This is a genomic window from Bacillus sp. 3103sda1 (assembly GCF_024159135.1).
Classification (GTDB): domain Bacteria; phylum Bacillota; class Bacilli; order Bacillales; family Bacillaceae_G; genus Bacillus_A; species Bacillus_A rhizoplanae.
The window spans coordinates 1,204,044-1,261,714 of sequence record NZ_JAMYWS010000001.1 but is presented as its reverse complement, the minus strand read 5'-3'; the positions used below and the strand labels follow the sequence as shown (position 1 = coordinate 1,261,714).

The following is a 57,671-nucleotide window of genomic DNA, read 5'->3' as shown; positions in this document are numbered from 1 at the left end:
ATATTTTTACAAAACTTAAAATTACGACCAAGTTTTACATTTTTCGACAGAGTTATAATTTTTAAGATTTTAATAGTGTTAATTACAATTTTTATATCCATATCTTCATATAAAGATTAACCATTAAGGGGAGATCATGCTTGCAAACAAATAAAAAGGAAATACTAGATCAAGAGTGGATCGATTTACTGCTGGAAGCTTTAGATATGAATATTAACACTCAAGAAATTAAAAATTTTTTAAAACTGGCGAATCAAGAATCACATAACTAATCATCATTGTTCTTTTTAAAGAAAAATGTGTTATAATAAATTACATCTTATGTCGACTACATACAGTAAGAAAGGTGCGCTAACATGATTGGAGAACGTATAAAACGACTGCGTCTACAAAGAGGTATTTCCTTAACAGAACTTGCTGAAAAAGCAGGCGTTGCAAAATCATACATTAGCTCTATCGAACGAAACTTACAAAAAAATCCTTCAATTCAATTTCTCGAAAAAATTTCCAACGTTCTGCATGTTTCTGTTGATGTTCTTCTTCATGACGAGCCTACAGAAGAACACGCAATGGACTCAGAATGGATGAATCTTGTTAAAGAAGCCATGCATTCTGGTGTTTCCAAAGAACAATTCCGCGAATTTTTAGAGTTTAATAAGTGGAAACAGAAACAAAAATAATATATTGTGAAAAGGGTGTTCTCTATGGAGACACTCTTTTTTATTTACACAACAAAAGCGGGGAAAATCCCCGCTTTTTATTATATCGCTTACTTCTCTTCGCCTTCAGTTTGTGAAGCGTTAAATGTCCAGTTTAATTTTAATTTGTCGCCTTGGAATTTATTTTGATCTTGACCATTATCAACAAATTCAAATTCTACCCATAAGTAATCTTCAGATTTTGGAGCAAGTCCGCCTTCCTCAGCCCACTCTGGTGCGAATACGTCTTTACCTACTGCATCGGGGTTTTCTTTCTGTAATTCCGCTAATGTTTTAGAATAGATTGGCTCACTTTGTTTATCCCAGTTCCAGAAGAAGTTTACACGAATATGTTCACCAAGGTCTTCCCCATTGTTATCACCTTTCGCATCTAAAACTTCATATTTAGTTGCTAATTGCACATCCTTAATCGTTAAGGAGCCTTTATTTTTCAATACAAATTCTCGCTTCATTGTATCGCCTGGTTTTAAATCCTTTACATCAACCAATACTTTTGGATTAACATTAAGATCTAATGTACCATTCGCAAATGTATTGTTTGTTTCTGCTTTATCACTAAAGAATGCAAACGTTCCTCCACCAATTAAAGATAACCCTAATGCTGCAGATGCTACTCCCATGCCCAACTTTTTCTTAATACCCATTCTAAATTCCCCCAATTTTCTTTTTATTGTTAGCTCTTATGAAGGTAAGAGATATAACTGGTTGTATAATTGCTTCGTTTCGACATAACTTTTGTAAATATACTTCCTCTTTCTCTCTATGTATGTTCTTTAACAAGCCTCTCTGATTCATTATAAAGAACGATAAGTACAGAAATAAAATCGCAAAAACTTCCAAATTTTCTGTCTTTTTTCGGTTTATTCCTATTTTTCTTTCCTTTTCGCCTTCTTTCTTACAAATTCTCTTTTTTTCATGCATATATGATATTTCCTACAAGAAAGGGTAAGGCACCTCTTATTTAATGTAGCAAATAAGAGGCGCCTTACCCTTTCTCTTTATGATCGTTTCTCTCGCTTTTGATATACAAATAATCCAATAAGCATCATTCCGATCCCGATTAAAATTGTATTCATAATATATATTCCAAATTCCTCTTGCAATATATTTTATATATTAGTCTCTATTTATGTAGAAGGCATAACCGAAATATGCATTACTGCTTTGTTTCCACAGCAGTTGATGCTTCTTGCTTTACTTCTTCTTTACTTTTCTCAGATTGTGTAGGTGCTAAATCGTCTTCTTGAACTTGTTTTTGTTGTTCTACATTCGCATTATTTCCCTGTTTTTTCTCTTCTTGTTTTGAAGATTTTTGTTCTTGCTGAGAAGACGTTTTAGGTTGTTCAGACGTTTGTTTCTTTGCTTCGTTTGTTTGCTTCATTTTTTCTTCATTGATTTGTTTTTCTAATGCTTGAATATGTTCATCGACTTTTTGTAAAATCTCTTGCTTGTCCATATCATTACGAATACTTTGAATTTGTGTAAAACCAGCTTGTACATATTTTAATATTTCTTGTGCTGATTCCCTGTTATTTACCTTTATATCTTCTACTACTTCGTTATAATATGATTCAATCTCAGTATAAATGCTTTGCACTGCTGTTATTTCTACCTTGATTACTTCACGGTGTTGCTTCCATACAGCAAGCTTATCTTCTAATTCTGCAACAGTTTCATTTGAGTTTACTGCACTATTTATCACATTGTAATGAGTGAAAATAGCGTCCTTATGCTTCTTTGCTTCCTCTGTTAATTTTTCAATTGTTTTCGGAAAAACAATTGCGGCTGAGAGGTCCGATTGTACTGTTTGTTGATTTGAAAAAGATGCTTCTGTATATGTTACTACTTGAGATCCCATATAAAAGGCCATAGAGCATATACACGGTAATATGAGCATATTTCTTACTTTCTTTGAAAATTTTTTCATAACCACATCTCCCATTGTGCACATTTAATTTCTTTATAAAAAATTTATCATTATAATGAAAAGCTCGAAAAAGTAAACCTAAGTAAAAACGAAAGTGCTATGCATTCATGAAGAAATGCCTAGTATATTTTATATCGAATCCTACAATTCTTTATAAAGAATAAGACTATCTCATAAAGATAGCCTCCTCGTTAATTTCTTACTTATCTATTCCGTCAGTATGCTGTGCTGCAAATGTATTGTTCATTACTTCTTTCATTCCAATTGTCACTAAGTTCTACATATATTTATTAATTCTCAGTAATTGGGATGATAACCGTTTTATCCCCATTAACAGGTAGTAAACCCGATTGGTTCAACTAACCATCAGTGGAGGATACCCCCACTGATGAAAGTTTCACTTTATACAGATTGTCCTGCATCAGAAGACTTGCTTTTCTTCTCAGAGTCTATGCTACGTATTGCTCCAAAAATAGAAACCGCGGAGTACCCTAGTAATAAGACACCGGGAATTATTAATAATAATGCTGCTCCTGCTTTAGAGTTTGCATAGCTTAGTAGATAACCAACATATGGAACAGTAATATCTGCATATTTTCCAACTACGTTTTCAGCAGGAACTGGCTGTAAATCTGGACCATTGTTGTTATCCCCTTTTGTTTCATAGAACACTTTTCCATCTATATTTTGCACATCAATAATGCGGTGAGTAATCATCTTGTTATCTTCTTTAAATGTGATGACATCACCTTTTTTATATTTTGAACCGTCTTTTGTTGGTTCAATTGCAATAATAGATCCGGTTAAAAATGTAGGTTCCATCGATCCTGATAATACTGTCTTAAATTGATATCCCATCACTGTTGGAGCGCCGCCACTTGCCTTCGATGAAATCGCTACAAACGCTAAGCAAACCATAATAGTAAACAAAACAAACGAAATGATATTACTAAAAATTTTCCAAACTAATTTCATGTGTCTCGCTCCCTTCCTTAGTCTCTATGCGAACGGAAGTAAAAATATTCAAATTTATCATTCTTTTCGAAGAACTCATAATTATATTATAACGAACATTAAAGAACCGCAATAAAAAAAATAGGCAAAATTTGTTTGCCTATTTTTACTGAGACACTGTCCGCTGTTTTTTACGCTTCCAAAGAAATATTCCAATACTAATAACAGTAAGAATCCCTACACCAATTCCAACCGCTAGTACATATGAAGGAATTGAATTTGTTATTTTACTTTTTGACGGCTCCTCAAATGCAATATCTTCTTTCGAAAGAACCTTTACACTTTCTAACGTTTCATTATTTTTTTTAATATCTACCGTCCCAACAACATCGCCGCGGTGAAGACCCGTTTTATATAATTGTGCTTCATCAATAGGATTTTCCTTAAAAACAGCTTGTACATTTTTGGCTTCACCTTGCTTTAATACAAGTTCAACACTTCGTTCTAATTCACCATGTACCGCTTTATTCAAGTAAGGCATTTCCTTTGTCCAATTGTTTTTATCAAGCACTTGTTGTTTTGCAAATTGGGGAAAAGCATAATCAGCAATTTGCTTCATATCTTCATAAATTTCTGGCTTTTGTGAAGCCATTACGACATTAATAATACGATTTCCATCTTTTTCATTTATTTCTACAAGCGTATTACGAGCTTCATTTGTAAAACCTGTTTTCCCGCCAATACAATTTGGATTTTCAAAATATCTTCCTTTATTAAAAATAGAAGCTGTTTGCCTTGACGTTGTAACAGTTGTTTGCTTCGTATTCATTGCCGTCATAATTTCTGGATACTTCATCACACCTCTTGTAATCATTGCCATATCATAAGGTGTTGTATAATGATTTGGATCATGCAGACCGTTTGGTGTGACAAAATGACTGTCCTTTGCACCTAATTGCAGCGCCTTCTCGTTCATCATCTTCGCAAAATTTTCCGGACTTCCTGCAATATGCTCAGCAATCGCATACGCCATATCATTTGCACTCAACACCATTAAAATCATAAGTGCAGTATCTCGATCTACTGTCTCTCCTGCTTGAAATTCAATTTGATAATTACTTTTTTCTTGTTCAAGAGCTTTGGGAGAAAACGCAATTCTCTCTCCTGGCTGCACATGCTCCATCAATAAAATACTTGTTAATACTTTCGTCATACTAGCTGGATAAGCATGCTGATACGCGTTTTTATCATACAAAACATCACCTGTCTTCGCATCAATAGAAACCGCATACTGTCCAAACACATTTGGCGCTGGTGGAGTTTCTGCATAAAATTTAGCGGGGGCAATAAAAAATAAACTGCTTGCAATAATTAAAGCCAAAATTTTCTTTAAATTACCCATACAACTCTCCTTTTTTTCTCTCTTTATATCTATATATTAAAATCATAATAAATTAATATATATTTTTCACTCACTATCCTTCACTATATCATAACTTTATAAAAAAACACAGAACAGCATAAAAAGAAGGAGGAACTACTCCTCCTCATCTTCAAATAAATCCATAAGAATTTTTTTAGCCTCCTCTTCTGTTATCTCTTCTGTTAACCCTAAAAATGCCCAGCCCTTTGATTCTACCCATTCTATCAACTCATCTACAAACTCATCATGAGATATATCTACATCAAGAACTGCTCCATTAATAGAAATCGTTCTATATCTTGGTACAAACATCTTAAAATTTTTTCTTACCATATATACCCCTTCATTTAATATATTTTTATACGAAATGTTATTTGTTCCTTTGTATAATATATTAATAGAATAGTAGAAAGTTAACCCTCATTACGCCTTTAAATATCTGAAAATTTAAAATAATTACATATATTACTTGATTTTACTATAAGACTATCATACAATTAATTGCATACTAGTTTATTACATATAAATCCCCTGATCCCGTAGCTCAGCAGGGAGAGCGCCACCTTGACAGGGTGGAGGTCGCTGGTTCGAACCCAGTCGGGATCATAAAACTCAATAGTATCAAGGCTTGAGAGGACATTCTCAAAACCTAAAACTGTGGAGGTCTCCATCAGACACCACAAGTTAAAAGAGGACTACTTCTAGTCAGCTAATCAGCTGTCTCAGAGGTAGTCCTCTTTTTTGTTTCCATAAAACTGAGAAAGGACTGATAAGAAAATGCTACTTAAGTTTGCTATGAAGGACTTTAAGGAGGAAAAAGAGTTTTGCAATCTCTCTTCTCGCACTATTCAAGCTTACATGGCTACCCTGCATGAATTCCAAGCATTCTGCTCTGAGCGTGAACTTATTGATACAAAAGACATCAGAGAAGCAACTGTTAAAAGCTATCTCGTGTATTGCCAACGAACGAGAAGTAACAACGTAGTAACTAGAAACACCAAGCTCCATCACCTAAAGATTTTCTTTAACTATTTACAACATGAAGACATTATCACCGAGAAAGGAAACCCTATTCGTAAAATGAAGCTGGCTAAAGAGGATATAAAAATTGAGGTCTTTCAAGATTACCATATTAAGCAAATGCTTAGTTACTATAGGAGACTTAAAACACGTGATAAGAGTCTATATGCCTACAGAGACCACACCATTATTGTTTTCCTTTTGGGAACTGGCTCAAGGCTTGGTGAGCTTATTAACATTCGCTGGAGTGAGTTGGACTTAATAAATCAAACAGTAACCCTATTCGGTAAAGCTCGAAAACAACAAACAGTCCCTCTCACAGACAAGCTTGTAAAAGAACTGTGTGAGTACAAAATATTCATTGAGCGTAAGCTAGGCAAACTCCCAGAGTACGTTTTTACTACACGAGAAGGGAAACAGATGAGTCCTAACTCAATTAAACTCATGTTTAAGCGACTCAAACAAGTAATGAACTTTAATGACGTTCGCTTATCAGCTCATACTTTTCGTCACACATTTGCTCATCGTTGCTTAATGGCTGGTATGGACGTTTTCACTCTCCAAAGAATGCTGAGACATAGCAATTTGAGAATGACCGAGAGGTATCTTGCTCTTTGGGGAACAGCCCTAAGAGAGCAAAACGAGAAGTTTAATCCACTTAATTCACTTGAGATTTAAAACAAATAAAAAGAGAACCCTGCTCTAGTTTGGCGACCGGACAGGGCTCTCTCTTGGAGGAAAACTCTGAAGGAGCTTCCTTGTTTGCTATTGTATCATGCTCATTAGTACTAGCTCAAGGATTGTTCCTTCTATAAAGATGGAGGACTATATAATGAAGGAACTCAGAAAATACGAGAGCTTTCAGTCTGTCTCTGAGATGGACAAAGCTATTGATATAGCTCTCAAGAATTTTTCTTTAAAGGACAGCGAAAGAGCTGTTCTTATTAAGCTTACTCAGTACAGCTGTAAGTTTATTGGGGTCAGCTATTTAAAAAATGATACACTAGCTCAAGCTGTCGGATTCTCTAAACGTACTGTTCAGCGTGCATTAAAGCGTTTGAATGAACTAGGAGTTATCACTCGAATAGAACAAAAGAGACCTAAAACTGGAGGCTATGGGGCTTTTATATCAGTCATTAACCCTACTAAGTGTCACCTCGTATTGTCACCTTGCCAAGAAGATGAAACCCCTTGTGAGGACAGTACCGAGAAGCAATCTGAGGAGAACGAAACAATTATTCCTAAAGCTCATCTTCAAGAATTAAATAAACGTAACGAGCTCGATGTATCTTATTTGGACAACTCACATATTCCAACTGAATTTATCAATGCAGTTAAACCTTTCATTTGCTCAGCTAAGGAGGTTTATTCACTGTGGGGAAAAGTCCTACTTGCTTCTCATAAGTATGCTCCATGCTTAACAGATTACACTGAGATAGCCATACAAGCATTTAAACAATCTGTGTTTGCTAAGAAGGTGAAACGTATCAGAAAAGACTTTAAAGGTTACTTCTGGGGAACACTCAGCAATATGCTTTCAGTTGAGCAGAGAAGATATAACAAAGCGACTTTGTGGAATTGGCTAGAAGTTTAACTGCGTTACACCACACCATTAGTTATTACTGTAAGTAATAGTTAGCTCAATCTAGCATTAACAAAAGAGTAGTTGAATCCATGAGATAGCACAATCTGGCATATGCTCGATTGTGCGCTAGGGTAGCATTAATGCTGGTATAGCTATCTGGTACGTTGTTTTCCTATAGTGGCAAGCTCTCATATAGCAAACTATGAGGTAGACCTTATTAATTGCTCGATTGAGTACCACCTCATAAAAAAGAAGCACAAGAGAGGAATACTCATGCTTCTGTTAGTTGTTCTTTTGGCTTTTCAATTAAGAAGTACACAACAGTAAGAGAATAAATAGCGTTAAATAACCTTAAAGCATCAACCTTTTTCCAATTACTCGGAGCATCTTTACCATGAAGTACCCAGTCTCTATTTATGATTGGAAAGCGAGTAGGATTTCTGTCAAAATTCCCCTGTTGAAATACTTGATTTAAAAAACCTACGACAGACACATACGCAACTACATACATTCTATCTGTAGGTACATCTTCTCTTACTTTTTTATATTGCTCTCTTAAGCTTGTTCTTTGTTTTGTTTTGTATTTCTCAAACTTTTCGGATATAAGCATACGTGCTATACCTTCAACAATAATGAGTAAGTTTGGAATGGCTACTAAATAGTTTCCGTTCTCGTAGCTATTAAAGCATTGTTCTAATAAACTCTTCCAACTTTCAACAAGTTTATGATCAAGCACATCTCTTTTCATTCTCGTATACGCATATCCATTATTATGACTAAAGTATTCTTCTATCTCTGCATCTATATCCTCAGCATCAGAAATCTCAACAACTTCACCGGGAGTCATACTTAGCGGAAATGTCCATCCTCTTTCTCCAAGCTTCTCAGCAGACTCCACCCAAGTTCTCATAACTGCGTCCCAATCAATATTCTTTAACGGTGAGGAAATTTCCGTTATAGCTTCATTTATTGCATTATATAATCGTTTATTTGATTCATCAAACTCACTAATGATTCTCTCAGGCGTAGTAATTTTTTCTAAAAATTCATCCATAAAATCGTTTGGATTATATTTATCATGTTTCTCCATAGCTTTCCTCCTTAGATATTCTGCTTCAATGATACCCTATGATTAGTAATTTTGCACAAAAAAAAGAGCCACAACTAGTAAGCTGTGTACTCTCTTAATTCAATCTAATAAGTACATAATCAGTTATATCCTTAGCGTTCAACAGAATGACTTTCTCTCTGCGCCATAGCTCCTTAGGATTGGAACTGCTGAGTTGTTCAAGAATAATACTAGCTCGTTCTTTCACTATTGGTTGCCCCTCAGTTGTAGACAAACAGATAATCGTATTTGCTCCAACATCGAAGATATTGAAACTTTCTATACCTAATTCTTTAAGACTCATGCAGTTCTCCCTCCTCAGATTAATTGCGAGCTCGTTAAACCTCTTAGTTTCTGTCTCCCATGTCAAAAAGAGTATTAAGGTTAATATCACTAGGGTTACTTTTGTTCTCCTTGCTCTGTTTAAACTTGTTGTTTAGCCCCAGAGATTCAACAAAGCGAATCATTTTAACCTCAAAGTCATTGTACTGTTGGCTATCTCGTAGGAAGTCTTGTGAATCCAAACGAGCTGTCTTAATCATGTTCATTGCGTATCTATCCACTAGAGCCAAGTTAAAAGGATCTACCTCATAGTTATCTGTGTAGTACTCCATCAAGCTATTGTACAGCTCTACTTCCTCTTGAGTGAGATTCTCCTTGAAATCCTTTGAGTATACTCCGTGAATTAGATTTGCTTTTGGGTTTAAATTAGCCAAACTTTTTCGCCTCCCTTCCTCAGTTCTTTGACCTATAGACTTTCCTCCATGAATATGGCAACGCCCTAGAGTAGTTCCATCTTCTTTCTCGTAAGGCTTCCTCATACATATCTTTCCGTTACCCTGTACAGACCCACAGATAGAAGGCTCTTTTCCGAGTTCCTTCTTTAGTTCCTTGAGTGCGTCCTCATCGTTGTTTGCTTTGGCTTTGGCTTTTGCTACCTCATCAGCAATCCGTTTTATATTGTCGTCTACTTTGTATGGTCTAGCCATTTAGTACCGCCTCCTTAGTTTTAATCAGTGAACAAATACTCCTTGAGCTTCCATCTCATTCATTAACTCCATGAGTTCACCAAACGAGTAGCAACTCACGAATGTTGTCTCAAAAGTGTGTAGTTTATCGAGCATGTAGTGAAGCAACTCAGTGTCGTTAGTCTTTTGGTAATGCTCGCTGGCAATGTGGTAAGCCACCAGCAATCTCTTGTAGTTATCCTTTATGGTTTGCTCAATTCCTTCCATATGAGAACGCCTCCTCAATGTTTTATTCTCTTGCTGCTGTACTCTATCGTTCTATCTAACTTGTTTATCTTTTCGATTAGCTTCTCGTACTTCATTTGGAATTTAACTTCTCGTATTTCCTCTCTTAGTTTTAAAACCTCCAATCTTGTGTTCTTCTCCATTAGTCATGCACCTCGTTTTATTTAGTTTTAATTAAAGCTCAAAAACATAAGCTGAGGGGGGAGGAAAAACCCCCTCGTTATTGCTTATCAGAAATTAATCCCAAAGTATTTGTTAACCGCTTGTAGTAACTCTTGGTAATCCTTATCAATTTGTTCATCAGCCTCTTTAGTCCCTTTCTCCCAAGCGTCAATATGAGACTGGTAAACTCCTTGGTGGTGTGGCTGGAAGTTACTATAAGGAACTAAATCTTCTGGACTCTTAATGTCCCTTAATAGATTATCGGGTGTACCAGCTCCGAGGTAGCCAGTGCGTTTGTCAATCTCCATTTCTACAATACGTAAAACCTCACGAGCTTTGTAACCTCTGTGTGAAGACTCATAACCCTTAATATCCAACTCAGCTAAACTCTCAATACGAGACTGCTCCTCATTAGCCTGAATCTGTGCGATTTTCTCAGCGATGGTATTTAGTTGCTCTTGAGTTTTAGCTGTCTCATTATTGAAACTCTCAAGTGCCTTCTTGTATTTCTCAACATGTTTCTTGTTAGTTGCTGACTCGTCTAGCATTAAATCTGTTTCAGCAAGTTCTAAAGAGCGTTCAACACGGTTAATCTTTGCGCTTAATTCAGTAATTGTTGCTTGAAGTTCGCTTGCTTGACCCTGTAATTTTTCCATCTCAGTTTCATTTTTACGGTTAAACCATTTCATAATAAAATCACTCTCCGTAGTTTTATAGTTTTATTTAAACAACCATTGAGTTAACATCTGAGTCAGTCCTCTCAGTTTGCCTCCTAGCTCCACCCTAGAGGGTTTCTGCACTAGTCGTTATCCTTATAACAAAGCTCTCTAAGTAAGCCTGTGAAATGGCTCAATATTAGTTGTCGATTTCTTAGTAAATCTGCGGTAAACTTAAAATGGATTAATATGACGTTTATTCCTTAAAGTTAGCTTTTGAAAAAGAGCAACCATCAATTGCTCCCTGTATTTCCTCAAGAGTTGGCTTCAATCCTTGTTTACAAGCTAGAGGAGGACTAAGAACAATACCTGTTTTAACTGACTTAATTTCCATAATAGCTTTAACCTTTCTCAGTTTTGGAATAGCACGTTTAACAAAATCTATTGAGACTCCCAGTTCTTCTGCAATGTGCTTTCTTTGCCAGATTACCAACTTGCTTAGGTCTTTCTCATTAGGGTTGTCAACCAACAGATGTGTCTTATAGTGAATATGAGTAAGCAACAACATTAACAATCCCAGTTCACTAAGCGTTACTTGTTTAGCAATCTCTTTTAGGTGAGCCTTATACACTTTTACGAACCGCTCATTCCCCTCATAAATGCCACAATTAAAGAAATTCTCTCCAAGACTTACATAAACGTCTCTTCCTTCTTTGTTACGCTCGATTAAACTTAACTTTTCTAACTCAGCGAGAACCTTTCTAGTTTGTCTCTCACTCTTACCGATTAAACTCTCTACATCTGAGACAGTCATTCTTTCAAGCTTTCTATCCTTCTCAATGTAAAGCTGACCGTCGCTGTTTAGTTTCACAAAACTCATTAACAACATTAGTACGCCACTTTGTTCTAAACTCAAGTGTTTTTTCACCTCAGAGAAGCCCTCCTTAACCATTACAAATTGTTCATTACTAAGTTTTCTCTCAACAAACTTCCTACGTAATTCTTTCTCTTTTGGCGAAACTAGTGTGTACCCATCTTGTAAATACTCCTTTACTGTTTTGTTTAAATCCATTTTCTTCTCTCCTGCTGACTCACAGCTTGTTATTTTAGTTGTTAAAGAAGTCACTTGTTTTTCTTGAAATTTCCTCTGAGTCGTAAACCAACTGTATATAATCCTCAAGGCTAAGACCTGCAAGCTCAGCTAAGAAGCTCATACTCTCTCGTAACCTCTTGCGATCTACTATTTGCTTTCCTTCCTCAGTGTCTAAATATTCGAAGATTGAGTGAATCCATTTCTTTTCATTAACTCGTTTGTGCAACAACCACAAGTTACTCGCTGTTGAACCGACCATTAGTGAGTTAAGCGGTACAAGGTGGTCAATTTGTGCGTCACCCTCAAGAGGTAAGTCGCTTAGCATACATCTTCCATCAGCCCACCTGACTAGTCGTTTGTAATTCTCAATTGTAAAGTCACCTTCGAGCCCCACTCTCAATGCCCTGTCGTTCAAATTCTTAATGTTTCTGTTGAGTTGGCTTTTGCGGTTGTACTCACGAGTTGTCTTTTTGAAGCATTCTCTACATTGTGATCTTAAACATCCTTCTGTATAGCGCTGAAAATCACTAGCAAGCTTCAACTCTCTACAACTTGAACACTCACGTTGTACCTCAGCGTCAGTTAACTTATCAACCAAACTCAAAGTACCTACCCTGTTCTCTTTCACTGTAAACATTTTTATCATCTCCTTAGTTTTTTATCTCTATTTCTTAACTTCCAACTCTTTAACTTCTACTGAAAGTAGTTTGCTTGGGTCTTTCTCACCAATACCAGAGGCAATCCTATTGAGTGTTTTTAGTGTCGCTCGCTGTCCTCTTTTAATTTGCGACAAGTGAGTTTTATCTACTCCAGTGATTCTGGATAGTTCCGTTATCGAGATTCTTCTATCATCTATAATCTTTTGAATATCAATCTTAAAAGTAATCACATCATGTTCCTCCTTTGCTTATTGTTGGTGATTTAACCTCCACTTCTCCAAAAGAAAAAGCCCTTTGAAAAAGAGCCAACTAAGGAGAAATCAAATTGTTTAACGATTAGGATTGAGCTTTACGGAGGTTCAATAAATAGTTATTAACGAGGTGCTATCCTCCAAGGTGGGCAACCTCAGAGGATAACTAATGAACCTTCTGCCAGAAAGGTTGGAGTTTGAGAAAGCTCCATGAGTTTCACTCCGTAAAGTGCAACCTAGTAACCTTCTAAAAACCCCTTCACCTTTATATAACCGATTCGTGTTTATTACTTACTAAAAGTAAAAACTGATTAAATCAACGTTTGCAGCACTTTTGGTAATAACTAGGAGAAAAATAATTTTAAGTTTTTTTATCTCTCTACTATATTTAACAGGTTAGTGTGACATTTCCATTCAGTACGCTTCCTCATATAGCTGAACCAAAAGCGGTGTATGAGATAACCGGTATTGCCCCTTTTTGGTGTATGAGATAACCGGTATTAAAACGAACCAATCCCTTGGGGCTCTAAGGATCAATCCTATTTTAGTATGCAACTTTCTCTTATTCTTAGGGTAATAGCTTTCTCAAATTACCCTTTTGGCTAACGCAAAATAGCTGACTCCGAGACAATCCCCAAAAGTCAGCTTGCAGTTTAGGTATGTAGTTACAATCCAAGAGAACAACTAAGTTGTCTTTCCCTTCTCAAACAAAAATAAATAAAACAACTGAGATGAATAACCAATATAGTTAATACTATTAGTCTAATTAGTTACCTTCTCATAAGTTATTTGTTTTTTATTTCTTTTTATGAGACGGATACTTATTGTTTTAACTATTAGTTGTACTAATTAGTTTAACTATCTACTATAGCGTTGAGATAAACTGAGGAGGCAGAACTTTTAGTCAAACTTTTTAGTTAAAAAATTTTTTCATTCTCATAGTAACGCTGTATGGCACACATCGTCTCTGACAGTACCCTCCCCTTTCGTAATTTTTCAGCTCTAAAAATTCTGAGGCAGACTAACAGCTCACTCTAAAGTGTCTCATTTGACTAAAGTCTATTGACACAAAATTAAGTTGTTGATACCATTGGGTTAATAACGTCTCATATAAGTGTCTCACAAATAACAAGGAGGAAACACTATGATATATGGTTATGCGAGGGTATCAACTCAAGGGCAGAACTTGGAGAGCCAGCTGACAGAACTCAAGAAGGCAGGAGCTGAGGAGATATACAAAGATAAGGCTAGTGGTAAGAGTCTAGATAGAGATGACTTAAACGACCTACTGAGCCAGATAACTAAGGGAGATACACTCATTGTTACTAAGATGGATAGAATAGCTAGGAATGTACGAGAAGGCATAGACCTTATTAGCCAACTCAATGAGAAAGGAATCAAACTACACGTTCTCAATATGGGGGTATTTGATGGCTCACCTACAAGTAAGCTGATCACAAACATCCTACTGAGTGTAGCTGACTGGGAAAGAGAAATGCTACTAGAAAGACAGCGAGCAGGAATTGAGGAAGCTAAGAAACGTGGAGCTTATAAAGGCAGAGCTAAGAAGTATACCTCAAAGAACGGTAGCTTGGTACACGCTCTTGAGCTGTATGATAATAGAGATACTAATAAGATGACTATGAATAAGATTGCTGAGGTTACACAAATAAGCAGAGCCACATTATACAGAGCAATTAAGGAACGTGAGGAGCAAGCTAAATAATAAGCTACTCCTCTTTTTTGTTTACTGAGGAAGGAGACTAGATAGGTATAGTTCTGTTTGTACTTTACTCAAAAATGAGTCTATCGAGGGGAGCGTTTACCTTCCTTGTAATTATACAAATTATTTCGACTCACTCTTAAAGTTTTCATCTACATATTCTTTTACACTTGTAATCTCATCATCTACCAGCTTTTTTACATACTCCAATGTTACTATATAGTTACCATCGAACGTTTCCCAAAAGTTTTGTTTTTCTGCAATTGTCATATCAACTTGAAGGTTTTCTACACTGATATCAATAAGGAGTACTTTTAAAAAATCTTGATATTGAATCACCTTAGAATATAGAGTAGCCTGTAAATCAATATCATCAATTAAGTGCAAAGAAGAAATTAAATTATCATTTATAGGTCTTAACTTGTATACTTTGCTTTCAACTTCCTTTTTAGTTTTAACTAACTCATCATATGTAAGTTCTACTCCCCCTTTTTGCTGAAGCAGTTCACCTCTCACACTTTTCAAGTCTTTCATTCTTATAATATCTATTTTTTTAAGCGACCAAATTATCTCATCTAGTTCTCTTGTGGCTATTATAAGAGGCTGTAATTGAGCTACTTTTCCTTGTCTTTGTTCTTTTTCAAGTTCAAGGTCTCTACTATCATTAACTTGTCTATTAGCTATCCATAAAGCAACTAGAGCCCCCACAAAAGCCCCAGAGTAGTTCCCCCAAAAACCAAGCCAAGTGTCTCCATTTCCATAAGCCCGAGAGGATCTCCAAGTAAATAACACACGGTTAAGAATTACAGGAGTAAGAACAAAACAAATAATAACTATAAAAAATTCCTTCCATGTTAAAAACCATTTACGTTTCTTCATACGTTCACCTCATTTAAATATCTCAATAACCAGCTTAAACTAGCTCATTTACAATATCAAACAATATTTCCCTTGAATTGTTATTCTTTAGAGCTAGCTTGAGAGTACCTACTCAAAAGTATTTCTGTGGAGGTTGTTGCAAAAAGTACTTGACCAATGAATGTAACTCCTTTAGTATTTTCCGTAAGAAACTCTAACTGAAGTAGTTCTCAATGAGAATAATAACTTGAGAGCCTTGATACATATAAGTTTTACTGATTCCAAACCTCTACAGTTAACTGAAAAGTTCCCTTGACAGGGTGGAGGTCGCTGGTTCGAATCCAGTCGGGATCATACTAAGGTCGAAAGCCGCGTCAGATTAACGTTTGATGCGGTTTTTTATTTTACGTTGACTTGACGTACAGTGGCGGTTGCCGTCTAAACACGATGGCGGTCAGCTAAGGCAGGTAGCTATACGTCTCTCATCTCGTTTTTAATAACGAAATAGGAGGCGTTTTTCTATGACACCTAATAATGAAGAAACAGTTTCAAAACGTAAAGGGAAACGTGTGAAGAAAGAATTACGGACAGTTACGACACAAACACTTGGCGACTTATTTGAGAAGTTCTACCACGCTAAGGTTGCTGAAGGACGAGCTGCACGTACTTTACATCAATATGTCGACAAAACATAGATATGATTCATTACAAACGAAAAAGGCAGCTCATTTAAGACTGCCCGTTAGCATAATCAATATTATTGGAAGTCAATGTATTTACTCCATGAAAAAACTCATCAGAATTTGTTCTGACGAGCTGTTTTATTCACACAATTTATCAATAATTATTTTTTTCTCTCCGGTTGATAGGAAAGAATAACGACCCCTGAACTGGTCGTCCTTGTTTCTATAAGTTTGAAAGCCTTTGTATCGTTCCCGTTTTTAAAGAGATGCTTTCCGCTCCCCACGATAACAGGATTGACCATAAGGTGATATTCATCAATGAGGTCATATTGCATCAACGCTTGTATAAGATCACTGCTGCCATAGATTAAAAGATTCTGACCGGGCTGTTCCTTTAGTTTCAATATTTCTTCTGCAATATTACCCTTAATAAGATTTGCATTCCATTCGGTTTCTTCCAAAGTCGTTGAAGCAACAAATTTAGGCATGCTGTTCATCTTATCAGCAAAACCCTCTTCATCAGTCATAGAAGGCCAGGCGGCTGCAAAACCTTCATATGTCACTCGTCCAAGTAGAAGAGCATCGCTTGCAAATAGTAGATCAGATTGAAATTTAGCCACTTCTTCATTGAAGTATGGCGCAGTCCAAGCCGGATCTTCCATGACACCATCTAACGATAGGTACATTGCTACAATTACTTTTCTCATTTTTTCTCTCCTTTAATTTTAATTGGATTTTTTACGTGTTATTGGACATAAGTAAAGTCCAAACAAATAATATTTCTTCAAACATAAAGGTGTACCTTCCTCATCTTTTCGACAAAGGTGAAAAACTTATATATATTGTCAATTTTATTCTATAAGATGCTCTAACTAAACTGTGTATTCGTTAGATAACATTGTATATCATATTCATGTTAGGTTAACGTAACGTATCATTATCGGCAATGATATACCCAATTCTAGTCTTATAGTCTGCAAGCTCATCCCGTCTTGTTTTTTTGCCGTATGCAGGCTTCTATATATCGTTGCCATAATCGTCTTTATAAGATTGATAGACGATTTGGTTTGTATAAAATCTTGCATACGCTCCTGCTAGTGAATTCCCTTATTTACCGTACGGTGTTGAAGCGAATAACCCACGTAAAGTGTCGTCTGGTTGACCTGATTTTCTAAAGAACACATATGGATTCAGCGTATAGATTCTGTCTCGCTTGTCATTTTGGCGTATCGTTTCAGCGACAACTCCCACTTTACGTAGCTTATCCAACGTCTTAGACGTCTTCTTTTCTTCCATCTCGACCAGCAATGCAATCTGCCTTTTGTTCAAAAATTGGATTTCCTCGGGCTTTGAGAACGGATCAGCACAAATCATATTAGTGTCGTAATGTACATAAGGTAACAATTTGTACAAAAATCCTAATTCCGCTGGCTTCAGCTTCAGTTCATCTTTTAGTCGCTTCACTGTAGTCGTGAACAACTTAATAACACGTCCATTCTCAGCTTTTCGTCTGAAATGAAAACGAGAGTTGACGTAGTATTCGCCACTATTAGCAATAACAATGTCGTATTTCCTCATTTCACCCCAAAAGCCTCTGTTTTAAATTCGTATTTTGTAACAGAATCCCATAAAATATTACGCAAAGCATTAACACCTGTTGTCTTTTGAATATAGGCTACCTCAGTAGCTCTCAACAAAAGCATTTCCTTTGTAAAAAGAAAATTACTATTAATAGATTTTTATAGTCTTTCCCCATTTGTTGCAATTACATTTTTATACCAGAAAAAGGACTTCTTCTTTTTCCGTTCTAATGTTCCACTGCCATCGTCATGTTTATCAACATATTAGTTGTAATGCCTACACATTGAACATTACTAATCCATAGCTGAACAAGTTATTGATGTTCTATGCTTCTAAAAAATCATGTTTGCACTAGAACTAGATTTCTTCTTTATGATGCTTTGCGGATATTTATTTTTCCCCCTCTTTACGCCACTCTTTAAATTCAGCTGTTGCTAATACAAGCGTAAAATAAAGAAAGAGGTATTCACGACATATTTATCGGAATACCTTCTAAATTTACGAGGAGCGCATGCGCCAGTGAAGTAAAGTTTGTTGTCGAATCAGCAGTGCATCTGGTGACATATTGCTGAGTCGATACTATCAAACCATGCTGCTGGGAAGAAGAACACCTGGTTCCATAATGTCCATTGATTTCTTGACATTCCCGGTCCTATGAGCTTGCCGCTTCTCCAAAGTTCAACGCCGTGATTGTCGTGTATAGACATTCCACCGTAGAATACCCAGACATCACCTGAGTCACTTGACATTACATCCGCGTTAAACCTAGCTTTTCCGTCAGACCAGAAGGAACACCTCATGTTCTGGATCGTGCAGTCGCCAACGTGGTATACTTGTCCCGACCAAGACAGCACCTTTTCTCGTAATTCCATCACTTTAAGTGAATCGCCAAGTGAACTGCTTACAGCATTTACCGGTGGGACTTCCGAGCATTTTTTCGTTTGGTTTTTAGCTCTTTCCTTTTCATCAGTATTGATTTGCTCTTCAATGTTCAGTTCATTCATTGTCCTTACCTCCATTACTGAATCGAAACCAGTCCTACTTATTTTAGTCAAAATTCTTGCACCTTTTTTAAATTTGCAACAGTTGTTAGTTTCATTCATGTACTTTAAAAATATTCATTTTTCTTCTCAAGTAATCTGCTTAAGGATCAATAATAAATTTAATGATTTTTTTAATAGTGCCCTGAAAAAATTACGCCACCCGTTAAGGTGACGTAATGGTTATCGTTATTTGAATACGTAATTAAGTGGAGAATGTGTACTGTGCTGATTCTGAACTTCCAAGTTGGTTGCACATATCGTCGAACCATATTCATTCTTAGATTCGTTACAGACAAACCATGACCAGTGTTATCGTACACTTTTATCAGAATCTGGTATCGTTGGTGTTTATATTCCTTGTTTATAGTCCGTCGAAGCCCTTTTCTATAGCATCCTCTAAATCTTTCCCATAGATTTCTACATAACGTCTTAATACTTCCAATGACTGGTGACACGATAATCTTTGTAATACAAAAATATTTGTCCCAGCTTCCACCTTTAAGCGGCAAAACATCCGAATATATGCGACGTCGAACGATTTGACTTCATGTTCATACCCGTCAATTTGATGGATATGCACGTTAAACCCTTAACGCCTTACGTATTGGTTTTCGTGATTGCATTAACACTTCATATAATCCACCTTCTGTTAAGTGTTGCTTTGTAAAAAAGTTTAGTTAAAAATACAGTCCGTATTTAAATCAAATTTTTTTACAAATTATAAATCTTTTTTATAAACAATCAGGCTTTTATAATTTATCAAGACCTAAATTGTAAAAAATCATAAAATCACTTAATTCTTGTTGAACTAACGACCCCAGTTAGTTGAAGAAAGATTAGACCTACATCTTCTAAGCGCTTTGCCCAAATAATCTTGGTGTTGGTGAGTACCTGATGCCAAATGGCCGCCCTAATAACCTACTATTTTCAAGTACATTTTATAACAATCTCCATTTACACGGATATAAATCCATACTGATTTATTGGACAAGCATAAGATAAATAGAATCTTATTATAAAGGAGGAACAAATATGCACTTAAATGCCACGCTTATCTCATGGGTCCCAAGCACGGGCGCGCTGACTTACATCGTTAAAGGCGTCACGCAGACGTCGACCGTTGTATCTACGACGCACCCGCACCGCGCAGCGCTGAATCAGTATCCCACCGATCCAGTCCTTCCAATCGTCACGCACTGGAACGCACTGATTGAGGCGACCAAGGGCCACGTGACATTCGGTCCGACGAACCCGCCTGTCGACATCCCAAACACCTTCAGCGGGATTACGGGCGCGCTTGTAGTCGTCGGCGCAAACATGCAAATCCATCTTAAACCCCATAGCAATATCGTAGCCTCTCTCCGCCCCATTCCTTTTATTCCACCAAATCCAGTATAATCAATAAGCTGATTAGTCCCCTGTGAATAAAGGTTTCTTTAACTACGACTCAAATTTTCAACATAAAAAGACAGGAGCTTGTTGCTCACTGTCTTTTATGTTTGCACCAAAACTAGATTTCTTCTTTATGATGCTTTGCGAATATCGATTTTTTTCCCTTCTTTACGCCACTCTTTATATTCAGCTGTTGCTGTGAAAAGTACATCTGTGGATGAGTTAAGTGCCGTTTCACAAGAGTCTTGTAACACACCTATGATAAAGCCTACTCCAACTACCTGCATAGCAATCTCAGATGGGATTCCAAATAAACTACATGCTAGAGGAATCAGTAATAAAGATCCACCGGCAACCCCTGAAGCACCACAAGCGCATATAGCTGACAATACGCTGAGGATAATTGCTGTAGGGACATCCACTTGAATACCAAGTGTATGGACCGCTGCAAGTGTCAAAACAGAAATCGTAACAGCGGCACCACCCATATTGATGGTTGCACCTAATGGAATGGATACTGAATAACTATCCTTATTTAAACCTAGATTTTCACATAATTTCATATTTACAGGAATATTCGCAGCTGAGCTACGTGTAAAGAATGCTGTAATACCACTTTCCTTTAAGCACTTAAAAACAAGCGGGAAAGGATTTTGACGTATAAACACGAACACAATGATTGGATTGACAACCAGCGCTACAAAAACCATACAACCAAGCAAAACTGCAAGTAATTTTCCATAGCTTAGTAACGATTCGATTCCATTTGTAGTAATAGACTCAACTACTAGACCCATGATTCCTAATGGCGCAAACTTAATAACCCATGTAACTACTTTGGATACAACATTTGAAAAATCAGAAATCATTGTTTTTGTCGTATCAGACGCATTTCGTAAAGCCAAACCAAAGAATATCGCCCAAGCTAAAATACCGATATAGTTCGCATTATAAATTGCTTTAACTGGGTTATCAACAATGTTTAGCAGTAACGATTTGAGAACCTCTACAATACCGCCAGGAGCAGTCACACCTTCAGCGCCCTTTGCAAGTGTTAAGCCTACAGGAAAAATAAAACTTACAATAACGGCAGTTAATCCAGCTAAAAATGTTCCTAAAAGGTATAAGAAGATAATGGATTTCATATTTGTTCGTTGACCACTCTTGTGTTGAGCGATGGCCGACATAACCAAGAAAAGTACCAACACAGGCGCAATTGCTTTCAAAGCACCTACAAATAAAGTGCCTAAAATTACAACAGGTTTTGCTGCTTCTGGAATTGTCACAGACAAAATAATACCAATAATCAAACCAACAATGATTTGTTTTACCAGACTCACTTGGCTCCACTTTTTCAGTATACTGTTCATAAATATTCCCCCCATTAGTTTAAGATACAATTGCAACATTGCTAATATAGAGCTATTCATTTCTCACAACCCTACAATAAAATTAAATCGGTTGAATAATAGATGACTTTTATTAAATATGTACCAATCTCTATCCTAGAGTTGTGCTTTTGATTTTCTCCTCCCACACTATTTCAGAATATCTCTAAAGGTTTTTATAATACAAAAATTCAGATAATTATTTTGATGGATAGCCCTTTTTATCACATTCTACTCCATAAAAATTAACTATCTTATCAATAAGTAGTATTATAATGATTCTTTTCATATATAACAATATTATTTTCTTTATTTTCAAAAATATCTTAATTGCCAAATTTTAAATTCATGTATATCTCCATGAATCATGCTTTCATAACTAAAAAAAAGCAGTGCTTTAATTACGTAAAAGCACTGCCTACTTCCTTTTAGATTATTTTTATATCTCCCTAAAAATTATCACTGGTTCTAAAGATAAGACATAATTAAGCATTCAATGGCAATGATAAATTTATACAAAAGATTTATTTATATGCTTGTAAATTTTTCAAAATACAAAAATCAGCTGAACTCTTAAGAGTTTGGGGAATCTTACGGAGGATAGGTCTTTTTCTTTAACCACTAAAATTAAGCAATATTGTTTTCGTAAAGGAGAATCGGATATGTCAGAAACAATGGCTCAAACAAAGGCAGGAGAAGAGTTATCGAATTCATCTGCTAATCTGGAACAACTTGATGTACTGAATCAGCTATTAAAACCCGAGGTTCAGCAATCCCTAACTGCCTTAGTGGAGCAGTTGCCAAAATTGACTGAGCTTGTAAATATATTGACTAAGTCTTATGACTTTGTCCAAGCAGTCGCTACCGATGAGGTATTAAAGAGCGATACCGTTGGAGCGATTCAAGAAATTATGGACCCTGTAACAGACTGCGTGAGAAACATCGCAGCCACTGCTATAGAAGCGAAAGATCGTGCTGAGGAAAGCAATGAGGTAATCGGTCTTTTTACTCTTTTAAGGATGATGAAAGACCCGCAAGTGCAGAAGCTTTTCCGTTTTATAAATGCCTATCTCCAAATTAGCAGGGAACACAATAGACACGAATAAATCTTTTATATTCAAAATTAATAAGGATGGAGGATAAATGATGGTAAAACATATTGTCATCTTAGGCGCTGGTTATGGCGGACTTCTAGCGGCTTTAAACGTTCGCAAGTACTTAAGCAAGGATGATGCACAGGTTACTGTAGTAAACCAGTATCCAACACACCAAATCATCACGGAGCTGCACCGTCTTGCGGCAGGAAGCGTTGCTGAGCCAGCCGTATCTATACCACTGGAGAAGCTTTTCAAAGGAAAAGACATCAATCTTAAGATCGAAAAGGTTGATTCTTTTTCAGTAGACAAAAAAGAAGTAAAACTTTCAGATGGTTCCACTTTAACATATGATGCTCTCGTCGTCGGTTTAGGAAGTAAAACTGCTTATTTTGGTATTCCAGGACTTGAAGAGAATAGCTTGGTGTTAAAATCGGTAGAGGATGCTAACAACATCCATCAACATATCGAAAAGCGTATTCATGAATATGCAAAGACAAAAAATGAAGCTGATGCTACCATTTTAATCGGCGGCGGCGGATTAACCGGTGTTGAGCTGGTCGGTGAAATTGCTGATAAGCTTCCTAACCTTGCTAAAGGCTATGGAGTAAACCCTAAAGAAGTGAAGCTTTTGCTTGTCGAAGCGGGTCCAAAAATTCTTCCTGTTCTACCGGATTCGCTCATTGAACGTGCACAGACTAGCTTAGAGGCGCGCGGTGTTCAGTTCCTATTAGGTCTTCCCGTAACAAACGTTTCAGAAAATGCCATTGATTTAAAAGATGGTCAGAAGATTGTAGCGAATACTTTCGTTTGGACAGGCGGCGTGCAAGGCAACCCTCTAGTAGGTGAATGCGGCCTTGAAGTGAATCGCGGGCGTGCAACCGTTAATAATCACCTTCAATCTACGTCTCATCCAGATGTGTTTGTTGCTGGTGACTGTGCCGTTGTTTTTGGTCCAGATGATCGTCCATACCCGCCTACTGCGCAGATTGCTTGGCAAATGGGAGAACTAATCGGCTACAATTTATTTGCATACCTAGAAAACAAATCATTCGAAGAGTTTAACCCAATCAACTCAGGAACACTTGCAAGCCTGGGCCGTAAAGATGCTGTTGCCACAATTGGAGCAAGCTCCACTCAGCTTAAAGGAATGCCAGCATCCCTAATGAAGCATGCAAGCAACACTCGTTACTTATCACATATTCATGCGTTGTTTAGCTTGGCTCATTAAACCAAACGGGTATCAAAGTGTAAAACATCCTGTTTATTTAAATGAAAACAGATTTAGATGTAGAAGGAATTCTGTATAACTTACAATATTTTTAGGTATTCTAAGGATGTGAGATGTTATTATTTCACACACAACCCTAAACCAAAAGGCTTCCTCACCCGAAGCCTTTTGGGTATACTTAAAGTATTCATGCATCCATTAAGATTTTTCGCCCTATCCAGAAAAACAGTCAACGACGTTTTGAACCCCAGCCATTTTTTATAATCAGCTTGTTTTGTAAATCCAACGTAAATCATACATATACAAATTGAATATTTTAATACCATACCTCTCCTTTTCATTCGGATAACATATTAACCCATCAAAAAAGAAGCTAGTTGTTTCGGACCCAGTCGGGATTATACAAAATAAAAAGCCTCAATCCTTTTATTTTGAAGGGATTGGGGCTTTGTTCATTCTGGCTTCAATTTAAGCTTGATTCTCCTAATTCATATTAGACTTAGTCTACTTCACCTTAACTTTTCTTTCCAACTAAGTGTAGCCTATCCAGATATAATGTATTACATACTTGGGAAACCACCCATACCCATGCCTGGAGAACCACCCATACCCATGCCTGGGGAACCGCCCATACCCATACCTGGAGAACCGCCCATACCCATACCTGGAGAACCGCCCATACCCATACCTGGAGAACCACCCGTACTCATACCTGGAGAACCACCCGTACCCATACCTGGGAAACCACCCATGCCCATGCCTGGAGAACTGCCCATGCCCATGCCTGGAGAACCGCCCATACCCATACCTGGGAAACCACCCATGCCCATGCCTGGAGAACTGCCCATGCCCATGCCTGGACCGCCCATACCCATGTTTGGAAAACCGCCCATGCCCATGCCTGGAGAACCGCCCATACCCATGTTTGGAAAACCGCCCATGCCCATGCCTGGAGAACCGCCCATACCCATGTTTGGAAAACCACCCATACCCATGCCTGGAGAACCGCCCATACCCATGTTTGGAAAACCGCCCATGCCCATGCCTGGGAAACCACCCATGCCCATGCCGGGAGAACCGCCCATGCCCATGCCTGGGAAACCGCCCATACCCATGCCTGGAAAACCGCCCATGCCCATGCCTGGAAAACCGCCCTTCCCCATGCCTAGGAAACCGCCCTTCCCCATGCCTAGGAAGCTGCCTAGTAAGCCGCCTATGCCTGGGAAACCTATAATACGTTGAGAGCCTAATAGCATGTTTTCACCTACTTTTTATAAATATTTCATAGTCTTTTACATGCTATGCTTTTAAAAAATAAAGGAGCTTATTCCCCTTTAAAATTAGGCAGACTAACTACCGTTAAAGATAAGTTATGATGCTATATTATGTATCTTATGTGCTGTATTTTATGCAATTCTAAGTAACCTATATACAAATTTTCAGAATAACAATATCGGTATGTCAAAGATTTAGAGATTACTTGCAATCACTCTGAAGTTTTTGTACCAGAAAATATACTGTTCGTGTCACCCTTTCATGATGTCGTATTTCGTCCGGTTCCTTCACATTGTCGCTTCTTTAGCCCGCTATTCGCAAGCAATAAGAGCACGATTGGTTCAACTCCATACCCGCCTACTGTGCAGATGGCGCCGGCTTAGGCTAGTAGTTATACGTTTCTTGTCTTCTTTTCACTAACGAAATAGGAGGCGTATTGTTTTATCTTAGGATATACATAATTAATTTTTACTGGACAAGCATACACTCATTTTTAACTTGATCACATACAATGATAAAGTGAAACTTCCATCAGTGGGGGTCTTACTGCCCGTTAATGCGGGATAAAAATAGTAAATGAGAAGGTGCATAATAATGTCGAGGCCAGCCTATGGTTACGTTACACTTGTGGGCTCCAACCCTATAGGAGTCAAATCAGGTGCAAACATAAAATTTAATAGAAACGGTCCATTAAAACATATAGTGTTTACCCCACCTAGTGACACCCTAATAATTCCTGAATCAGGAGACTATAAAATCGAATTTATATTATTAATTGATGGTCCTGCTTCTAGTTCAGTATATGGTTTAATTTTAAATAATTCTTTAGTACCTGGGCAACTTACTAATTATGGTATACAAAGGCTAGTAGATGGAGCGAGTCTCATGCTCACTGGACAAGCTATTATCCATATCCCAAAACATTCAACACTACAACTTAGAAATATAGGATCAACTACAGATGTGTTACTCCCAATTCTAAACGGACACAAAGTTAATGCTGCATCATTAACTATTGAGAAGCTTAGCTAGTAAAATTTATTTGTGCAGCTGTCGGGATCATGGTTTACGCTAAAATAGCGGGATAAAGCAAAAAGAGCGTCCATTTGGGCGCTCCTTTTGTTTATGAATAGCTGAATAACCGTTACCACCACGGTTATTCAGCTACAGTCATCATCTTCTTTACTTTTTCTTCCGACGGAACAAATCGAGTGTTTTGTATCCTTGTGAAAGGATATCAACCATTTGTTGATGGCGCTTATCGCGTGTTTGTTGTTGCTTCGCCGAGAATATGTGACGCGCCCAGTCTTTTTGATATCCAGGTGTTAAGCTTTGGTAAAACTTAAGTTCATTGGGATAATCGGCTAATAATGCCTCGACATCCTTCACATTGTCCTCATAATCGGCAACGCACTGGCTGGCACTCGATGTTTTCTTTGCTTTCTTTTTTTCACGTTTTAAACCAACAACTGTGAAAACGTCATCCATGCTTACCATACGCGCGAACTTAATATCGCTATTCCCTACATATCCATCCTCTCCAACGTTCATTGCTGGAAACATTTCATCTCTATGAATAAAGGTTTTATAACGAGTATTCCCTTTTTTCGGATATGCAAAAAATACATAACCTTTCTCAAGTAAAAGCTGCTCATTATTAATGATAAATTGTGTATGCGTAACCATCTCATCAATTGTTTCTACAAAAATGAAAATAGCATCATGATCTTTCGAAAGGGTAGTCGTTTGTTCAGTAAAGACATCATAGTCGCTTGGTTGATTAATTACGGCCATATTTGTGAATTTATTTAGTTTTAATTTATCGATAATTGTCATAACAAGCTCCCTCGTTTTTATTTTATTACAATTTAAGTTTCATTTATTTTCTATTCAATCATTACACCTGGTCTTTCAGTAACTGATAGTTTAAGTCCAAATAAAGTGTACCTTATTCAAACAAAAATGTCTGTAAAGATGATTACTAATTTATAAACGCTCGTAAATACTTTTTTAAATAAAGGTTATGTAACAAATACTGTTGATATTTGAATGAACCAAATTGAAAACGATAATAATGAAACTTCCCTTAAAATGTATCAAATATAAAAAGAAAAAAATTACAATTCCAAAGGAAAAATCAACAATACTTAATGATGGTGTAAAATTTCGGATTATTTGCTAAAATTTATGAAAAGGAGGGACTTGTATTGAATAACAAAAAAACGGTTTTACTTTCTATAAATATTGGATCAATTTTCCTAATGCTATTGCTAATACCTACTGTACACTCACCTCTATTGAGTATATTACTTGGAATAAGCATATTATTAAGTACTATTTCAACTACACTTCTAATCATTTTTTATCGAAACGCCGCAAAGCGATAATAAAAAGGCAGACCATACAATTAATAGTCTGCCTTTTCGTTTATCTTAAAAATGTAGTATTAGTCTACTTTTTGCTTTTTGCCTGCAAAAACAGAACATAGAATTAAGATTATTAAAATGCCTAAACAAAGAAAAATACTTGCTCGGTTCTGATCGCTGAATGCAAATGCCACGCAGCTAATAGTTAACGCTATGGCAGTAAATGAGGTCACATATGGAAATCCCCATACTTTAAAATGCGGCAACTTTGTATATGTTTTGCGAAGCTTCAGTTGTGCTAAACATATGCTGATCCACACCACTGATACCGTAAATCCCGGAATCGCCATCAAATACCCAAAAACACGGTCAGGTGAAAAGTACGCAACAAATGTGCCGCCAATAAGAACAATAGAGCTTAAGATAACACTATATAATGGAACACCGTTCTTAGAAACATATGAAAATAGTTTCGGTGCTTCCCCTTCTGCCGCTAAGGAATGCAGCATACGTGTACAGCCATAAATACCAGAGTTTGCAGCGGATAAAACAGCTGTAATAAGGACGAAGTTCATAATATGAGCCGCTCCTTTAAATCCGACTGCAGATAACACTTGCACAAACGGGCTTGCTTGGTTGCCGATTTCATTCCATGGAATTAATCCGCAAATGACAAGGATTGGGAGTGTATAGAATAGTACGATTCTCCAAATTACTCCTTTAATCACTTTAGGCAATACCTTCTCTGCATCCTTTGTTTCTGTTAAAGTCAATCCGATAAGTTCGGAACCACCGTAAGAAAAAATTACGACTAACAATGCGGAAAATACTCCTGACCAGCCGTGTGGAAAGAATCCCTGGTGCTGTACATAGTTTTGCATATAGTCAGTTCCATCGCTCGGGATAATTCCGAATAAAATACCTGCACCTAAAACAAGAAATAGAACAATCATCGTAATTTTAATTCCAGCAAACCAAAATTCAAACTCTCCGTAATTCTTCACATTCATAAAATTAATAACGACAATGAAAATAGCGCTAATCAAGCTTAAAGACCATAAAGACATAGAAGGAAACCAATATTGCAGAAAGCTTCCCGCAGCTATTACTTCAATAACACATACAACTAACCACATGAAACAGTACAGCCATCCAATTACAAAAGACACGTTCGTTCCAAATGCTTTATGAATGAACCCTTTCATATTCACCCCAGGATAAGCGATGGCCATCTCCGCAATTGCACTCATTACAACAAGAAGCAATAATCCGGCAAACAGATAAGAAAAAATAACTGCCGGCCCCGCTATCGATACTGTTTCAGAAGTCCCTTTAAATATACCTGTGCCGATTGCTCCTCCGAGTGCCATCAAACGGATATGCCGCGGCAATAATCTTTTTTGTAATTCCATAAATTTCCCTCCTCATTTTAATATAAAGATTTATTTATCCAACAAAAGATTCTATAGAATCAAGTGTAGTTTTTCTTTCAATAAAAAAAATCGCCCCTGTCCTAAATGACAGGGACGATTTACACCGCGGTACCACCCTAATTGCAAACTTAAGTCTGCCTCTTGATTTTGTTAACGATCTTTTGACCGTCCTTCCCTCTATAAAGGTCGCCCCTTATTTCGAAAAAGATGCTCCGGGATTGAAATTCACGCTTATTTATGTACTGATTCGCACCTTCCATCAGCTCTCTGAAACAGGGAAATAAGCATTACTATATTCCTTTCATTGCATTTCCTATATTATGTTTTCCATATTAATAAAAAAGTCCCTACTGATTGTATCAGTAGGGACGAATATATCGCGGTACCACCCTAGTTGCAGACTTAGTCTGCCTCTCGACTTTGTTAACGATCATTTTTGACCGTTTTTCCCTTCATAAAGGTCACCCTTTACTTCGAAAAAAATGCTCCAGGATCGAAATTCATCCTTATCTTTGTACTGATTTTCACCTTCCATCAGCTCTCTAAAACAGTGAGATAAGCACTACTTATATTCCCTTCATTGCTCAATTATATTTCAATTTATATGACGTAGTTACGTTCTTTAGTAAGTATGTTTTGTATTATAGGGGTTGCATTAATATTCTGTCAATGATTTTAAGCAATATTTATTTAGTATGTTTTACTAAAGGAGGTCACGTATGTAACTCATCAACGAATCTGCGAAGTAACAACTCCTGATAATAATAGGTTATGTTAACTTTATATGGAAGATTTTTATTTTTTTATTTCAAATATTTAGAATTAACATTAAAATAAATAACAGGAGAGGGATTATGGAATTTACAAATTATAAATAACGAGGAGATAGAGATGAAAATACAATTAAAAGCCGATTTAATGCTACTAATGGTTACATTTTTTTGGGGTGCATCCATCTTACTTACAAAAGTTGGCCTCAATTACATAGAAGAATATAATTTAATCGCATTACGTTTTATTATTGCTTTTCTTTTGTCAGGTATAGTATTTTACAAGCATTTAATCAAAATTGATTTTAAAACTGTAAAATATGCGTTTATATTAGCTTCTATTTTGTTTGTAGTTTATGTTTTTGCGACTTTTGGCACAAAGTATACAACTGTTTCTAATGCCGGTTTCTTAATGAGTCTCACAGTCATCTTTATTCCAGTGCTATCATCTATATTTTTAAAGCAAAGACCTGAAAAAAAAGTTGTATTGGGAATTGTTTTAACCATAGTAGGAATAGGATTATTAACGTTAAATAGCGAATTTAAGATAGCTTCTGGTGATATATTATGTATCTTATGTGCTTTATTTTATGCAGTTCATGTCATCGTTACTGGAACAATGACTAAGCATGTTAATTCAATTGCCCTTGGGATATTACAACTAGGTTTTGTTGGTCTATTTAGTATCATTTTCTCAATGTTTATGGAAACCCCAAAACTTCCTGACACTGTTGAATCATGGTCTTCAATCTTAGCCTTAAGCATATTTTGTACAGCAATAGCTTTCATTGTTCAAGTTATTGCACAGCAATATACCAGCCCTACACATACAGGTCTTATTTTTTCATTAGAACCTGTTTTTTCTGCAGGTTTTGCTTTCTTTTTCACGGGTGAAACTCTCACATTTAAAGGTTACTTAGGTGCAACACTCATATTATTAAGTGTATTAATTGCTGAACTAGATTTTAAAGATTTATTAAAACTAAATTATAAGAAAAATATGGAATGAATACTCCCCCACTTAGCAGAGCTGGAAGTGGGGGTTTCTAACGTTTCGACCTAACGGACGATTAACGTTAGTGGAGTTAACACACTGGCGAGCTGTTTCACGCCTAACCCCTCTATCCCGTTTGTCCATGCATTCGGGAATGCTTTTCGTAAAATATTAGCCGCAGCGTTTACGTCTGCATTAATGAAGATTCCCTTCGCAGAACGATACATACCACGCTTGATTCGTTTTCCTGAAAAAATTGCATGCTTGTCATTTGTTCTATACGTTGGAATGAAGTCATAATCCAAAAAACTTGCTTTGGATGTATACGATTCTTCAATTACAATCACTTCGATACCTACTTTTTTTGCTTTATATGTAATCATTTGAATCAATACACTGTGTGGGATATGACAAAACGTTTGGTTCTGTTTCTTTCCCATATCCGTTTCCTGTTTCCAATTTTTGTTCTGACCAACCACGATTTTGCAAATTCTCTCTTCCTGCGCTCGTTTTACAATCTCATGACTTGCCTTATGAAAAAGATCTTTGATTTTCAGATAACGTTTTTGATGAAGTTTTTCTAATCTTTTCGAAGTATAAGGTCCTTCGTTTGTTTGTTTCCCTTGTCGAAGAACACTTGTAAAATCACTCTTTAATTTGTTGTAGAATTGATTGATGCTTTTGATCTGCTTGCCCTTCACAAGAACAGGTTTCATACCTGTGTTTGTGACAATAGTTGCAAGGTTATCAATGCCTAAATCAATTCCCATATAACGTCCATTCTCTTCAACGGATGGTATTTTGAAAGGAGCATCTACCACCAATTCCACTACATATGCATGATATTTAGGAATCACACGAACTTGTTTCAGTTTGCCTTTGGCGCAACCTAATTTTCCAATACTTAATTGGTATTTTGTCTTTGGAAATTTTAAAAAGGTATGATGTTTAATGACACAGTCTTGGTTTGTATACAGCACCTCCTTTTCCACAGAACGAATATATTTGGGAATTCTCGGTTTTCCTGTATATTTGTTTGGATTTTGTTGATAATCTCGTAAGCTTGAAAAAAAGGAATGCCAGTTTTGAAATACAGTTTTCATGATGGATTGACTGGATTGTGTAGATAAAGAACGATAATCTTTTTGAAGCGTAGCTTTAAACAAGGCATCTAGAAAATAATAATCTACATGAGGATTTTCTTTCGTAGGTTTGGAAAACAAATTGCATTTGATTTCTTTCGGTTTCTTCTTCTCTTTTGCTAATTTCTTTCGATAGGCAAGAAGCTGCGTATCATTCATCTTTTCGATATATTGATCTATAATATCTAACACTTCTTTTTGTAGGGGCTGTAACTCTTTTTCTTGTGTCAGTCCTGTATACACCTGACGTATATAAAAGTTGGTCGTATTGTACATATTCTTGGCATTCTGACAAGATTCTTGAAAGTAAGCATACATACGATGTCCTTTTTTAATCCAAATTTGAAATGTTTGATAGTTGGATTGTTGTTCCTGATTCTTTTTCATCTTTTCACCTCCTTCTTAAGAAGATTATACCAAGAAGGAACATATGTTTCTATTATTTTCTGAAAATAAGATACACTTTTTCAATTCACCTCGCCACCTTCACGTACGTTTAGAGGTGGGAGTCCTCTCGAAAGGTATGATAGATATTACGCCATAGTAGATAAAGTGAAACTTCCATCAGTGGGGGTCTTACTGCCCAAAAATAGCGGGATAAAATACAAGCCACGTTGAGAATATTCATTTATATCATTTTAATTCTCCTAATCTAGATTTACTTCGAGTAAGACTGACTATGTGAATGAAAAAGAGCGCCTCTCTTCGATTCGGGCGCTCTTTTCGTTATGAACGGCTAAATAATCGCTTCCACCATGATTTCTTTTCTTCAACTGCATAAGATGATTATCATGTTCGTAGAAAGTTACACCGTATCTATCATTCTATACTCTTTTGGTTGGATCTATTTTTTGACGTGATTTTCTGCGATACATAACGGTCCAAATGATTACAAGTCCAATGAATCCATACGTGACCAAACTAGAAATTGCTAAAAACGTAGAAACTGAAAGACTATAGACCAGCACCACTTTCAGCAATGCTTCCCCTAATAAAACAATCCCCCACCCTGCTGTCATGATTCGCAATACTTTACGAAAGTAAGCATTGTTCCACTTATCAGCAAAAGCCGCCTGTTCTTTTTGCGTTTTTCCGACAGTAAACCGTAAGGCGAAATAATAAATTAGCGGTCTTCGAGTGATAAGAGAGCCAAGAAAAATTAATCCCATAACTCCTGTGACAAAGGATTCTCGAACCAAAATAAGTTTTTCGTCTCCGCCAATGAGAGCAGCCAGAATTCCAAGAATAAATCCGACTAACATAAATACTGCAAATGCATCCCATTTTCTATACTTCAGAAAATAGATTATAGTTTCTACTAAAGGAATCATTGTGGCAATTATGAGCGCTGTGATGTTCGACACATGGCCTAATAACAGCTCGTAAACTAAAATGGGCAATGCCGCATTAATAAGTAAAGAAAGGATAATTCCACGTACAATTTGTTTTCGTTCCATGTTACATCCCCTCCTCTGTATAGACCCCATGAAATCCAAATGGAATATGATGAGGAACCTCTGCTCTTCCGATTTCATCCATGGTTTGAGCATCTAAAACCAATAAAAATGAACGTCCTTGAATTCCGCTAAGAACCACCGATAGTAAAATCCCCTCATCCTCTTTAGTACCGTTAGGTGTAGCCACAAATACTGGTTCACCAGGATAACAATCTTCTTGAGACCAAATCTTATTCTCCCCTGTATGGGTATCAATTTTAATCAACTGATTATCCATATTCTCTGCGTGAAGAAGACTTGTACTTACACCATAAGCGTATCGATAATTTTGTCCATTGTACCTTTGGTAGTGAATCGATGGCAGTTCAATACTTTCTGATGATAAAGTCTCTTCTACTGCAACAGAACGACCTTCCTCTAAAATATAACGCTTAAATTGGGGGTGGGATCCGATTTGAGAATCACCTGTAAGCTGATCAATGGAAAGATTCGTAACAGCTGAAGCCTCTTTTGAGATACACGCATCAATAATAACATCCTTACCTTGCTCAAACGCATTGATTACGTGAAAACCAAAACCCGCTTGACTTTCCACTATGCGATGCAACTTTCCGTCTGCTTTACTGACAACGAGAAAACGTAAACCCTGGTCTGGCTTCCAAGTTAAACTATCTGTGAAATTCTTACCCGTCATTAACAACATAGGCTGAATGATTAAAGGAAATTCTAACAAAATGATATAATGATTAGTAATCGCAAAACTGTGCATATAACCTGGTCGATTTGTTTCAATACTTCCAATTAATCGACGGCGCGCTGTTACAGGATCGATGGTGTAAATATGGTAGAAAGTTGTTTTTCCAAATTGAATGGTGAAATTGATGAGTTGACCACTATGAGGATCTAGATGGGGATGAGCTGTAGTCATATGAGCTGGAATATTATCTTGGAATTGATAAACACCTACAGTATTTAAAGTTAGCGGATCAAATTCGACCATCCCAGGCGATTCGGTTAAAGCCAGAAAATGATGGTCCATTCTCATAATATTAACGTTAGTGTTATTACCGCCTCTTGCGGTTCCAGCTGATCCAAAGCCAGCCACTTGTTCTCCCGCTTCCATTACATGATGATAGGCTTCGGTTCGTAGGAAGCGATTTGTATATGACACATTTCCATGAAGAAACGAAAACTTATGGATCATCGCTAATCCATCGAACCAGTGTCCACCTGTAAAATGGGCAGGACCATTTCGAAACAGACTACCAGACAGCCATATAGGAATCTGTCCTTGAATTGGTAAACTTCCAATTTCCACTTCTTTATTTAAACTACTTAACCCTTTTTGAAACGTATTCAATTCACATTCCTCCTTAAAATAACATACGTAGTATGCGAATAAAAAAGTCATGCAAGCTTTTTTTGTAAATCTTGATGAAGTATTTGCTGAACGCGTATTCCTTAAGAAAGAACCATAAAAGCCATAAAATCGATTATCGGTTTAGTTTTATTACACAAACCGCCGGTCGGTTGATCAATGAAAGTTTTTCATCAAATTTCTAACAAGTTAATACTACATTGAATGAAAACTCCCACCTCTCTTCCTCGTTTCTCTTTGAATCTTGAGGTGGGGATCTTACAGCCCCAAAATAGCGGGATAAAAATACAGTCACGTTAAAAATATTCATTTGTATCATTTTAATTCTCCTAATCTAGATCTATTCTGAATTAAAAAGAGCGCCCATCTTCGGCGCTCTTTTCGTTATGAACGGCTTTACACCAGCGTCAATGTACACGTAGACACTAAATACAGTCCTTTATTATACGTTACCGACTCACAAGAAAAGCGAGCATTTCTGCTCGCCTTTGTTAGTATTTTATTCCCATTTGTCCTTTAGAAGACGCTTTACCATAAATACCTTTGTTTCTACATCCAAAGAATTAACTACAGACCGGTTCTTTTTCGTTTAGACCAAGCGTCTGCGCTGTTGAAGTATGAATTTCTTGGAAAAGCTCTGGGTTTTCCACTAGTGACACGCCATAAGAAGGAATCATTTCTTTTATTTTCGATTCCCACTCTTTCATATATTGAGGGAAGCATTTTTCTAATACCTCAAGCATAACGTGAACAGCAGTAGAAGCACCCGGAGAAGCGCCGAGCAATGCAGCTATCGAGCCATCAGCGGCACTAACAACTTCCGTACCAAATTGAAGTGTTCCTTTACCGGCATTAGTATCTTTGATAACTTGCACACGTTGACCCGCTACCACTATATCCCAATCCTCGCTTTTGGCATTCGGAATAAACTCGCGTAATTCTTCCATGCGCTTTTCATTCGATAACATAACTTGCTGGATCAGGTATTTTGTCAATGACATCTCTTTTACGCCCGCCGCCAACATAGTGAAGACATTATTCGGTTTTACGGAACCTATCAAATCAAAATTTGAACCAGTTTTTAAGAACTTTGGTGAGAAGCCGGCGAACGGTCCAAACAGCAATGTTTTTTTGTTGTCGATATATCTTGTATCAAGATGTGGAACAGACATTGGAGGAGCACCAACCTTAGCTTTACCGTATACTTTTGCATGATGCTGCGCTGCAACTTCCGGATTGTTACATACCATAAATAGTCCGCTTACTGGGAACCCTCCAATATGTTTTGACTCAGGAATACCAGTTTTTTGTAGTAAAGGCAGACTTCCGCCCCCACCGCCGATAAAGACGAATTTTGCAGTATGGTATTCGATTTTACCGCTATCGATATCATGCACTTTCACTTCCCACGAGTCGTCGCTAGTACGTTTAATATCCTCAACACTATGCTTGTAGTTTATCTCGACGTTTTTACTCTGTAAGTAGTCAAACAACATGCGTGTTAAAGCACCAAAGTTGACATCCGTTCCAGAGTCGATGTTTGTTGCCGCTATCGGTTCATTCGATGTACGGCCTTCCATGATAAGCGGAATCCATTTCTTCAATTTTTCAGGGTCATCGGAAAATTCCATTCCTTGAAACAGAGGATTTTTTGAAAGCGCTTCAAAACGTTTTTTCAAAAACGTTACATTTTTTTCCCCTTGTACTAAACTCATATGAGGTATTGGCATAATAAAGTCCTGCGGATTACGAATCAGATTGCTGTTTACAAGATAAGACCAAAACTGTCTTGAAAGCTGAAACTGTTCATTAATTTTTATAGCTTTGCTAATATCTATAGATCCGTCAGATTTTTCGGATGTATAGTTAAGCTCGCACAGTGCAGCATGGCCCGTACCCGCATTATTCCATTCGTTAGAGCTTTCTTCTCCTGCGTTTGCGAGTTTCTCAAACACTTTGATTTCCCATTCAGGTGCTAACTCTTTCAGTAATGATCCCAAAGTCGCGCTCATGACTCCGGCACCAATTAAGATAACGTCTGTTTTCTTCTGTATTTTGCTCATTATAACCTTCCCCATCCCCTATATTTGCAAAAAAGAGTAGGCGTTCCTGCTTAGCTGTCACCAAAAGCAAGGCGACACCTAGACCCCAACTAGGAACACATCTTTTCTGTCTCAATTATAACCATATCATATCATATTCTATTATAATTATTTATGGGGTAAAATATCTACTATTATCTGATAATTATATACTATTTATAACTGATAAAAAAGTGAAAATTCCATTCACAAGGCCCTAGGAACACACAAAAGTCAAGGCCTTAACTCAGCTTCTGGTAAGGATTAAGACTTTTGTTTGCCGTTACCAGTGACCGACACCCTCTAATTTTCGCCGTTACTTGTGGTATAGTTCTCCGCACTTAATAGAGAGTAAAACGTTTAAAAAGGAAACTTTATTTAGTTTAATTGTATAATACTTCACATTCTCCTGAAAATACCCATATTATCTATAAGCTCGATCTTCCACAATCTAGCCCCTTAATGGAACAACATATTTGCTATTTTCAAACAACATTATTGTACAAACCAATATTTTGATTAATCTTTTTTGTAAACGGTCGAACTTTATTTCAAATCCACATTTCCTCTTGTATTATCTCTATTCATTTACACAACTATTTGTTCAAACTATCATAGAATATTACATCTAAAAAATATAATTTTTTCTACAGACAATTTAACATTTCTCTCCTTTTCATCTAGCACCTACACTCTCTTCTACTAATTTTCATCTCTCAATGAATAAAAAATTAACAATCAATTCTAAATTTTATCTTTTTTCCTATTATACTTTGTTATATTGTTGTATAATATTTTTGAAAGCGTTTATTATTTTAATATACATAATTTAAAACGTTTTTTATTTGAACATTCATACATTTCAGACTATTTATGGTTGGTAATTCAATTCCAATTTATCACAATGTATGTAACGATTTTATCGCACTGATTTACTTAATAATAGGAGTAATCCTCTGGGTGATAAGTAATTGTGAATGTTTTTTTACAAAACAGATAAGTAATAACGTTTTGTATTATGTAAATTATCGTAATAACATAAGAAATATAAAATGAATTGCACTCGTTACTATTTCATTCATATTGAAAGAAACAGCCTAACGAGTAGGAGGTTTTGTCAAATGACGACGAAGAATACAAATACAAACAACCCGTGGGCTAAGTTCCATGGTCCTAACCTTGGCTATGTCATTGAACAGTACGATCGTTATGTAGCTCAGGAAGGTTCTGTTGATCCGGAGTTAGAAGAGCTTTTTGCAAGATGGGGCGCTCCTCCTTTTCATGCAGATTTTACAAATGTAAACAGCAATGTCTCTAATTTTTCTTCTCAAAACAATACAGATATAGAAAAAGTTCTAAAAGCTGCAAAGGTTTTAGAAAATATTCGTTCATACGGTCACCTATCTGCACATATTAATCCACTGGAGGAAAAAGTGGATGGGCAGTTTTCTTTAGAGGGACTAGGCGAAAATGATTTGAAAGCGATTTCAGCGAAAATGGTTTGGGCAAACGCACCTGCAGATGTGCAAACAGCATTTGATGCGGTTAATAGATTAAAAGATGTTTATTCAAAATCTTTAGCTTATGAGTTCGCTCATGTGCACGATAGCGAAGAACGCGCATGGCTGCAAGAAATGGTGGAATCAACTTCTCTGTATCATCCATTATCAAACGAAAAACGAATTGCAGTCTTAAAACGTTTAACAGCAGTCGAAGGTTTCGAGCAATTTTTGCATAAAACATTTGTTGGTCAAAAACGCTTTTCTATAGAAGGCGTTGACATGCTTGTCCCTATGCTTGATGAAATTATTTCTGAAGGCGCTAAGGGCGGCGTGAAAGATATTATGATTGGTATGGCTCACCGCGGACGTCTAAGCGTACTCGCTCATACATTAGAAAAACCTTACAGTCACATGTTTACTGAATTTAAGCATTCAGCACCGATGCAAGACAAGGACAAAAACAATGTCGGCTGGACGGGAGATGTTAAGTATCATTTAGGTAAAGAGCAATTAATTGACTCTGATGGTTCTCTTACTCGAGTTACATTAGCTAATAACCCAAGTCACTTAGAATTTGTAGACCCAGTTATTGAAGGTTTTGCACGTGCTGCTCAAGAGAATCGACAACAAGCAGGTTATCCTGAACAAGATGTTTCTAAATCTTTTGCAATTTTAGTGCATGGTGATGCTGCTTTCCCTGGTCAAGGTATCGTACCTGAGACGCTGAACTTAAGCAGACTGAAAGGTTATCAAACAGGCGGCACAATTCATATTATCGCCAATAATGCAGTCGGATTCACAACTGATAGTTCTGATTCCCGTTCTACAAGATATTCTAGTGACCTTGCGAAAGGCTTTGATATTCCGATTGTGCACGTAAATGCTGATGACCCTGAAGCTTGTCTTATTGCAGCTACTCTTGCTTTCCAATACCGTACGCTGTTCAAAAAGGATTTCCTAATTGACTTAATCGGATATCGCCGCTTTGGTCATAACGAAATGGATGATCCAGCAGTTACACAACCGAAAGTATATAAAAAGGTTAGCAAGCATCCTACTGTAAGAGCTTTATACGCTGAGCAATTACAAACAAAAGGAATTCTACATGTAGAAGAAGTTGAAACAATTACGCAATTCGTGCAAGAGCATTTGAAAGCTGAATATGCTCAAGTTTCTTCAGATAAAAAAGAAGTAAGTGCTAATATTCCAGTTCCAGAAGTAGTTGCAAATGGAATTCCACAAATGATGACAGGTATTCCATTAGAAACACTTCAAGAATTAAACACGAGTCTTCTGCAATGGCCGGAAGGTTTTAACGTATATCCAAAGTTGAAAAAAATTCTTGAACGCCGTGAGAGTGCATTTAAAGATGGTGGTAAGCTAGAATGGGCAAATGCCGAGGCGTTAGCGTTTGCTTCGATTTTACAGGACGGTACGCCAATTCGTCTAACAGGACAGGATTCAGAGCGCGGTACATTCGCACAGCGTCACATTGTACTACATGATACAGAAACGAATGAAACATATTCACCAATGCACCGTCTACCACAAGCTCGCGCTTCCTTCGCGGTTCATAATAGTCCGCTTTCAGAAGCTGCTGTTGTAGGATTTGAATATGGCTATAACGTATTTTCTCCTGAAACACTTACAATGTGGGAAGCACAATACGGAGATTTCTCTAACACAGCACAAGCATTGTTCGACCAATTTGTTTCAGCAGGAAGAGCAAAATGGGGACAAAGATCTGGACTTGTACTACTCCTTCCTCACGGTTATGAGGGTCAAGGTCCTGAGCATTCCAGCGCTCGTCCAGAACGTTTCTTACAGCTTGCTGCAGAGAATAACTGGACAGTTGCAAACTTAACAAGTGCAGCGCAATATTTCCATATCCTGCGCCGCCAAGCAGCAAGTCTTGGAACAGACTTTGTAAGACCATTAGTAATTATGACGCCAAAGAGCTTGTTACGTCATCCACTTACATCTTCACCTGCTTCTGAGCTAAGTGAAGGCAGCTTCCAAACTGTTCTAGAGCAACCGAACCTTGGAACAGATGCAAGTAAAGTGAAACGTCTTGTATTAACTACAGGTAAGATGGCAATCGACTTAGCAGTAGATGTTGAATCTAACAAACAAGAGCATAATCTAGATGAAGTGCATATCGTTCGCGTTGAACAACTGTATCCATTCCCTAAAGAAAAAATCCAAGCAATCGCTCAGCGTTATGAAAACTTGGAAGAAATCGTATGGGTACAAGAAGAACCAAGAAATATGGGCGCTTGGCACTATATCGCACCAATTCTATTCGAACTTGCTTCTGGCAATATGAAAGTGAACTATATTGGACGTCCGGACCGTTCAAGTCCATCAGGCGGCGATCCACATGTTCATAGAAAAGAGCAAGAGTTAATTATTAATCAAACACTTAATATCAATTTCAAGTTACAAGAAGAACAAGACTTCGTTCACAATAAGTAATAAAGTATTCCCATGAATGGGGGGCGTTCCCCCATTCATGTTTAGAGAAGATTATCACAAAACATATCAAATCAATTGTTAGGCAAATAGGGGAGGACATTTAAAATGATTGAAATTAAAGTACCTGAGCTTGCAGAATCTATTACAGAAGGAACTATTTCTCAATGGCTTATCAACGTAGGTGAAAAAGTTGAAAAAGGCGCAAGCGTTGTTGAGCTTGAAACAGATAAAGTCAATGTAGAAATCATTGCAGAAGATTCAGGTATTGTATCACAACTACTAGGAGAACCTGGAGACACAGTTGAAATTGGTGATATTATCGCAATTTTAGATGCAAACGGAACTGCAGTAAGTACACCTGCTCCAGAGCAACCAAAACAAGAAGTTACTGAAGCGCCAAAAGCTGAGGCTCCAAGTGCAGCACCAAATAAAACACCTTTACAAGGCCTTCCAAATACGGATCGTCCTATCGCATCACCTGCTGCTAGAAAAATGGCACGTGAATTAGGAATCGACTTAAATGAAGTACGCAGCACTGATCCACTTGGCCGTGTAAGACCGCATGATGTACAAGCACATGCTACTGCGCCAAAAGAACAACCAAAACAAGAAAAACAAAGTCCAAAACCAGCTGCAACTACTGAGTTTGAAAAACCAGTTGAGCGCGTAAAAATGTCCCGCCGCCGTCAAACAATTGCAAATCGTCTTGTAGAAGTTCAACAAACGGCTGCAATGTTAACAACATTTAACGAAGTTGATATGACAGCTATCATGGAATTACGTAAAGAACGTAAAGATGCGTTTGAAAAGAAACATGATGTTCGTCTTGGCTTCATGTCATTCTTCACAAAAGCAGTTGTAGCAGCATTAAAACAATTCCCATTATTAAATGCTGAAATTCAAGGTGATGAGCTTATCATTAAGAAATTCTATGACATCGGAATCGCTGTAGCAGCTCCAGATGGATTAGTTGTTCCTGTTGTACGTGATGCAAACCAATTAAACTTCGCTGAAATTGAGAGCGAAATTAGCAACCTTGGTAAAAAAGCTCGTGATAACAAACTTACACTGAAAGAACTACAAGGTGGAACATTCACAATTACAAACGGAGGCGTGTTCGGTTCTCTTATGTCAACACCAATCCTAAACAGCCCACAAGTAGGTATTCTCGGTATGCATAAAATCCAAGTAAGACCAGTTGCGATTGATGCAGAACGCATGGAAAATCGTCCAATGATGTACCTTGCTCTATCTTATGACCACCGCATTGTAGATGGAAAAGAGGCTGTTAGCTTCCTTGTTGCGGTTAAAGAAATGCTTGAAGATCCAAAATCACTATTACTAGAAGGTTGATCATTTTATAGATTGTAGAACCCCCTTGCATTTGCAAGGGGGTTTTCTTAATTTCTACTTCCATAAGAAGGTGCCGTTAAAACAAACAAAACATTCACCATATCCTCAGTCTCATTTTTAAACTTGTGCTTCATAAAAGGCGGAATTCGAATGACATCTCCTTCTCGTAAAACATACTCTACTCCCTCAAGTACAACACAAGCTGTCCCTCTCATGATAATAGCAATTTCTTCTTTATTGTGCTTGTAGTGGCTTTCTGTCGTTTGTGAATTTGGATTTAAATCCATCATTAATATTTCTACATTTGCTTTCATAAAATCTGGAGTTAATATATCGTAGACAATATGTTCATTATTCGAACGATACACCTTTTTTCGTTCCTCTTTTCTGACAATCAATGATTCATGGTCAATATCATTTACAAATAATGTGAACAGCGGTACATTTAAAGCTTTTGCAATTATTTTTAATATATTTAATGAAGGATTTGCAAGTCCTCTTTCTAATTGACTAATTAAAGATGTACTTATACCCGTTATTTCCGAAAATTCTCGAATACTATATCCCTTACTTTTTCTATATTCTAAAATTGTATTCCCTAAACTATAGTTTGACATCATACAGCTCCTGATCGATTTTATTATTTTCATACAAATATACGATTACCGTTTAACATACTAAACATCGTCTTAATATATTGAACGCTACACTCTCTGTTATATATACTATGATTAGTTAATTATAATAAACATTGTACAAAATAATAAACACTACATTTCCAAACTTTGAATAAATAGGAGGACTTTACTTTGAATCAACCACGCGCTCTTTTACTTTATTTTTTATTATTTTTCGGAGTTTTTGCTCTTTCAACATCAGCTATATTTGTAAAACTTTCTAGCGCTCCTGCACCTGTTATAGCCTTTTATCGGATGCTGTTCTCTACTATCCTTATATTACCTATGTTCTATTTTAATAAAAATGCTATGCAGGAAATTAGACATTTAACAAAAAAACAATGGATGCTAGGTAGCCTGTCTGGAGTTTTTCTTGCTATTCATTATATACTTTGGTTTGAATCTTTACGTTTTACATCTGTAGCAAGTTCAACTGTACTTGTTACACTTCAACCCTTATTCGCCTTCGTTGGAGGGTACTTCCTTTTTGGAGAAAGATTAAGAGGCCTTGCAATTGGAGGTGGAATATTTGCTGTTGCTGGTAGTTTTGTAATTGGCTGGGGAGATTTCAAAATCGGCGGTACAGCCTTATTTGGCGACATTCTTGCCTTGCTCGGAGCTGCTATGATAACAGCTTATTTCTTAATCGGACAACACTTAAGAAAAAGTTTATCCCTATTCCCTTATACCTTTATTGGTTATGCAACTAGTTCCTTATTCCTATTTGGATATTCGTTTACTCTAGGATATCCTCTAACAGGTCACTCATCATATGACTGGCTATGGTTCTTTTGTTTAGCATTTATTTCAACATTACTTGGACAAACAATTTTTAATTGGCTCATTAAATGGCTCAATACTTCAACGATCTCAATGAGTATATTAGGTGAACCAGTTGGGACATGTGTATTAGCTTATTTTATTCTGCATGAGGTAGTTACTGTTCAGCAATTGGTAGGGTCTAGTATTATATTAACGGGTATCTTTTTATTCTTAATGTACAATAAACCTGTAAAGTTAGAAAACAAAACGAGACATACAAAAATAACAGTAGACTAACACTAAGAAATTATCGTAATCTACTATTTATAAACTAACATATAGACAAGGTGACAAAATGGAATTAGGAAACTTCTTTTTTAATACGCTTATTACAACCTTTATACAGTTAGCTTCGTTAGTAGGATGCATTATTTTAGTTGGACTTTTATTAGGATATTTAGAAAATCGTTCCCGAACATATTGGACAATGGCCTTTGGAAGAAATGGGTTCCTCTTAACTTCATGGATTGGAACACCCATTCACGAATTCGGGCATGCATTTATGTGTGTCTTGTTTCGACATAAAATCGTGGATATTCAGTGGTTTCCAACGAATACGAGTAACGGGTATTTAGGATATGTGCAGCACGAATATAATCCTAAAAGTATATATCAAAAAATAGGTAATTTCTTTATCGGCATTGCCCCTATTTTTTCTGGAATTGCCGCGCTAGTTGCTTTAATGTATTTTCTTACACCGCACTCATACGCGGCATTTATGAATGATATTGAAACAAATATTCAGCCAAACGGCGTCATGAGTGATATGATAAAAAGCACTGTTTTATCTTCTATCCTATTATTGAAAAGCCTTTTTACTATTAACAATCTATTAAATCCTTATTTTTGGCTATTTCTCATTCTTGCAATCTGTATCTCTACGCATATTGCCTTAAGTAAACCCGATATAAAAGGTGCATTAGATGGACTTATTACAATCTTCTTGTTCCTATTCCTTTTCAACGTTATAGGAGGCCTTCTTCATTTTGATAGTCATACAATTATCGCAAATATAGCGAAGTATAATGCTTACTTCCTTGCTTTTTCCAGCATCGCTATTTTATTTTCATGCATTACTGTAGCGATAAGTTATATCCTTTACCGAATGAAACGATGATCTAAATAAAGCATCTCTTGAAAAAAGAGATGCTTTATTCTGCCCTTCTTGCTGCCTGCTGCAACGGATCCCACACACTGTTGTAAGGAGGAGAGTAACTTAAATCTACATCTTCTAAATCATGAATCGACATTTTATGGAACAGTGCCATCGCAAGTACATCTACTCTTTTATCCACGCCCTGCTCTCCTATAAATTGTCCGCCTAACAATTGCTGTGTGTCTGTTCGATACAATAATTTCACGTGCAGTGGTTTCTTACTCGGATAATATCCCGCTATGTTTGTCGCATCAATTTTTACAATTTCATATGGTATTTGTAATTGTTTCGCTTCTTTTTCATTCAAACCTGTTCGTCCTAATGTTATATCCATAAATTTCATAATCGCTGTCCCGACAATCCCTTTAAACGCTCTTCGTTTATCAACCATGTTCAGTCCTGCAATTCGTCCTTGTTTGTTTGCCGTTGTTCCAAGCGGGATATGGTCATGTTTTTCTTTTATAATGTGGTACTGCGTAGCACAGTCTCCTGCCGCATAAATGTCCTCTATATTTGTTTGCATATAAGCGTTAACTTGGATAGCGCCTTTTGGGTTTCTGATTATTTCTGTTCCTTCTAGAAAATCAGTATTTGGTTTGACTCCAACTGATACTAAAACAAGATCTGTTTTGTACGTTCCTTTATCTGTTTCCACAGATTCAACATGCTCTTTTCCTTGAAACGATTTCACATTTTCATTTGTAAGTATCTCAATGTTATGTTTCTTTGCTTCTTCATGAATATATGCTGCCATATCCTCATCGAAAACAGTACCTATATGTTGATTTCTCTCAATCATACGCACTTTTTTACCGAGTTCAACAAATGTTTCTGCCATTTCGAGACCGATTGCCCCGCCGCCAATTATCGTAACATGTTCAACTTTCTGATTATGAAGTGTCTCCATAATTCGCTTTGCATCTGGAATCGTTTTTAATACATGAACCCCTTGTAATTTACTCCCCCTCCAGTCCGGCATAATCGGATGCACTCCAGTTGCAATTAGTAAACGATCATATTCATATTCAAATGGCTCTGATGTTTGCGTATGTATGATGCCGCACACTTTTTTACTTGCTGGATCTACACGTGTCACTTCATGATACACTTTGGCATCAATTTGATACTTGTTTCGAAACGTATCAACGTCCCTAGCAATTAAGTTTTCAGTAGACTCAATCACTCCGCTAATCGCATAAGGAAGACCGCACTGCGCATACGAATAGATGTCGCCTTTTTCTAAAGTTATTACACTTGCTTCTTGGTCATTACGAACAATTTGCATTGCTGCACTCATTCCGGCTGCATCTCCGCCTATAATAACGTATTTCACCGTATCACTCCTTATCATCATCTATCGTTTACATTTCCCATATTTTTCATTTATCAATCATTTTTTTATATTCTTCATTAACATTGTGAGCCCTTTTTTAATAGCAGTTTGTACAAACATTCCCCCTCAATCATTCTCCCTGTATCTTCAAATCCAATACTTTCATACAGTTGTTTTGCAACTAAATTTTTCGGTGCAAAAGATAAAAAAATTTCATTACAATTAGCATCTTTTTTCAGCTCTTCTATTACATGTAATAGCGCTGTCCTCCCGTAACCTTTTCCTTGATATTTATGATCTATCATGAGTCTACATATTTCAAAAAAGTTATGTTGTTCACAATACCCATACATTGTAAATCCGACCATTGTTTCATCGTTGTATATTGCCTTCGTAATCCAACCTTTTTGAACTTTCGACTGCGCCAATGATAAAGCATTTGAAGCAACAAACTCTTCACAAATAAAATGTTTGTCCTCTATATTTGTAGTTAGGAATATACATTCTATCCAATTCTCATTTGTAATATCTCTTAAGTTTATACTCATCCCATGCCCACTCTCTCTTCTTTAGTCTACGAAATTATATATTTCTACAAACAAAAACACTTCTCCTATAAGAGAAGCGTTTCTTTACATAATCAAATACCACACTAAAACCTCTCCTACCACAATCAAAACGGCTCCAAAAATCATAAGCGTCGTCTTCTTTAGCAACTCATTTTCCCGAAATGGAATGTTACATAAATAAGCGCCAAGCGTAATGCGTGATGGACAAGCAATGGTAGCAAAAGAAGAACTTGTATTTTGCACCGTCGTGACGAATTGCCACGGAAGTCCCACATTTTGCGCTGTTTGCATTTGTAATTTAATAAACATGGCGTTTGACCCGGCATTACTTCCCGTTAAAAAACCGCCAATACCACCGATAAATGGTGCAACAAAAACAAACATCATTCCAAATGTATGGCCAGCTGCTTCCGCTAATAACATATGCATACCTGATGCACCCATTAGTTCCGAAATGGCAATAAACATGGTCGTTGTAATCGCAAATGGGATCCATTGTTTCACTGTTTGCAGCAATGACTGCTTTATTATAATAGAAGGAACTCGGAAGAAAATAATGGTAAATAAACACGTAATCCCAAGCCAAAACCCTGGTGAATACAATAATTCAAGTTTGTAAGAATAAGATGGTAGGTTAATAACCACATGTGATTGTAACGCACTATGAAACGATGGAATCAAACGAGAGAACAATATACAGACTGTCAAAAATAAATACGGGCTAATAATCTTTACAATAGAAACTTCCTGCTGCTGGGCAGCAGCATGCTCTGAGTACACTTCCTTCTGTTGCCTTGCCGTTATTTTAATGATGATAAATCCAAATGTTATCGTTACAATCGCACTTAAAATCCCAGCTAATTCAACGCTCACATATACATTAGACAAATAAATAGATAACGAGAATAATAGAAAAAATCCCGTTGCTTCTTTCCATTTTTGTACCACCGCAGACCAGCCACCAACTATATATAAAGAAAGCATGATAAAATACGCAAATATTGGGATACTTAATAGCGCTGTACCAGATCCAAGTTGTACTAAAGGCATACCAATAAGCCCTGATCCAATAATTGTTCCAGTTGCCATCGCTCCCCATGAGCTTGCTAATAAACCGATAAATGAAAGTAAAACTGCTTGAAACGGTTTATAACCAAGTGAAATAAAAATAGGAGCCGCCACCATAAAGCCAATTCCAAAACCACTTACCGATTCAATAAGAGGACAAATTCCAAAACACATTAGGAGCATTTGCAGTAAACGATCATGTGTAACATGTTCCATAAAACGAGCAACCTGGTTAATATATCCCATTTTATTCATAAGGTGAAATAAAAAAATACCGAAAAACAAAACATATCCGACGATAAAACAAATTAAACCACCCTTAATCGTCGCATGAACAACCTCCCCCATTCGCAAGCGAAACATCGGTGATAGTAAAACGATTCCGCTGCATACAACATAAGAAATTAACGAAGCTTTAAGAGATGTTTGCTTGAATACAAATAAACAAATAAAAATCATTACAATCGGAATAAGAGCCAGCAATACCGCCATACAATCATCTCATTTCTTGGAAGATACAATTGTATTTATTATATAATAGAAGAAAGAATTTTCAATCAATTAAGAAATAGTTTTTCGTTATCTATTTGAGGGCACAAATAGAAGGAGGAGGCTACCTTAACAAGCAGCCTCTCCCTTCTATCCCGCTATTCGCCCCACCTTAAGATTCAGAAATAGGTGGGGGCCCGTAAAAGCCCAATTGGGCGGGCTTTCCGTCAGTGGTGAATGAAGAACTCCACCACTGACGAAGGTTTCACTTTATTTCACTGCAGCAATGAGCTCGCGAATTTCATCTTGCTTTTCATTTTCTAACAGCTCAATCACTTTACTTCCGACCACAACTCCATCACATAATTTAATCATTTCTTCTATTTGCTCCGTAGTTGATATGCCAAATCCTGCAACAACTGGAAGCTGAACATGCGCTTTCACCTTTTCTAAATAAGCTTGCAATTCTTGCTCGAAATCACGCCGTACCCCAGTTACACCAGCTACTGTAACAGCATATACAAACCCTTGTGATTCACTTGTAATCTTTTGAATTCGTTCAATCGAACTCATTACCGTTACAAGCGGAATAAGAGCAATCTGTGCCCCGCGCAATAGCGGGGCAATAATATCTTGTTCTTCATATGGAAGATCTGGAACGATAATCCCATCGACGCCTGCTTCAATGCACCTTCCAATAAAACGTTCTTTCCCGAACGCTAAAATAGGGTTTAAATACGTCATTAAAACAAATGGGATTTGCACTTCTTTCCTTACTTCCGCAAGTGCTTGGAAGATTCCTTCAAGCGTTGTTCCGTTTTCTAGTGCTCGTTTTCCTGCCCTTTGAATGGTCGGTCCATCTGCAACTGGGTCAGAAAAAGGAATGCCAATTTCAACAATGCTTGCCCCGGCTTCATCTAAAAAACGAATTTGTTCTTGTAAATCGCCATCTCCCCCCATTACGTACGGGATGAATGCTTTTTCTCCATTTTGAAATGCTGCAGTAATTCTTTCTACTCCCATCAGTTACACCTCTTCCATATAACGTTTTATACTTTCAACATCTTTATCTCCGCGCCCAGATAAACAAATGACAAGCCCTTCATCACTTTTCATAGTTGGTGCCAATTTGAGTGCATACGCCACAGCATGTGAGCTCTCTAATGCTGGGATAATCCCTTCTTTTTTCGTTAACAACTGAAAAGCATGCAGCGCTTCTTCATCTGTTATCGAATGATAAGATACACGGCCAATGTCTTTTAATAAGCTATGCTCCGGCCCAACCCCTGGGTAATCCAGCCCTGCTGAAATGGAGTGGGCTTCTTGAATTTGTCCTTCTTCATTTTGCAGAAGATACATCATAGACCCGTGCAAAACACCAACGCTTCCTTTCGTTAATGTTGCCGCATGCTTCTCTGTATGAACCCCTTTACCTGCTGCTTCTACGCCGTAAAGAGCAACTTCTTCATCTTGTACAAATGGATAAAACATTCCCATTGCATTACTGCCGCCGCCAATACAAGCTACAACTGCTTCCGGTAATTTCCCTTCTAACTCCGCATATTGCTTCTTCGTTTCCTTACCAATTACACTTTGAAAATCACGTACGATTTGCGGAAACGGATGCGGTCCAAGGACAGATCCCATAACGTAGTGCGTATCATGTACATGCGCAACCCAGTAGCGAAGCGCCTCATTTACTGCATCTTTTAGCGTCCCACTTCCTGCTGCGACACTTTCAACTTTCGCACCTAGTAATTCCATCCGAAAAACATTTAGTTTTTGGCGTTTTACATCCTCTTCTCCCATGAAAATAACGCACTCTAAACCAAGCAAGGCACATACAGTTGCTGTTGCTACCCCGTGCTGTCCAGCACCAGTTTCAGCCACAACTTTTTTCTTACCCATTCGCACTGCTAGAAGCGCCTGCCCAATTGTGTTGTTAATTTTATGAGCTCCTGTATGATTTAAATCTTCTCGCTTTAAATAAATTTTTGCTCCGCCGCAATACTTCGTAAGATTTTCTGCAAAATACAGAGGTGTTTCTCTCCCGACATATGTTTGTAAATAATGCTCTAACTCTTCTTGAAATGCTTCATCTTGCATTGCTTCTTTATATGCTGCTTCTAACTCTAAAACAGACTGCATTAACGTTTCTGGGACATAACGTCCTCCATAAATACCGTAATGACCTTTTTCATCTGGATATGCATATTTCATCTTTAACACTCCTTCGCTTTCGTTATGAATCTTTTCATTTTCTCGATATCTTTTTTACCATCTGTTTCAACACCACTGCTCACATCAACCATATATGGTTGAACCATTTCAATTGCTTTTGTAATATTTTCAAGATGTAATCCACCAGCTAATATACACTTTTTCCCAATAGCATTTGGCATGTGCTGTAATAACTCCCATGAAAATGTTTTGCCATTCCCACCATGAAATTTCTCTTTTGGACTATCAAATAATATAAAATCAGTTTCATATTCTTGTGCTCGTTCTATATCTTCTCTCGAACTTACACCAACCGCTTTTATAGACGGAATATTCAATCTTTTGATGTGGTGATTTTGTTCGTCCCCATGAAACTGTACATGCGTTAAACCACAATACGTTACAATTTTCTGGATCACTTCGATTGGCTCATTTACGAAAACGCCAACTTTCATCACATTCATCGGAAGCTCTTCAATAATTTGTTTTGCCTGCTCTGGCGTAATTTCCCGCTTACTTTTCGCAAATACAAATCCGATGGCATCAACGCCGTATTCACAGGCGGCTTTTGCTGTTTCGATGTCGGTAATACCGCAAATTTTCACTTTCATATCGTCACCTTCAGCGATTGAAAAAAGTCTCCAACGGACGGTGCTGTCATGAACGCTTCTCCGACAAGAATCCCTTTTGCACCGGCTTGCTTGACACGTATAATATCTTCTTTTGTGTGAATGCCGCTCTCACTAATCCAAAGTACGTTTTGTTCATTTAACCGTTTCCCGAGCTTTTCCGTTGTACTTAAATCAACTTCAAATGTTTTCAAGTTTCGATTGTTTACTCCAACGACGTCAGGATTTAGCTCTAATGCCGTTTCTAACTCCTCTTCATTATGAATCTCTACAATTGCTTCTAATCCGAGCTCCTTTACATACTCATACAACTCAAATAATTTTTCTTTTGTTAATGCAGCAACAATGAGTAAAATCAGGTTAGCTCCCGCATCATATGCCCGGTCAATCTGGATGCTATCAATGATAAAATCTTTACATAAAAGCGGTATATTCGTATGTGCTCTTACCGTTTCTAAATCATGAAAAGAGCCCTTAAAAAATTGATTATCTGTTAAAACAGAAATTGCTCCAGCACCGCTTGTTTCATAGATCTGTGCTTGTTTGGCAACATCAACATGTAAGTTGATATCCCCTTTAGACGGTGAGGCACGTTTTATCTCTGCAATCACAGTAAATTGCTGCAGCGCTTTTACAAGAGAATAAGATGTACGAGTTTCCTTCACTGGTGTATACGTTTCATATAACACCGCTACTTCTTTCTTTTTTTGCTCGATAATTTTTGTTAAAATGCTTTCCATTTAGTTCACCCTTTCTAGCTTTTTATTACTTGCAGCAATTAATAGATTTAATTTCTCTAACGCCTTTCCCGAATCAATACTATGAGCCGCTAAGCGAATGCAATCTTCAATTGTTCCTGCTTTTCCGTTTGCAAAAAGAGCAAGACCTGCATTGAATAACACTGTATCACGGTATACGCTATCTTCTCCGCGCAAGACGTTTAATGTAATATTGGCATTTTCCTTTGCATTTCCGCCTCTAATGGCTTCGTTTTTCACACGTGAAAATCCATACTCTTCTGGAGAAATACTTACTTCGATAATCTTGTTATCTTTTAAAAGTGCTGCGTGATTCTCTCCTTGCAAAGATGCTTCATCTAAAAATCCACTCCCATTTACAACAATTGCTTGTTTTCTGCCAAGCTTCTGCAGTACCTTTGCTACTGGAAGTAACATCTCTCGTTTATAAATACCAACGAACTGTGTTTCTAAGTGAATTGGATTTGTAAGTGGTCCAATCAAATTAAAGATTGTTGGAACATTTAATTCTTTTCTTACTTTCATAATGCGGCGCAGTGCTGGATGCATCGCCGGTGCAAATAGAAAGGCAATCCCGACTTTCTCTAACAAATAATCAATTTGCTTTGGCGTACATGCAATATTGACACCGAGTTCCTCTAATAAATCCGCACTTCCCGTTTTACTAGAAACGGCACGGTTGCCATGTTTCGCAACTTTTACACCGGCACCAGCAAGCACGAAGGCTGATGTTGTACTCACATTAAATGTTTGTGCACCATCTCCGCCCGTTCCGCAATTGTCCATCGCACCTACAATATGATTAGAAAATGGCAATGCTTTTTCACGAAGAGCTCGAACAAGACCATATATTTCATCCGCCGTTTCTCCCTTTGCTTTTAACACTGCTAAAAAAGCTGCAATTTCACTTTCTAAAATATCTTCGCTTAATAGCGCAATCCCTGCTTCATACATTTCATGTTCCGTTAAATCCTGCCTCTCTACTAATTTTCGAAGATAACTGTTCATACTCTCTCCACCTCTTTCACATTGGTTAAAAATTCCTGTATTAATTTTCCGCCTTCTTCAGTTGCAATTGATTCCGGATGAAATTGTAATCCGAAAAGCGGATAATAGTGATGACGAACTGCCATTATTTCTCCGTCATCCATCGCTGTAGCTAATACATCAAAACAATTAGGAAGAGTATGCTGCTCTGCTACGAGTGAATGGTAACGCATCGCTGTCAGCGGCTGTTTTACATACGAGAATATCGATGTACCATTATGTTTCACAAGTGACGTTTTCCCATGTTTAATCCGCTCTGCTTGAACAATTTCTCCACCAAAAGCAGTAACAATTGCTTGATGTCCAAGACAAATACCAAGAATCGGAATACTTTTATAAAAATGTTGAATCACTTCAATACAAATCCCTGCATCTTCTGGTCTTCCAGGTCCTGGAGAAAGAATAATTGCTTGCGGCTTCATTTCCTCCAATTCTTGAATCGTCACTTTATCGTTACGTAGTACAACGACGTTCTCTGCACTGGAACCTAACAATTGATACAAGTTATATGTGAATGAATCATAATTATCAATGATAACAATCATTTCATTACCTCCAAGAGCGCTTTTGCTTTATTTAATGTTTCTTCATATTCGGCTGCAGGATTCGAATCATACACAATACCAGCCCCTGCCTGTACATATGCTTTTTCATCTTTTACAACCATTGTTCGTATAGCAAGTGCCATATCCATATTCCCCGAGAAAGAAATATAGCCAACTGCTCCGGCATACACATTTCGTTTTTCTGTTTCTAATTCATTAATAATTTCCATTGCCCTAATTTTTGGAGCTCCCGATACAGTTCCTGCCGGCAAGCAATACGCTAACGCATCAAAGCAGTTCATATTTTTTCGCAATGTTCCGGAAACTTCAGATACAATATGCATCACATGTGAATATTTCTCGATTTTCATATATTTATCTAATTGAACTGAACCAACCTCACTCACCCGTCCAATATCATTACGTCCTAAATCGACCAGCATCATATGCTCCGCTCGCTCCTTCTCGTTTGCAAGCAACTCTTTCGCTATCTTTTCATCCTCTTCTTTCGTTTTTCCGCGTGGCCTTGTTCCTGCAATTGGATTCGTCATAACCTTTTCATCTCGTACAGAAAGTAAGCTTTCCGGTGAAGAACCGAGTACAACATAATCTTGAAAATCAATATAAAACATATAGGGAGACGGATTCGCGGTGCGAAGCCGGCGATATAACGCAAATGGATTTCCTACAAAATCACTTTGCAAACGCTGCGATAACACAACTTGAAAAATATCCCCTGCCCGAATATGTTCCTTTGCCTGTTCAACCATTTCGTAAAACCTTTCTTCTGTTACAGAAGATGTAAATGTTAAAGAAGCATACAGCTCTTTCACATGTTCCTCTGATTCATGTAACAATTCCTGTTTATATACTTGCAGCTGCTCGTAAACTTCTTCATACGAGTCCATATCATCGCCTTGATACACATATACAAACGATAGCTTTTGTCGTAGATGATCATACACAACAAACATACGATAAAGTAGCACATGCACTTCTGGAATATTTAATGGGTCAGACAACATTTCTCCAATATCTTCATATTGCCGAATGACATCATAACCAATATAACCAACTGCTCCTCCGCAAAACGGAAATGGGCTTTCAACTTTATTTGGTGCAAGTATTCTTTCCAGTTCCTTTAATACGTTTCCGTTTACCTTTTCAGTCACACCATTTATCGTAATCTCTACTTCCTTGCCAATACTTTTAATTTCTCCGTAAGGATTACACCCTAAATAAGAATAACGTCCTTTATCTTGATGAAGCTGCGAGCTTTCGAGTAAAAAATTTTTCTCACCTTTCATACGGCGATATAAAGCAATCGGTGTTAAACTATCGCCTTCTTCCTCTTGAATAACAAGAAAGGTTTTCCCTTGTTGTTTTCGCATCATAAATTGTTCTTTCGTTATCATGACTGTCACCTCTCTATTCAAAATAAAAAAGTCCCCTGCATATGGAAATATGCAGAGGACGATAAATTTACCGCGGTACCACCTCTTGTTGGATGCAAAGCATCCCGCTTTTTCAGGTACAATATTATACCCAATCCTTGTAACGGCGGAACCCGGGTTGCCTACTTATAGTTCAGCATACCTCTCGTAAGCCCATTCCGTACTTGGCACCGCACCGGGCTCTCACCTACCCCCGGCTCTCTGGAACGTCTCCAATGTACGTACTCTTCTTACTCATCGATTTATCATATTCATTTTTTTCTACACAAAAAGGGAGTACTCATCCTATAAAAAGGACGGGTACTCCCGTGGTGCCACCTTAATTCGTTACAAAAGTAACGCACTTTTCCGTATCGAAATACAATACGTGTCTCTTGTAACGATGAGATCTTTTCGCCAAAGCCTACTTTTTTCGTTTCGGTTTGGAAGCTCCGAAGCCCATTCCATATTACTTTCATACTGATTCGCACCAACCATCAGCTCTCTGACATGTCCATAATATGTACTCTTCTTCATCAACGCTTACGTTTTTAAATTTGAACTCATTATATGCTTTTCTTTTTTTAGAAGTCAACACTTTCCGAAAAAAATTTTTTATCTATACGTTAAATATTATATTGACAAAACATCCCGTTTTTATGTAAAAATAATAAATACTCTATAAAAATAGCTATTTACTAATAAAATATTTTATATTAAAAAAATAAAATACCTTCTAAATACGCTTACATTTCTGAAAATTCTTATTTGCGTGTGGATTTTTTCACATAATCATGTTAGATTATAATTATGCAATACATCAAAAGATACTACTTAGGGAAGGGGACTAACATGAATACACAGATTTTAATTTCAATTTCGATCTATATGATCGGGATGTTAGTAATTGGCTACATTGCCTACAAACGAACATCAAACTTAACAGATTATATGCTTGGCGGGCGTACATTAGGTCCCGCAGTAACAGCACTGAGTGCAGGCGCTGCTGATATGAGTGGATGGCTGTTAATGGGGTTACCCGGTGCTATGTTTGCAACAGGTCTAAGCAGCAGTTGGATTGCGGTCGGCTTAACACTCGGTGCATATGCAAACTGGCTATACGTCGCTCCTCGCTTACGTACCTACTCTGAACTGGCAAACAACTCAATTACAATTCCAGAATTTTTAGAACATCGCTTCCATGATAAATCTCATATGCTACGCCTTGTTTCCGGACTTGTTATTATGATTTTCTTTACATTTTATGTAGCTTCGGGATTAGTATCAGGTGCTGTTCTATTTCGTAATACATTTGGAATGGACTATCATATGGGACTTTTCATTGTTGCCGCTGTTGTTGTAGCTTATACGTTATTTGGCGGGTTCTTAGCTGTAAGTTGGACAGACTTCGTGCAAGGGATTATTATGGTTGTCGCACTCGTTTTAGTTCCAATTGTAACAATTATGCATGTAAATGGTCTTGGACCAGCATTTCAAACAATTCAATCTATTGATCCAAACTTATTAAATATTTTTAAAGGTACTTCTGTACTCGGCATTATTTCCTTATTCGCTTGGGGTCTTGGTTATGTTGGACAACCTCATATTATCGTTCGCTTTATGGCGATTTCATCTGTAAAAGAATTAAAAAGTGCTCGCCGCATCGGCATGAGCTGGATGATTTTCTCTATCGTCGGCGCTATGTTTACTGGACTAATCGGGATTGCTTATTATTCTGACATGGGCTTAAAATTAGCAGATCCAGAAACGATTTTCATTGAACTTGGAAATATTTTATTCCACCCACTTATTACTGGTTTCTTACTAGCTGCTATTTTAGCAGCAATCATGAGTACAATTTCTTCACAGCTTCTTGTTACATCAAGTGCTGTAACAGAAGATATATACCGTACATTTTTCCGCCGCTCTGCAACGGACCGCGAACTTGTTTTTGTAGGACGTATGGCTGTTCTAGCAATTGCTTTAATTGCAAGTGGACTTGCATTTAAACAAAATGGCACAATTTTAGCACTTGTTGGTTACGCTTGGGCAGGTTTTGGTTCTTCATTTGGACCAGTTATTTTATTAAGCCTATACTGGAAGCGAATGACAAAATGGGGCGCTCTTGCTGGCATGATTGCCGGGGCAACAACTGTTATTACGTGGACACAATTTCAATTTTTAAAAGATATGTTATATGAAATGATTCCTGGTTTCGCTGCTAGCTTACTTGCTATTATCGTTGTAAGCTTGTTAACAAAGCCAGCAGAAAACGTTCAAAAAGACTTTGAAGAATTTGAAAAAATAGCTTCTTAATCTCAGAAAAAACAATCCCCGCTTCTATTATATAGAAGCAGGGATTGTTTTTTCTCGCTTACATACTGAATTTTCTGTAAATTAACAAATTCTTTATATTATCTTAAATTAACCCTAACATTTTTTATGTATAGTATAACCAAAGACATTATACAGAAGGGAGACCGCTCACATGCTATCATCATTTCGCCTACAAAAACACTTTACAACTTCTTCATATGCTAAAACACAAACAGATACACCTCATATTAAACTTGTTCCTTCTGTTGTGCCGGTCATCGGCGTACAACTACACAAAGCTAAATTAAAGCTAAAAGCTGGACAACGTGCAGAACTTACAGCAGCTGTCCTTCCTTCTCTAGCAAGTAACCAAGAGCTAATTTGGACGAGCAATAGTCCTGATATTGTAGAAATTAACGCTACAAGGCATAAAGCAATCGTAACAGGAAAACAAGCTGGACGGGCTGTTATTATTGTCACAACTGCAGAAGGAAAATTCCGTGACCTATGTATCGTCCACGTCCAACCGTATATAACAAAACCAAAATAAAGTGAAACTTCCAATAGCGGGAGTTTCACT

General features: G+C 37.2%; 55 protein-coding genes, 1 tRNA gene, 1 pseudogene and 4 other annotated features. Of the genes and pseudogenes, 18 read left to right on the top strand and 39 right to left on the bottom strand.

Going from position 1 to position 57,671, the window contains the following annotated elements:
- Positions 1 to 140 precede the first annotated feature (140 nt).
- Positions 141 to 272, top strand: coding sequence for an anti-repressor SinI family protein (locus NKR74_RS06335; protein ID WP_253629016.1), 132 nt, complete (start codon positions 141 to 143; stop codon positions 270 to 272).
- 84 nt (positions 273 to 356) lie between these two features.
- Positions 357 to 680, top strand: a complete 324-nt coding sequence (locus NKR74_RS06330; protein WP_253629015.1) for a helix-turn-helix domain-containing protein — start codon at positions 357 to 359, stop codon at positions 678 to 680.
- An 89-nt stretch (positions 681 to 769) separates the two neighbouring features.
- Here NKR74_RS06330 and NKR74_RS06325 read toward each other — a convergent pair whose 3' ends face one another.
- The 6 genes from NKR74_RS06325 to NKR74_RS06300 form a co-directional block, all read right to left on the bottom strand.
- Positions 770 to 1,363 (bottom strand): CalY family protein, encoded by a 594-nt coding sequence (locus tag NKR74_RS06325; protein ID WP_098310935.1) that lies wholly within the window; start codon positions 1,361 to 1,363, stop codon positions 770 to 772.
- A 1-nt stretch (position 1,364) separates the two neighbouring features.
- Positions 1,365 to 1,640, bottom strand: a complete 276-nt coding sequence (locus NKR74_RS06320) for a hypothetical protein (protein WP_253629014.1) — start codon at positions 1,638 to 1,640, stop codon at positions 1,365 to 1,367.
- Positions 1,641 to 1,875: 235 nt separating this feature from the next.
- Positions 1,876 to 2,646, bottom strand: coding sequence for a DUF4047 domain-containing protein (locus NKR74_RS06315; RefSeq protein ID WP_253629013.1), 771 nt, complete (start codon positions 2,644 to 2,646; stop codon positions 1,876 to 1,878).
- A gap of 402 nt (positions 2,647 to 3,048) precedes the next feature.
- Positions 3,049 to 3,621: a signal peptidase I SipW gene (gene sipW / locus NKR74_RS06310; RefSeq protein ID WP_253629012.1), complete on the bottom strand. Its 573-nt coding sequence runs from the start codon at positions 3,619 to 3,621 to the stop codon at positions 3,049 to 3,051.
- Positions 3,622 to 3,766: 145 nt separating this feature from the next.
- Positions 3,767 to 5,002 carry a D-alanyl-D-alanine carboxypeptidase family protein gene (locus tag NKR74_RS06305; protein WP_253629011.1) on the bottom strand — a complete coding sequence of 412 codons (1,236 nt, stop codon included), beginning with the start codon at positions 5,000 to 5,002 and terminating at the stop codon, positions 3,767 to 3,769.
- 135 nt (positions 5,003 to 5,137) lie between these two features.
- The gene (locus NKR74_RS06300; protein ID WP_098310939.1) at positions 5,138 to 5,356 is read right to left on the bottom strand and encodes a hypothetical protein; all 219 of its coding nucleotides are present in this window, start codon (positions 5,354 to 5,356) and stop codon (positions 5,138 to 5,140) included.
- 200 nt (positions 5,357 to 5,556) lie between these two features.
- Here NKR74_RS06300 and NKR74_RS06295 point away from each other — a divergent pair.
- From NKR74_RS06295 to NKR74_RS06285, 3 genes are all read left to right on the top strand, one after another.
- Positions 5,557 to 5,629, top strand: a tRNA-Val gene (locus NKR74_RS06295).
- Positions 5,630 to 5,800: 171 nt separating this feature from the next.
- A complete protein-coding gene (locus tag NKR74_RS06290; RefSeq protein WP_253629010.1) occupies positions 5,801 to 6,721 on the top strand; it encodes a tyrosine-type recombinase/integrase in 921 nt (306 codons plus the stop codon).
- A gap of 154 nt (positions 6,722 to 6,875) precedes the next feature.
- Positions 6,876 to 7,637 carry a helix-turn-helix domain-containing protein gene (locus tag NKR74_RS06285; RefSeq protein WP_253629009.1) on the top strand — a complete coding sequence of 254 codons (762 nt, stop codon included), beginning with the start codon at positions 6,876 to 6,878 and terminating at the stop codon, positions 7,635 to 7,637.
- 262 nt (positions 7,638 to 7,899) lie between these two features.
- On the opposite strand, the gene NKR74_RS06280 is transcribed toward NKR74_RS06285, so the two are convergent.
- The 8 genes from NKR74_RS06280 to NKR74_RS06245 all read right to left on the bottom strand — a co-directional run bounded on the left by NKR74_RS06280 (position 7,900) and on the right by NKR74_RS06245 (position 12,789).
- Positions 7,900 to 8,718, bottom strand: coding sequence for a hypothetical protein (locus tag NKR74_RS06280; RefSeq protein WP_253629008.1), 819 nt, complete (start codon positions 8,716 to 8,718; stop codon positions 7,900 to 7,902).
- Positions 8,719 to 8,812: 94 nt separating this feature from the next.
- A complete protein-coding gene (locus NKR74_RS06275) occupies positions 8,813 to 9,040 on the bottom strand; it encodes a hypothetical protein (protein WP_253629007.1) in 228 nt (75 codons plus the stop codon).
- 43 nt (positions 9,041 to 9,083) lie between these two features.
- Positions 9,084 to 9,725 carry an HGGxSTG domain-containing protein gene (locus tag NKR74_RS06270; RefSeq protein ID WP_253629006.1) on the bottom strand — a complete coding sequence of 214 codons (642 nt, stop codon included), beginning with the start codon at positions 9,723 to 9,725 and terminating at the stop codon, positions 9,084 to 9,086.
- A gap of 24 nt (positions 9,726 to 9,749) precedes the next feature.
- Complete coding sequence (locus tag NKR74_RS06265; RefSeq protein ID WP_253629005.1) at positions 9,750 to 9,971, bottom strand: hypothetical protein; 222 nt, start codon at positions 9,969 to 9,971, stop codon at positions 9,750 to 9,752.
- A gap of 248 nt (positions 9,972 to 10,219) precedes the next feature.
- Positions 10,220 to 10,840 (bottom strand): hypothetical protein, encoded by a 621-nt coding sequence (locus tag NKR74_RS06260; protein ID WP_253629004.1) that lies wholly within the window; start codon positions 10,838 to 10,840, stop codon positions 10,220 to 10,222.
- A 223-nt stretch (positions 10,841 to 11,063) separates the two neighbouring features.
- Complete coding sequence (locus NKR74_RS06255) at positions 11,064 to 11,879, bottom strand: helix-turn-helix domain-containing protein (protein WP_253629003.1); 816 nt, start codon at positions 11,877 to 11,879, stop codon at positions 11,064 to 11,066.
- Positions 11,880 to 11,913: 34 nt separating this feature from the next.
- Positions 11,914 to 12,537: a hypothetical protein gene (locus NKR74_RS06250; RefSeq protein ID WP_253629002.1), complete on the bottom strand. Its 624-nt coding sequence runs from the start codon at positions 12,535 to 12,537 to the stop codon at positions 11,914 to 11,916.
- 27 nt (positions 12,538 to 12,564) lie between these two features.
- On the bottom strand, positions 12,565 to 12,789 hold the full coding sequence (locus tag NKR74_RS06245) for a helix-turn-helix domain-containing protein (protein WP_253629001.1): 225 nt from the start codon (positions 12,787 to 12,789) through the stop codon (positions 12,565 to 12,567).
- A gap of 1,165 nt (positions 12,790 to 13,954) precedes the next feature.
- On the opposite strand from NKR74_RS06245, the gene NKR74_RS06240 reads away from it, so the two are divergent.
- A complete protein-coding gene (locus NKR74_RS06240) occupies positions 13,955 to 14,536 on the top strand; it encodes a recombinase family protein (protein WP_253629000.1) in 582 nt (193 codons plus the stop codon).
- A 120-nt stretch (positions 14,537 to 14,656) separates the two neighbouring features.
- Here the strand turns inward: NKR74_RS06240 and NKR74_RS06235 are convergent, their stop codons facing one another.
- Positions 14,657 to 15,412, bottom strand: coding sequence for a hypothetical protein (locus NKR74_RS06235; RefSeq protein WP_253628999.1), 756 nt, complete (start codon positions 15,410 to 15,412; stop codon positions 14,657 to 14,659).
- A gap of 500 nt (positions 15,413 to 15,912) precedes the next feature.
- Here NKR74_RS06235 and NKR74_RS06230 point away from each other — a divergent pair, with 500 nt between their 5' ends.
- A complete protein-coding gene (locus tag NKR74_RS06230; RefSeq protein ID WP_253628998.1) occupies positions 15,913 to 16,086 on the top strand; it encodes a hypothetical protein in 174 nt (57 codons plus the stop codon).
- Between the two features lie 149 nt (positions 16,087 to 16,235).
- On the opposite strand, the gene NKR74_RS06225 is transcribed toward NKR74_RS06230, so the two are convergent.
- The 5 genes and pseudogenes from NKR74_RS06225 to NKR74_RS06205 form a co-directional block, all read right to left on the bottom strand.
- The gene (locus NKR74_RS06225) at positions 16,236 to 16,781 is read right to left on the bottom strand and encodes a dihydrofolate reductase family protein (protein WP_253628997.1); all 546 of its coding nucleotides are present in this window, start codon (positions 16,779 to 16,781) and stop codon (positions 16,236 to 16,238) included.
- A gap of 400 nt (positions 16,782 to 17,181) precedes the next feature.
- On the bottom strand, positions 17,182 to 17,652 hold the full coding sequence (locus NKR74_RS06220) for a hypothetical protein (RefSeq protein WP_253628996.1): 471 nt from the start codon (positions 17,650 to 17,652) through the stop codon (positions 17,182 to 17,184).
- 161 nt (positions 17,653 to 17,813) lie between these two features.
- Positions 17,814 to 17,918, bottom strand: a pseudogene (locus tag NKR74_RS06215) (family 1 glycosylhydrolase); the annotation flags it as partial.
- Positions 17,919 to 18,197: 279 nt separating this feature from the next.
- Positions 18,198 to 18,659, bottom strand: a complete 462-nt coding sequence (locus NKR74_RS06210; protein ID WP_253628995.1) for a DUF6294 family protein — start codon at positions 18,657 to 18,659, stop codon at positions 18,198 to 18,200.
- A 400-nt stretch (positions 18,660 to 19,059) separates the two neighbouring features.
- Positions 19,060 to 19,278, bottom strand: coding sequence for an annexin (locus tag NKR74_RS06205; RefSeq protein ID WP_253628994.1), 219 nt, complete (start codon positions 19,276 to 19,278; stop codon positions 19,060 to 19,062).
- Positions 19,279 to 19,730: 452 nt separating this feature from the next.
- On the opposite strand from NKR74_RS06205, the gene NKR74_RS06200 reads away from it, so the two are divergent.
- Entirely contained in the window at positions 19,731 to 20,096 is a 366-nt protein-coding gene (locus tag NKR74_RS06200; RefSeq protein WP_253628993.1) for a hypothetical protein, read from the top strand.
- 125 nt (positions 20,097 to 20,221) lie between these two features.
- On the opposite strand, the gene sstT is transcribed toward NKR74_RS06200, so the two are convergent.
- A complete protein-coding gene (gene sstT / locus NKR74_RS06195) occupies positions 20,222 to 21,460 on the bottom strand; it encodes a serine/threonine transporter SstT (RefSeq protein WP_253628992.1) in 1,239 nt (412 codons plus the stop codon).
- A 680-nt stretch (positions 21,461 to 22,140) separates the two neighbouring features.
- Here sstT and NKR74_RS06190 point away from each other — a divergent pair.
- Positions 22,141 to 22,584 carry a helical membrane plugin domain-containing protein gene (locus tag NKR74_RS06190; protein WP_253628991.1) on the top strand — a complete coding sequence of 148 codons (444 nt, stop codon included), beginning with the start codon at positions 22,141 to 22,143 and terminating at the stop codon, positions 22,582 to 22,584.
- Positions 22,585 to 22,624: 40 nt separating this feature from the next.
- Complete coding sequence (locus tag NKR74_RS06185) at positions 22,625 to 23,803, top strand: NAD(P)/FAD-dependent oxidoreductase (protein WP_253628990.1); 1,179 nt, start codon at positions 22,625 to 22,627, stop codon at positions 23,801 to 23,803.
- Between the two features lie 560 nt (positions 23,804 to 24,363).
- Here the strand turns inward: NKR74_RS06185 and NKR74_RS06180 are convergent.
- Complete coding sequence (locus NKR74_RS06180) at positions 24,364 to 25,059, bottom strand: hypothetical protein (RefSeq protein ID WP_253628989.1); 696 nt, start codon at positions 25,057 to 25,059, stop codon at positions 24,364 to 24,366.
- 613 nt (positions 25,060 to 25,672) lie between these two features.
- Between NKR74_RS06180 and NKR74_RS06175 the strand changes: the two genes are divergently transcribed.
- Positions 25,673 to 26,110 carry a BclA C-terminal domain-containing protein gene (locus tag NKR74_RS06175; protein WP_253628988.1) on the top strand — a complete coding sequence of 146 codons (438 nt, stop codon included), beginning with the start codon at positions 25,673 to 25,675 and terminating at the stop codon, positions 26,108 to 26,110.
- A gap of 150 nt (positions 26,111 to 26,260) precedes the next feature.
- On the opposite strand, the gene NKR74_RS06170 is transcribed toward NKR74_RS06175, so the two are convergent.
- Both NKR74_RS06170 and NKR74_RS06165 read right to left on the bottom strand, forming a co-directional pair.
- Entirely contained in the window at positions 26,261 to 26,914 is a 654-nt protein-coding gene (locus tag NKR74_RS06170; protein WP_253628987.1) for a YdeI/OmpD-associated family protein, read from the bottom strand.
- Positions 26,915 to 27,524: 610 nt separating this feature from the next.
- Positions 27,525 to 28,856 (bottom strand): amino acid permease, encoded by a 1,332-nt coding sequence (locus NKR74_RS06165; protein ID WP_098311032.1) that lies wholly within the window; start codon positions 28,854 to 28,856, stop codon positions 27,525 to 27,527.
- Between the two features lie 107 nt (positions 28,857 to 28,963).
- Positions 28,964 to 29,191 (bottom strand) — a binding site (T-box leader).
- Positions 29,192 to 29,238: 47 nt separating this feature from the next.
- Positions 29,239 to 29,467: a binding site (T-box leader), on the bottom strand.
- A 301-nt stretch (positions 29,468 to 29,768) separates the two neighbouring features.
- Here NKR74_RS06165 and NKR74_RS06160 point away from each other — a divergent pair.
- Positions 29,769 to 30,656 carry a DMT family transporter gene (locus tag NKR74_RS06160; RefSeq protein ID WP_253628986.1) on the top strand — a complete coding sequence of 296 codons (888 nt, stop codon included), beginning with the start codon at positions 29,769 to 29,771 and terminating at the stop codon, positions 30,654 to 30,656.
- A gap of 50 nt (positions 30,657 to 30,706) precedes the next feature.
- Here NKR74_RS06160 and NKR74_RS06155 read toward each other — a convergent pair whose 3' ends face one another.
- The 4 genes from NKR74_RS06155 to NKR74_RS06140 form a co-directional block, all read right to left on the bottom strand.
- Positions 30,707 to 32,170, bottom strand: a complete 1,464-nt coding sequence (locus NKR74_RS06155) for an RNA-guided endonuclease InsQ/TnpB family protein (protein WP_253628985.1) — start codon at positions 32,168 to 32,170, stop codon at positions 30,707 to 30,709.
- A gap of 437 nt (positions 32,171 to 32,607) precedes the next feature.
- Complete coding sequence (locus NKR74_RS06150; RefSeq protein WP_253628984.1) at positions 32,608 to 33,240, bottom strand: VC0807 family protein; 633 nt, start codon at positions 33,238 to 33,240, stop codon at positions 32,608 to 32,610.
- 1 nt (position 33,241) lies between these two features.
- A complete protein-coding gene (locus NKR74_RS06145) occupies positions 33,242 to 34,651 on the bottom strand; it encodes a carotenoid oxygenase family protein (RefSeq protein WP_253628983.1) in 1,410 nt (469 codons plus the stop codon).
- A 530-nt stretch (positions 34,652 to 35,181) separates the two neighbouring features.
- On the bottom strand, positions 35,182 to 36,681 hold the full coding sequence (locus tag NKR74_RS06140; RefSeq protein WP_253628982.1) for a malate:quinone oxidoreductase: 1,500 nt from the start codon (positions 36,679 to 36,681) through the stop codon (positions 35,182 to 35,184).
- A gap of 1,139 nt (positions 36,682 to 37,820) precedes the next feature.
- Between NKR74_RS06140 and NKR74_RS06135 the strand changes: the two genes are divergently transcribed.
- The gene (locus tag NKR74_RS06135; protein WP_098310766.1) at positions 37,821 to 40,676 is read left to right on the top strand and encodes a 2-oxoglutarate dehydrogenase E1 component; all 2,856 of its coding nucleotides are present in this window, start codon (positions 37,821 to 37,823) and stop codon (positions 40,674 to 40,676) included.
- Positions 40,677 to 40,781: 105 nt separating this feature from the next.
- Positions 40,782 to 42,029 carry a 2-oxoglutarate dehydrogenase complex dihydrolipoyllysine-residue succinyltransferase gene (gene odhB / locus NKR74_RS06130; RefSeq protein WP_253628981.1) on the top strand — a complete coding sequence of 416 codons (1,248 nt, stop codon included), beginning with the start codon at positions 40,782 to 40,784 and terminating at the stop codon, positions 42,027 to 42,029.
- 47 nt (positions 42,030 to 42,076) lie between these two features.
- Here the strand turns inward: odhB and NKR74_RS06125 are convergent, their stop codons facing one another.
- Positions 42,077 to 42,646, bottom strand: a complete 570-nt coding sequence (locus NKR74_RS06125; protein ID WP_253628980.1) for a helix-turn-helix domain-containing protein — start codon at positions 42,644 to 42,646, stop codon at positions 42,077 to 42,079.
- Between the two features lie 192 nt (positions 42,647 to 42,838).
- Between NKR74_RS06125 and NKR74_RS06120 the strand changes: the two genes are divergently transcribed.
- Positions 42,839 to 43,765 carry a DMT family transporter gene (locus NKR74_RS06120; RefSeq protein WP_098310763.1) on the top strand — a complete coding sequence of 309 codons (927 nt, stop codon included), beginning with the start codon at positions 42,839 to 42,841 and terminating at the stop codon, positions 43,763 to 43,765.
- Positions 43,766 to 43,823: 58 nt separating this feature from the next.
- Positions 43,824 to 44,645 (top strand): hypothetical protein, encoded by an 822-nt coding sequence (locus NKR74_RS06115; protein ID WP_253628979.1) that lies wholly within the window; start codon positions 43,824 to 43,826, stop codon positions 44,643 to 44,645.
- Between the two features lie 34 nt (positions 44,646 to 44,679).
- Here NKR74_RS06115 and NKR74_RS06110 read toward each other — a convergent pair whose 3' ends face one another.
- The 10 genes from NKR74_RS06110 to trpE all read right to left on the bottom strand — a co-directional run bounded on the left by NKR74_RS06110 (position 44,680) and on the right by trpE (position 54,757).
- Positions 44,680 to 46,017, bottom strand: a complete 1,338-nt coding sequence (locus tag NKR74_RS06110; RefSeq protein WP_253628978.1) for an FAD-dependent oxidoreductase — start codon at positions 46,015 to 46,017, stop codon at positions 44,680 to 44,682.
- A gap of 77 nt (positions 46,018 to 46,094) precedes the next feature.
- Positions 46,095 to 46,565 carry a GNAT family N-acetyltransferase gene (locus tag NKR74_RS06105; protein WP_253628977.1) on the bottom strand — a complete coding sequence of 157 codons (471 nt, stop codon included), beginning with the start codon at positions 46,563 to 46,565 and terminating at the stop codon, positions 46,095 to 46,097.
- An 84-nt stretch (positions 46,566 to 46,649) separates the two neighbouring features.
- Positions 46,650 to 48,146: an L-lactate permease gene (locus NKR74_RS06100; protein WP_253628976.1), complete on the bottom strand. Its 1,497-nt coding sequence runs from the start codon at positions 48,144 to 48,146 to the stop codon at positions 46,650 to 46,652.
- A gap of 267 nt (positions 48,147 to 48,413) precedes the next feature.
- Positions 48,414 to 49,166, bottom strand: a complete 753-nt coding sequence (gene trpA, locus NKR74_RS06095) for a tryptophan synthase subunit alpha (protein WP_253628975.1) — start codon at positions 49,164 to 49,166, stop codon at positions 48,414 to 48,416.
- A 3-nt stretch (positions 49,167 to 49,169) separates the two neighbouring features.
- Positions 49,170 to 50,363: a tryptophan synthase subunit beta gene (gene trpB, locus NKR74_RS06090; protein WP_098310758.1), complete on the bottom strand. Its 1,194-nt coding sequence runs from the start codon at positions 50,361 to 50,363 to the stop codon at positions 49,170 to 49,172.
- Between the two features lie 2 nt (positions 50,364 to 50,365).
- Positions 50,366 to 50,974 (bottom strand): phosphoribosylanthranilate isomerase, encoded by a 609-nt coding sequence (locus NKR74_RS06085; protein WP_253628974.1) that lies wholly within the window; start codon positions 50,972 to 50,974, stop codon positions 50,366 to 50,368.
- On the bottom strand, positions 50,971 to 51,732 hold the full coding sequence (gene trpC, locus NKR74_RS06080) for an indole-3-glycerol phosphate synthase TrpC (protein ID WP_253628973.1): 762 nt from the start codon (positions 51,730 to 51,732) through the stop codon (positions 50,971 to 50,973). The genes NKR74_RS06085 and trpC overlap by 4 nt, the downstream gene beginning before the upstream one ends.
- Positions 51,733 to 52,758 carry an anthranilate phosphoribosyltransferase gene (gene trpD / locus NKR74_RS06075; RefSeq protein ID WP_253628972.1) on the bottom strand — a complete coding sequence of 342 codons (1,026 nt, stop codon included), beginning with the start codon at positions 52,756 to 52,758 and terminating at the stop codon, positions 51,733 to 51,735.
- Complete coding sequence (locus tag NKR74_RS06070; RefSeq protein WP_253628971.1) at positions 52,755 to 53,342, bottom strand: anthranilate synthase component II; 588 nt, start codon at positions 53,340 to 53,342, stop codon at positions 52,755 to 52,757. The genes trpD and NKR74_RS06070 overlap by 4 nt, the downstream gene beginning before the upstream one ends.
- The gene (trpE, locus tag NKR74_RS06065; protein WP_253631092.1) at positions 53,339 to 54,757 is read right to left on the bottom strand and encodes an anthranilate synthase component I; all 1,419 of its coding nucleotides are present in this window, start codon (positions 54,755 to 54,757) and stop codon (positions 53,339 to 53,341) included. Before trpE ends, NKR74_RS06070 begins: the two co-directional genes overlap by 4 nt.
- Positions 54,758 to 54,808: 51 nt before the next feature.
- Positions 54,809 to 55,043 (bottom strand) — a binding site (T-box leader).
- Positions 55,044 to 55,085: 42 nt separating this feature from the next.
- Positions 55,086 to 55,324, bottom strand: a binding site (T-box leader).
- A gap of 303 nt (positions 55,325 to 55,627) precedes the next feature.
- On the opposite strand from trpE, the gene putP reads away from it, so the two are divergent.
- Positions 55,628 to 57,091 (top strand): sodium/proline symporter PutP, encoded by a 1,464-nt coding sequence (gene putP / locus NKR74_RS06060; protein ID WP_253628970.1) that lies wholly within the window; start codon positions 55,628 to 55,630, stop codon positions 57,089 to 57,091.
- A 172-nt stretch (positions 57,092 to 57,263) separates the two neighbouring features.
- The gene (locus NKR74_RS06055; RefSeq protein WP_253628969.1) at positions 57,264 to 57,641 is read left to right on the top strand and encodes an Ig-like domain-containing protein; all 378 of its coding nucleotides are present in this window, start codon (positions 57,264 to 57,266) and stop codon (positions 57,639 to 57,641) included.
- The last annotated feature ends 30 nt before the right edge of the window (positions 57,642 to 57,671 follow it).

Coding starts and splice junctions, on each gene's coding strand:
- NKR74_RS06230 (WP_253628998.1), top strand. CDS start 15,913: ATGACACCTAATAATGAAGAAACAGTTTCAAAACGTAAAGGGAAACGT.
- NKR74_RS06315 (WP_253629013.1), bottom strand. CDS start 2,646: ATGAAAAAATTTTCAAAGAAAGTAAGAAATATGCTCATATTACCGTGT.
- NKR74_RS06125 (WP_253628980.1), bottom strand. CDS start 42,646: ATGTCAAACTATAGTTTAGGGAATACAATTTTAGAATATAGAAAAAGT.
- trpE (WP_253631092.1), bottom strand. CDS start 54,757: ATGATAACGAAAGAACAATTTATGATGCGAAAACAACAAGGGAAAACC.
- NKR74_RS06285 (WP_253629009.1), top strand. CDS start 6,876: ATGAAGGAACTCAGAAAATACGAGAGCTTTCAGTCTGTCTCTGAGATG.
- NKR74_RS06290 (WP_253629010.1), top strand. CDS start 5,801: ATGCTACTTAAGTTTGCTATGAAGGACTTTAAGGAGGAAAAAGAGTTT.
- NKR74_RS06305 (WP_253629011.1), bottom strand. CDS start 5,002: ATGGGTAATTTAAAGAAAATTTTGGCTTTAATTATTGCAAGCAGTTTA.
- NKR74_RS06115 (WP_253628979.1), top strand. CDS start 43,824: ATGGAATTAGGAAACTTCTTTTTTAATACGCTTATTACAACCTTTATA.
- trpB (WP_098310758.1), bottom strand. CDS start 50,363: ATGAAATATGCATATCCAGATGAAAAAGGTCATTACGGTATTTATGGA.
- NKR74_RS06155 (WP_253628985.1), bottom strand. CDS start 32,170: ATGAAAAAGAATCAGGAACAACAATCCAACTATCAAACATTTCAAATT.
- NKR74_RS06275 (WP_253629007.1), bottom strand. CDS start 9,040: ATGAGTCTTAAAGAATTAGGTATAGAAAGTTTCAATATCTTCGATGTT.
- NKR74_RS06085 (WP_253628974.1), bottom strand. CDS start 50,974: ATGAAAGTGAAAATTTGCGGTATTACCGACATCGAAACAGCAAAAGCC.
- trpC (WP_253628973.1), bottom strand. CDS start 51,732: ATGGAAAGCATTTTAACAAAAATTATCGAGCAAAAAAAGAAAGAAGTA.
- NKR74_RS06140 (WP_253628982.1), bottom strand. CDS start 36,681: ATGAGCAAAATACAGAAGAAAACAGACGTTATCTTAATTGGTGCCGGA.
- sstT (WP_253628992.1), bottom strand. CDS start 21,460: ATGAACAGTATACTGAAAAAGTGGAGCCAAGTGAGTCTGGTAAAACAA.
- NKR74_RS06265 (WP_253629005.1), bottom strand. CDS start 9,971: ATGGAAGGAATTGAGCAAACCATAAAGGATAACTACAAGAGATTGCTG.
- NKR74_RS06105 (WP_253628977.1), bottom strand. CDS start 46,565: ATGAGTATAAACTTAAGAGATATTACAAATGAGAATTGGATAGAATGT.
- NKR74_RS06185 (WP_253628990.1), top strand. CDS start 22,625: ATGGTAAAACATATTGTCATCTTAGGCGCTGGTTATGGCGGACTTCTA.
- NKR74_RS06325 (WP_098310935.1), bottom strand. CDS start 1,363: ATGGGTATTAAGAAAAAGTTGGGCATGGGAGTAGCATCTGCAGCATTA.
- NKR74_RS06055 (WP_253628969.1), top strand. CDS start 57,264: ATGCTATCATCATTTCGCCTACAAAAACACTTTACAACTTCTTCATAT.
- NKR74_RS06070 (WP_253628971.1), bottom strand. CDS start 53,342: ATGATTGTTATCATTGATAATTATGATTCATTCACATATAACTTGTAT.
- NKR74_RS06225 (WP_253628997.1), bottom strand. CDS start 16,781: ATGAGAAAAGTAATTGTAGCAATGTACCTATCGTTAGATGGTGTCATG.
- NKR74_RS06160 (WP_253628986.1), top strand. CDS start 29,769: ATGAAAATACAATTAAAAGCCGATTTAATGCTACTAATGGTTACATTT.
- NKR74_RS06100 (WP_253628976.1), bottom strand. CDS start 48,146: ATGGCGGTATTGCTGGCTCTTATTCCGATTGTAATGATTTTTATTTGT.
- NKR74_RS06255 (WP_253629003.1), bottom strand. CDS start 11,879: ATGGATTTAAACAAAACAGTAAAGGAGTATTTACAAGATGGGTACACA.
- NKR74_RS06250 (WP_253629002.1), bottom strand. CDS start 12,537: ATGTTTACAGTGAAAGAGAACAGGGTAGGTACTTTGAGTTTGGTTGAT.
- NKR74_RS06320 (WP_253629014.1), bottom strand. CDS start 1,640: ATGCATGAAAAAAAGAGAATTTGTAAGAAAGAAGGCGAAAAGGAAAGA.
- NKR74_RS06260 (WP_253629004.1), bottom strand. CDS start 10,840: ATGAAATGGTTTAACCGTAAAAATGAAACTGAGATGGAAAAATTACAG.
- NKR74_RS06330 (WP_253629015.1), top strand. CDS start 357: ATGATTGGAGAACGTATAAAACGACTGCGTCTACAAAGAGGTATTTCC.
- NKR74_RS06165 (WP_098311032.1), bottom strand. CDS start 28,856: ATGGAATTACAAAAAAGATTATTGCCGCGGCATATCCGTTTGATGGCA.
- trpA (WP_253628975.1), bottom strand. CDS start 49,166: ATGGGAGTAGAAAGAATTACTGCAGCATTTCAAAATGGAGAAAAAGCA.
- putP (WP_253628970.1), top strand. CDS start 55,628: ATGAATACACAGATTTTAATTTCAATTTCGATCTATATGATCGGGATG.
- NKR74_RS06180 (WP_253628989.1), bottom strand. CDS start 25,059: ATGCTATTAGGCTCTCAACGTATTATAGGTTTCCCAGGCATAGGCGGC.
- odhB (WP_253628981.1), top strand. CDS start 40,782: ATGATTGAAATTAAAGTACCTGAGCTTGCAGAATCTATTACAGAAGGA.
- NKR74_RS06300 (WP_098310939.1), bottom strand. CDS start 5,356: ATGGTAAGAAAAAATTTTAAGATGTTTGTACCAAGATATAGAACGATT.
- sipW (WP_253629012.1), bottom strand. CDS start 3,621: ATGAAATTAGTTTGGAAAATTTTTAGTAATATCATTTCGTTTGTTTTG.
- NKR74_RS06170 (WP_253628987.1), bottom strand. CDS start 26,914: ATGACAATTATCGATAAATTAAAACTAAATAAATTCACAAATATGGCC.
- NKR74_RS06210 (WP_253628995.1), bottom strand. CDS start 18,659: ATGAATGAACTGAACATTGAAGAGCAAATCAATACTGATGAAAAGGAA.
- NKR74_RS06240 (WP_253629000.1), top strand. CDS start 13,955: ATGATATATGGTTATGCGAGGGTATCAACTCAAGGGCAGAACTTGGAG.
- NKR74_RS06190 (WP_253628991.1), top strand. CDS start 22,141: ATGTCAGAAACAATGGCTCAAACAAAGGCAGGAGAAGAGTTATCGAAT.
- NKR74_RS06280 (WP_253629008.1), bottom strand. CDS start 8,718: ATGGAGAAACATGATAAATATAATCCAAACGATTTTATGGATGAATTT.
- NKR74_RS06235 (WP_253628999.1), bottom strand. CDS start 15,412: ATGAAGAAACGTAAATGGTTTTTAACATGGAAGGAATTTTTTATAGTT.
- NKR74_RS06200 (WP_253628993.1), top strand. CDS start 19,731: ATGCACTTAAATGCCACGCTTATCTCATGGGTCCCAAGCACGGGCGCG.
- NKR74_RS06150 (WP_253628984.1), bottom strand. CDS start 33,240: ATGGAACGAAAACAAATTGTACGTGGAATTATCCTTTCTTTACTTATT.
- NKR74_RS06220 (WP_253628996.1), bottom strand. CDS start 17,652: ATGAGGAAATACGACATTGTTATTGCTAATAGTGGCGAATACTACGTC.
- NKR74_RS06135 (WP_098310766.1), top strand. CDS start 37,821: ATGACGACGAAGAATACAAATACAAACAACCCGTGGGCTAAGTTCCAT.
- NKR74_RS06175 (WP_253628988.1), top strand. CDS start 25,673: ATGTCGAGGCCAGCCTATGGTTACGTTACACTTGTGGGCTCCAACCCT.
- NKR74_RS06270 (WP_253629006.1), bottom strand. CDS start 9,725: ATGGCTAGACCATACAAAGTAGACGACAATATAAAACGGATTGCTGAT.
- NKR74_RS06145 (WP_253628983.1), bottom strand. CDS start 34,651: ATGACTTTTTTATTCGCATACTACGTATGTTATTTTAAGGAGGAATGT.
- trpD (WP_253628972.1), bottom strand. CDS start 52,758: ATGAACAGTTATCTTCGAAAATTAGTAGAGAGGCAGGATTTAACGGAA.